Annotated in this window: 53 protein-coding genes and 2 pseudogenes; 21 read left to right on the top strand and 34 right to left on the bottom strand. The window is 62.8% G+C overall.

Translation table 11 applies throughout. The annotated features are described in order from the left end of the window. Window positions 1-135 precede the first annotated feature (135 nt). Genes ASD63_RS05270 through ASD63_RS05260 form a run of 3 tightly spaced genes read left to right on the top strand, consistent with a single transcriptional unit; the run spans window position 136 to window position 3,156 of the window. Window positions 136-726, top strand: a complete 591-nt coding sequence (locus ASD63_RS05270; RefSeq protein ID WP_034806536.1) for a shikimate kinase — start codon at window positions 136-138, stop codon at window positions 724-726. Further along, window positions 719-1,852 carry a 3-dehydroquinate synthase gene (gene aroB / locus ASD63_RS05265; RefSeq protein ID WP_034806539.1) on the top strand — a complete coding sequence of 378 codons (1,134 nt, stop codon included), beginning with the start codon at window positions 719-721 and terminating at the stop codon, window positions 1,850-1,852. The genes ASD63_RS05270 and aroB overlap by 8 nt, the downstream gene beginning before the upstream one ends. Next, complete coding sequence (locus tag ASD63_RS05260) at window positions 1,849-3,156, top strand: HlyC/CorC family transporter (protein WP_034806542.1); 1,308 nt, start codon at window positions 1,849-1,851, stop codon at window positions 3,154-3,156. The genes aroB and ASD63_RS05260 overlap by 4 nt, the downstream gene beginning before the upstream one ends. Window positions 3,157-3,171: 15 nt before the next feature. Here the strand turns inward: ASD63_RS05260 and ASD63_RS05255 are convergent, their stop codons facing one another. Next, window positions 3,172-3,453 (bottom strand): BolA family transcriptional regulator, encoded by a 282-nt coding sequence (locus ASD63_RS05255; protein WP_034806546.1) that lies wholly within the window; start codon window positions 3,451-3,453, stop codon window positions 3,172-3,174. 145 nt (window positions 3,454-3,598) lie between these two features. Here ASD63_RS05255 and ASD63_RS05250 point away from each other — a divergent pair, with 145 nt between their 5' ends. From ASD63_RS05250 to ASD63_RS05230, 5 genes are all read left to right on the top strand, one after another. Continuing rightward, complete coding sequence (locus ASD63_RS05250; protein WP_034806549.1) at window positions 3,599-4,234, top strand: J domain-containing protein; 636 nt, start codon at window positions 3,599-3,601, stop codon at window positions 4,232-4,234. A 74-nt stretch (window positions 4,235-4,308) separates the two neighbouring features. Further along, window positions 4,309-5,304 (top strand): cobaltochelatase subunit CobS, encoded by a 996-nt coding sequence (cobS, locus tag ASD63_RS05245; RefSeq protein WP_034806552.1) that lies wholly within the window; start codon window positions 4,309-4,311, stop codon window positions 5,302-5,304. 105 nt (window positions 5,305-5,409) lie between these two features. Continuing rightward, on the top strand, window positions 5,410-7,305 hold the full coding sequence (cobT, locus tag ASD63_RS05240; protein ID WP_034806554.1) for a cobaltochelatase subunit CobT: 1,896 nt from the start codon (window positions 5,410-5,412) through the stop codon (window positions 7,303-7,305). 184 nt (window positions 7,306-7,489) lie between these two features. Continuing rightward, window positions 7,490-8,494 (top strand): esterase-like activity of phytase family protein, encoded by a 1,005-nt coding sequence (locus ASD63_RS05235; RefSeq protein ID WP_034806556.1) that lies wholly within the window; start codon window positions 7,490-7,492, stop codon window positions 8,492-8,494. A 270-nt stretch (window positions 8,495-8,764) separates the two neighbouring features. After that, entirely contained in the window at window positions 8,765-9,217 is a 453-nt protein-coding gene (locus ASD63_RS05230) for a GNAT family N-acetyltransferase (protein WP_034806561.1), read from the top strand. Between the two features lie 103 nt (window positions 9,218-9,320). On the opposite strand, the gene ASD63_RS05225 is transcribed toward ASD63_RS05230, so the two are convergent. Beyond that, the gene (locus ASD63_RS05225; RefSeq protein ID WP_034806565.1) at window positions 9,321-9,962 is read right to left on the bottom strand and encodes a VUT family protein; all 642 of its coding nucleotides are present in this window, start codon (window positions 9,960-9,962) and stop codon (window positions 9,321-9,323) included. A 171-nt stretch (window positions 9,963-10,133) separates the two neighbouring features. Further along, window positions 10,134-10,424, bottom strand: coding sequence for a 50S ribosomal protein L28 (gene rpmB, locus ASD63_RS05220; RefSeq protein WP_034806568.1), 291 nt, complete (start codon window positions 10,422-10,424; stop codon window positions 10,134-10,136). 387 nt (window positions 10,425-10,811) lie between these two features. On the opposite strand from rpmB, the gene ASD63_RS05210 reads away from it, so the two are divergent. Continuing rightward, entirely contained in the window at window positions 10,812-11,588 is a 777-nt protein-coding gene (locus tag ASD63_RS05210; protein ID WP_034806574.1) for a DUF3108 domain-containing protein, read from the top strand. 97 nt (window positions 11,589-11,685) lie between these two features. Continuing rightward, window positions 11,686-12,576 (top strand): EamA family transporter, encoded by an 891-nt coding sequence (locus ASD63_RS05205; protein ID WP_034806577.1) that lies wholly within the window; start codon window positions 11,686-11,688, stop codon window positions 12,574-12,576. Window positions 12,577-12,588: 12 nt separating this feature from the next. On the opposite strand, the gene ASD63_RS05200 is transcribed toward ASD63_RS05205, so the two are convergent. After that, window positions 12,589-13,026 (bottom strand): cupin domain-containing protein, encoded by a 438-nt coding sequence (locus ASD63_RS05200; RefSeq protein ID WP_034806580.1) that lies wholly within the window; start codon window positions 13,024-13,026, stop codon window positions 12,589-12,591. Continuing rightward, on the bottom strand, window positions 13,026-13,796 hold the full coding sequence (gloB, locus tag ASD63_RS05195; RefSeq protein WP_034806583.1) for a hydroxyacylglutathione hydrolase: 771 nt from the start codon (window positions 13,794-13,796) through the stop codon (window positions 13,026-13,028). The genes ASD63_RS05200 and gloB overlap by 1 nt, the downstream gene beginning before the upstream one ends. An 81-nt stretch (window positions 13,797-13,877) precedes the next feature. On the opposite strand from gloB, the gene ASD63_RS05190 reads away from it, so the two are divergent. The 3 genes from ASD63_RS05190 to ASD63_RS05180 all read left to right on the top strand — a co-directional run bounded on the left by ASD63_RS05190 (window position 13,878) and on the right by ASD63_RS05180 (window position 16,818). Then, window positions 13,878-14,642, top strand: coding sequence for a class I SAM-dependent methyltransferase (locus ASD63_RS05190; protein ID WP_089044490.1), 765 nt, complete (start codon window positions 13,878-13,880; stop codon window positions 14,640-14,642). Window positions 14,643-14,788: 146 nt separating this feature from the next. Beyond that, window positions 14,789-15,895 carry a histidinol-phosphate transaminase gene (gene hisC, locus ASD63_RS05185; protein ID WP_034806587.1) on the top strand — a complete coding sequence of 369 codons (1,107 nt, stop codon included), beginning with the start codon at window positions 14,789-14,791 and terminating at the stop codon, window positions 15,893-15,895. Further along, entirely contained in the window at window positions 15,895-16,818 is a 924-nt protein-coding gene (locus tag ASD63_RS05180) for a prephenate/arogenate dehydrogenase family protein (protein WP_034806590.1), read from the top strand. The genes hisC and ASD63_RS05180 overlap by 1 nt, the downstream gene beginning before the upstream one ends. 70 nt (window positions 16,819-16,888) lie before the next feature. Here the strand turns inward: ASD63_RS05180 and ASD63_RS05175 are convergent, their stop codons facing one another. Continuing rightward, entirely contained in the window at window positions 16,889-17,899 is a 1,011-nt protein-coding gene (locus tag ASD63_RS05175; protein ID WP_034806594.1) for a DUF2125 domain-containing protein, read from the bottom strand. Between the two features lie 202 nt (window positions 17,900-18,101). Between ASD63_RS05175 and ASD63_RS05170 the strand changes: the two genes are divergently transcribed. Continuing rightward, window positions 18,102-18,653 carry a gamma-glutamylcyclotransferase gene (locus ASD63_RS05170; RefSeq protein ID WP_034806597.1) on the top strand — a complete coding sequence of 184 codons (552 nt, stop codon included), beginning with the start codon at window positions 18,102-18,104 and terminating at the stop codon, window positions 18,651-18,653. Window positions 18,654-18,657: 4 nt separating this feature from the next. Here ASD63_RS05170 and ASD63_RS05165 read toward each other — a convergent pair whose 3' ends face one another. The 4 genes from ASD63_RS05165 to ftsE all read right to left on the bottom strand — a co-directional run bounded on the left by ASD63_RS05165 (window position 18,658) and on the right by ftsE (window position 22,055). Continuing rightward, on the bottom strand, window positions 18,658-19,449 hold the full coding sequence (locus ASD63_RS05165) for a 1-acyl-sn-glycerol-3-phosphate acyltransferase (RefSeq protein ID WP_034806600.1): 792 nt from the start codon (window positions 19,447-19,449) through the stop codon (window positions 18,658-18,660). A gap of 135 nt (window positions 19,450-19,584) precedes the next feature. Then, window positions 19,585-20,283: a YdcF family protein gene (locus ASD63_RS05160; protein ID WP_060528852.1), complete on the bottom strand. Its 699-nt coding sequence runs from the start codon at window positions 20,281-20,283 to the stop codon at window positions 19,585-19,587. Between the two features lie 97 nt (window positions 20,284-20,380). Continuing rightward, a complete protein-coding gene (locus tag ASD63_RS05155; protein ID WP_034806606.1) occupies window positions 20,381-21,403 on the bottom strand; it encodes an ABC transporter permease in 1,023 nt (340 codons plus the stop codon). Beyond that, complete coding sequence (ftsE, locus tag ASD63_RS05150) at window positions 21,396-22,055, bottom strand: cell division ATP-binding protein FtsE (protein WP_034806610.1); 660 nt, start codon at window positions 22,053-22,055, stop codon at window positions 21,396-21,398. Before ftsE ends, ASD63_RS05155 begins: the two co-directional genes overlap by 8 nt. A gap of 307 nt (window positions 22,056-22,362) precedes the next feature. Between ftsE and ASD63_RS05145 the strand changes: the two genes are divergently transcribed. From ASD63_RS05145 to ASD63_RS05135, 3 genes are all read left to right on the top strand, one after another. Then, window positions 22,363-23,031 (top strand): hypothetical protein, encoded by a 669-nt coding sequence (locus ASD63_RS05145; protein ID WP_034806734.1) that lies wholly within the window; start codon window positions 22,363-22,365, stop codon window positions 23,029-23,031. A gap of 64 nt (window positions 23,032-23,095) precedes the next feature. After that, entirely contained in the window at window positions 23,096-23,641 is a 546-nt protein-coding gene (gene hpt, locus ASD63_RS05140; RefSeq protein ID WP_034806612.1) for a hypoxanthine phosphoribosyltransferase, read from the top strand. 222 nt (window positions 23,642-23,863) lie between these two features. Next, window positions 23,864-24,223 carry a response regulator gene (locus ASD63_RS05135; RefSeq protein WP_034806737.1) on the top strand — a complete coding sequence of 120 codons (360 nt, stop codon included), beginning with the start codon at window positions 23,864-23,866 and terminating at the stop codon, window positions 24,221-24,223. Window positions 24,224-24,341: 118 nt separating this feature from the next. Here ASD63_RS05135 and ASD63_RS05130 read toward each other — a convergent pair whose 3' ends face one another. The 4 genes from ASD63_RS05130 to argH form a co-directional block, all read right to left on the bottom strand. Beyond that, window positions 24,342-27,002 (bottom strand): TIGR02302 family protein, encoded by a 2,661-nt coding sequence (locus tag ASD63_RS05130; RefSeq protein WP_060528851.1) that lies wholly within the window; start codon window positions 27,000-27,002, stop codon window positions 24,342-24,344. Window positions 27,003-27,208: 206 nt separating this feature from the next. Beyond that, window positions 27,209-28,477 (bottom strand): diaminopimelate decarboxylase, encoded by a 1,269-nt coding sequence (gene lysA / locus ASD63_RS05125; RefSeq protein WP_034806740.1) that lies wholly within the window; start codon window positions 28,475-28,477, stop codon window positions 27,209-27,211. Between the two features lie 72 nt (window positions 28,478-28,549). Beyond that, window positions 28,550-28,744 (bottom strand): lipoprotein, encoded by a 195-nt coding sequence (locus tag ASD63_RS05120; RefSeq protein WP_034806616.1) that lies wholly within the window; start codon window positions 28,742-28,744, stop codon window positions 28,550-28,552. 118 nt (window positions 28,745-28,862) lie between these two features. Then, on the bottom strand, window positions 28,863-30,266 hold the full coding sequence (gene argH / locus ASD63_RS05115; RefSeq protein WP_034806619.1) for an argininosuccinate lyase: 1,404 nt from the start codon (window positions 30,264-30,266) through the stop codon (window positions 28,863-28,865). Between the two features lie 26 nt (window positions 30,267-30,292). Between argH and ASD63_RS05110 the strand changes: the two genes are divergently transcribed. After that, entirely contained in the window at window positions 30,293-30,964 is a 672-nt protein-coding gene (locus ASD63_RS05110) for a TlpA disulfide reductase family protein (protein ID WP_034806622.1), read from the top strand. Between the two features lie 69 nt (window positions 30,965-31,033). Here the strand turns inward: ASD63_RS05110 and ASD63_RS05105 are convergent, their stop codons facing one another. The 8 genes and pseudogenes from ASD63_RS05105 to ASD63_RS05075 form a co-directional block, all read right to left on the bottom strand. Next, on the bottom strand, window positions 31,034-31,906 hold the full coding sequence (locus ASD63_RS05105) for a 3-hydroxybutyryl-CoA dehydrogenase (RefSeq protein WP_034806743.1): 873 nt from the start codon (window positions 31,904-31,906) through the stop codon (window positions 31,034-31,036). 151 nt (window positions 31,907-32,057) lie between these two features. Next, window positions 32,058-33,092 carry an electron transfer flavoprotein subunit alpha/FixB family protein gene (locus tag ASD63_RS05100; protein WP_060528850.1) on the bottom strand — a complete coding sequence of 345 codons (1,035 nt, stop codon included), beginning with the start codon at window positions 33,090-33,092 and terminating at the stop codon, window positions 32,058-32,060. Between the two features lie 43 nt (window positions 33,093-33,135). After that, a pseudogene (locus ASD63_RS34905) lies at window positions 33,136-33,255 on the bottom strand (electron transfer flavoprotein subunit alpha/FixB family protein); the annotation flags it as partial. Window positions 33,256-33,277: 22 nt separating this feature from the next. Next, window positions 33,278-34,088: pseudogene (locus tag ASD63_RS05095) on the bottom strand (electron transfer flavoprotein subunit beta/FixA family protein). Between the two features lie 32 nt (window positions 34,089-34,120). Beyond that, window positions 34,121-34,978 (bottom strand): sugar phosphate isomerase/epimerase family protein, encoded by an 858-nt coding sequence (locus tag ASD63_RS05090; RefSeq protein WP_060528849.1) that lies wholly within the window; start codon window positions 34,976-34,978, stop codon window positions 34,121-34,123. A gap of 2 nt (window positions 34,979-34,980) precedes the next feature. Then, window positions 34,981-36,129: a dihydrodipicolinate synthase family protein gene (locus ASD63_RS05085; RefSeq protein ID WP_060528848.1), complete on the bottom strand. Its 1,149-nt coding sequence runs from the start codon at window positions 36,127-36,129 to the stop codon at window positions 34,981-34,983. A gap of 7 nt (window positions 36,130-36,136) precedes the next feature. Continuing rightward, entirely contained in the window at window positions 36,137-36,916 is a 780-nt protein-coding gene (locus ASD63_RS05080) for a 3-ketoacyl-ACP reductase (RefSeq protein WP_060528847.1), read from the bottom strand. Continuing rightward, a complete protein-coding gene (locus ASD63_RS05075; protein WP_060528846.1) occupies window positions 36,913-38,055 on the bottom strand; it encodes an acyl-CoA dehydrogenase family protein in 1,143 nt (380 codons plus the stop codon). Before ASD63_RS05075 ends, ASD63_RS05080 begins: the two co-directional genes overlap by 4 nt. Before the next feature lie 153 nt (window positions 38,056-38,208). Between ASD63_RS05075 and ASD63_RS05070 the strand changes: the two genes are divergently transcribed. Then, window positions 38,209-39,225, top strand: coding sequence for an aldo/keto reductase (locus ASD63_RS05070; RefSeq protein WP_060528845.1), 1,017 nt, complete (start codon window positions 38,209-38,211; stop codon window positions 39,223-39,225). A gap of 33 nt (window positions 39,226-39,258) precedes the next feature. Here the strand turns inward: ASD63_RS05070 and ASD63_RS05065 are convergent, their stop codons facing one another. From ASD63_RS05065 to ASD63_RS05055, 3 genes are read right to left on the bottom strand one after another with little or no spacing between them, the layout of a single operon-like run. Continuing rightward, window positions 39,259-40,518 carry a glycerate kinase gene (locus tag ASD63_RS05065; protein ID WP_060528844.1) on the bottom strand — a complete coding sequence of 420 codons (1,260 nt, stop codon included), beginning with the start codon at window positions 40,516-40,518 and terminating at the stop codon, window positions 39,259-39,261. A gap of 46 nt (window positions 40,519-40,564) precedes the next feature. Further along, the gene (locus ASD63_RS05060) at window positions 40,565-41,338 is read right to left on the bottom strand and encodes an enoyl-CoA hydratase/isomerase family protein (RefSeq protein ID WP_060528843.1); all 774 of its coding nucleotides are present in this window, start codon (window positions 41,336-41,338) and stop codon (window positions 40,565-40,567) included. Next, window positions 41,335-42,906 carry an acyl CoA:acetate/3-ketoacid CoA transferase gene (locus tag ASD63_RS05055; protein ID WP_060528842.1) on the bottom strand — a complete coding sequence of 524 codons (1,572 nt, stop codon included), beginning with the start codon at window positions 42,904-42,906 and terminating at the stop codon, window positions 41,335-41,337. Before ASD63_RS05055 ends, ASD63_RS05060 begins: the two co-directional genes overlap by 4 nt. 135 nt (window positions 42,907-43,041) lie before the next feature. Here ASD63_RS05055 and ASD63_RS05050 point away from each other — a divergent pair, with 135 nt between their 5' ends. Then, window positions 43,042-43,860: an aldo/keto reductase gene (locus ASD63_RS05050; RefSeq protein ID WP_060528841.1), complete on the top strand. Its 819-nt coding sequence runs from the start codon at window positions 43,042-43,044 to the stop codon at window positions 43,858-43,860. 53 nt (window positions 43,861-43,913) lie between these two features. Here the strand turns inward: ASD63_RS05050 and ASD63_RS05045 are convergent, their stop codons facing one another. The 7 genes from ASD63_RS05045 to ASD63_RS05015 form a co-directional block, all read right to left on the bottom strand. Beyond that, window positions 43,914-45,509 (bottom strand): GMC family oxidoreductase N-terminal domain-containing protein, encoded by a 1,596-nt coding sequence (locus ASD63_RS05045; protein ID WP_034801605.1) that lies wholly within the window; start codon window positions 45,507-45,509, stop codon window positions 43,914-43,916. Then, window positions 45,509-47,005 carry an aldehyde dehydrogenase family protein gene (locus ASD63_RS05040; RefSeq protein ID WP_034801567.1) on the bottom strand — a complete coding sequence of 499 codons (1,497 nt, stop codon included), beginning with the start codon at window positions 47,003-47,005 and terminating at the stop codon, window positions 45,509-45,511. Before ASD63_RS05040 ends, ASD63_RS05045 begins: the two co-directional genes overlap by 1 nt. Before the next feature lie 22 nt (window positions 47,006-47,027). Next, complete coding sequence (locus tag ASD63_RS05035) at window positions 47,028-48,062, bottom strand: alcohol dehydrogenase catalytic domain-containing protein (protein ID WP_060528840.1); 1,035 nt, start codon at window positions 48,060-48,062, stop codon at window positions 47,028-47,030. Window positions 48,063-48,072: 10 nt separating this feature from the next. Beyond that, the gene (locus ASD63_RS05030; RefSeq protein ID WP_034801563.1) at window positions 48,073-49,014 is read right to left on the bottom strand and encodes an ABC transporter permease; all 942 of its coding nucleotides are present in this window, start codon (window positions 49,012-49,014) and stop codon (window positions 48,073-48,075) included. A gap of 7 nt (window positions 49,015-49,021) precedes the next feature. Beyond that, window positions 49,022-50,527, bottom strand: coding sequence for a sugar ABC transporter ATP-binding protein (locus tag ASD63_RS05025; protein ID WP_034801561.1), 1,506 nt, complete (start codon window positions 50,525-50,527; stop codon window positions 49,022-49,024). A gap of 8 nt (window positions 50,528-50,535) precedes the next feature. Continuing rightward, complete coding sequence (locus ASD63_RS05020; protein WP_060528876.1) at window positions 50,536-51,501, bottom strand: ABC transporter permease; 966 nt, start codon at window positions 51,499-51,501, stop codon at window positions 50,536-50,538. Between the two features lie 78 nt (window positions 51,502-51,579). After that, the gene (locus ASD63_RS05015) at window positions 51,580-52,689 is read right to left on the bottom strand and encodes a sugar ABC transporter substrate-binding protein (RefSeq protein ID WP_060528839.1); all 1,110 of its coding nucleotides are present in this window, start codon (window positions 52,687-52,689) and stop codon (window positions 51,580-51,582) included. A 273-nt stretch (window positions 52,690-52,962) separates the two neighbouring features. Here ASD63_RS05015 and ASD63_RS05010 point away from each other — a divergent pair, with 273 nt between their 5' ends. Next, window positions 52,963-53,622, top strand: a complete 660-nt coding sequence (locus ASD63_RS05010) for a TetR/AcrR family transcriptional regulator (protein ID WP_089045975.1) — start codon at window positions 52,963-52,965, stop codon at window positions 53,620-53,622. Between the two features lie 56 nt (window positions 53,623-53,678). Here the strand turns inward: ASD63_RS05010 and ASD63_RS05005 are convergent, their stop codons facing one another. Together ASD63_RS05005 and ASD63_RS05000 are read right to left on the bottom strand one after the other, a co-directional pair. Continuing rightward, window positions 53,679-54,665 (bottom strand): zinc-binding alcohol dehydrogenase, encoded by a 987-nt coding sequence (locus tag ASD63_RS05005; protein WP_060528838.1) that lies wholly within the window; start codon window positions 54,663-54,665, stop codon window positions 53,679-53,681. A gap of 85 nt (window positions 54,666-54,750) precedes the next feature. Beyond that, the gene (locus tag ASD63_RS05000; RefSeq protein WP_234798868.1) at window positions 54,751-55,302 is read right to left on the bottom strand and encodes a VOC family protein; all 552 of its coding nucleotides are present in this window, start codon (window positions 55,300-55,302) and stop codon (window positions 54,751-54,753) included. Window positions 55,303-55,403 lie beyond the last annotated feature (101 nt).

Raw genomic sequence — 55,403 nt, 5'->3', positions numbered from 1 at the left:
GACGCTGTGGCGGGTGCCAGACCTATATGAACGCCGCTTCCGCCGAGTTCAAGAACCGTGAGCGGACGCGAGCGACGACTTGACGCTACACCCCGATTTGTCGATACCGAAAGGGAATGGGGAATAAGAAGTCCAATGAACGACGTGATCGAACCGGTTTCCGCAACGCTTGCCGAGCGGGCGAAGCTTGTACTCGGTAAACGTAATCTCGTGTTCATCGGCCTGATGGGCGCCGGCAAATCGGCAATCGGTCGTTTGACGGCTCAGGCGCTTGGCATTCCCTTCGTCGATTCCGACCATGAGATCGAGCGCGTCTCGCGCATGACGATCAGCGATCTCTTTGCCCGCTATGGCGAAGACGAGTTCCGGGCGCTTGAAACGCGGGTGCTGAAGCGGCTCTTGCGCAGCGGTCCGCGCGTGGTCTCGACCGGCGGCGGCGCCTATATCAACGAGCGCTCGCGCCGCCAGATCAAGAAGGGTGGCCTGACGGTCTGGCTGAACGCCGAGCTCGACGTGCTCTGGGAGCGGGTCAACAAGCGCGACACCCGGCCGCTGCTGAAGACCGAGAACCCGAAGCAGACGCTCGAAAACCTGATGAATGCGCGTTACCCGATCTACGCCGAAGCGGACCTGACGGTGCTGTCGCGCGATGTGAAGAAAGAGACGATGGTCGAGGATGTCCTCACCGCCGTCATCGAGTACCAGGACAAGAAGACCCATGAATAGCCATGCGATGCCTGCAGCCGAACGCAAGGTCCGTGTCGACCTCGGTGACCGTTCTTACGACATCCTGATCGGTCCCGGGCTGATTGCGGCGGCCGGTGAGGAAATCGCCGCCCGCCTCAAGGGGCGCAAGATGGCCGTCATCACCGATGAGAACGTCGCGCCGCGCTACCTTGAGCCGCTCATGGCGAGCCTTGGGGAGTGCGACATCGACGCCGTGTCGCTGGTGCTTCCCGCCGGCGAAAAGACCAAGAGCTTCGAACATCTGATTCCGGTCTGCGAAACGGTGCTTGGCGCCCGGATCGAGCGCAACGATGCGGTGATCGCGCTTGGCGGTGGCGTCATCGGTGACCTCACCGGCTTTGCCGCCGGCATCGTGCGCCGCGGCTCGCGCTTCATCCAGATACCGACCTCGCTCTTGGCGCAGGTGGATTCCTCCGTCGGCGGCAAGACCGGCATCAATTCGCCGCACGGCAAGAACCTGATCGGTGTCTTCCACCAGCCGGATCTGGTGCTGGCGGACACCGACGTGCTCGACACCTTGAGCGAGCGCGAATTCCGCGCCGGTTATGCCGAGGTCGCGAAATACGGGCTGATCGACAAGCCGGACTTCTTTGCCTGGCTCGAAAACAACTGGCAGGCGGTCTTTGCGGGGGGTAGCGCCCGCATTGAGGCGATCGCAGTCAGCTGCCAGGCCAAGGCGGACGTCGTGGCGGCGGACGAACGCGAAAATGGCCTGCGCGCGCTGCTCAATCTCGGCCACACCTTCGGCCATGCACTGGAGGCGGCGACCGAATACGACAGCGCCCGGCTGGTGCACGGTGAGGGCGTTTCGATCGGCATGGTGCTGGCGCATCAGTTCTCGACGCGCATGAACCTTGCGAGCGCCGACGATGCAACCCGTGTCGAGGCGCATCTGAGGGCCGTCGGCCTGCCGACGCGCATGTCGGAAATTCCCGGTACACTGCCTCCGGCAGAACGGCTGATGGACGCGATTGCCCAGGACAAGAAGGTCAAGGGCGGCAAGCTCACCTTCATCCTGACGAAGGGTATTGGCCAGTCCTTCGTCGCTGATGACGTCCCATCCTCCGAGGTTCTGAGCTTCCTGAGGGAAAAGCACCCGCAATGACCGGCGAAGCCTTCATTGCCTTCCTGGCGGAGTACTGGCTGTCGATCCTGTCAGTCTTCTGCCTGCTTGTGCTTTCGGGCTTCTTTTCGGGTTCGGAGACGGCGCTGACCGCCGCGTCGCGCTCGCGTATGCATACGCTGGAAAATAACGGCGAAGAGCGCGCCGGCATCGTCAACCGGCTGATCGAGCGTCGCGACCGGCTGATCGGCGCGCTGCTGATCGGCAACAATCTCGTCAACATTCTTGCCTCGTCACTGACGACGAGCCTGCTGATCGGTCTCTTCGGCGACAGCGGCGTGGCGATCGCCACACTCGCCATGACCGTGCTGCTCGTCATCTTCTCGGAAGTACTGCCGAAGAGCTGGGCGATTGCTTCGCCGGATCGTTTCGCGATTGCCGTGGCACCGCTCGTCCGTCTCTTCGTCGCCGTCGTCGGCCCGGTTTCTAGCCTCGTCAACGGCATCGTCCGGCGCCTGCTTAACATCTTCGGCATCAACCTGGCCTCCGACATGTCTATGCTGTCGGCGCATGAGGAACTGCGCGGCGCCGTGGACCTGCTGCACCGCGAGGGCTCGGTGATCAAGGCCGACCGCGATCGGCTCGGCGGCGTGCTCGATCTTGGCGAGCTTGAAATCTCCGACATCATGATCCACCGCACCAGCATGCGGGCGATCAATGCCGACGAGCCGCCGGAAACCTGCGTCCGCGATATTCTCGAAAGCCCGTTCACGCGGCTGCCGCTCTGGCGCGGGTCGACCGACAACATCATCGGCGTCGTGCATTCCAAGGATTTGCTGAGGGCGCTGGCCGAACCAAATGTCGAGCCGGAAAACCTCGATATCGTCAAGATCGCGCAGAAGCCCTGGTTCGTGCCGGACACGACCAACCTCAAGGATCAACTCAACGCGTTCCTGCGTCGCAAACTGCATCTGGCGATCGTCGTCGACGAGTATGGTCAGGTTCAGGGTCTGGTGACGCTGGAGGACATTCTGGAGGAGATCGTCGGCGATATCGCCGATGAGCACGACCTCGACATTCAGGGCGTGCGCCAGGAAGCCGATGGCTCGATCGTCGTCGATGGCTCGGTGCCGATCCGCGATCTCAACCGCGCGCTCGACTGGTCGCTGCCGGACGAGGAGGCGACGACGGTGGCCGGTCTGGTCATCCACGAGTCCAAGAGCATTCCGGAGGAGCGCCAGGCCTTCACCTTCCACGGCAAACGCTTCATCGTGATGAAGCGGGTGAAGAACCGCATTACCAAGCTGCGCATCCGTCCGGCGGAAGAGGGTGCTCCGCCGGCGTGATGGCCGCGATTGCCTCTACCAGCGGGTCGGCTCGCCGGGGGCTGCCGGCTCGACGGCGAGCGCATGCAGGCCGGCGTCGAGTTCTGGCTTCAGGAGATCATTGATGGCGCGGTGGCGGGCGACACGGCTCATGCCGGCAAAGGCGCTAGAAACGATACGCACCCGCATGTGGGACTCGCCGGTACCATCGAAGCCCGGCTGATGGCCGGTATGCTGATGGCTCTCGTTGATGACCTCGAGCCGTTCAGGGTGGAAGGCCTCGATCAGCTTCTTTTCGATGGTCTCGGTGAGCGACATTCTTCCGTCCCATTTTGCTGTTTGCTTGGCGCCCCCTCGCAGTTAAGAACCCGGTAATCGCTGGCACGGCGGCGCAAAATGCCCGCACAAAGCCAGCAACATTCCGCTTTGTCAATTCTTGTTGTGACTCCCGCCAAACCCCATAATGAGCGCCATGAGACTCGATTCAAAATACTTCGATCGCATTCGAACCCGGCGCAAGGTCGAGCCGCAGGCAGAGCCGGCGGCTCCCGTCTGTCAGTGGGACGGCTGCGATCAGAAGGGTGTGCACCGGGCGCCCGTCGGTCGCAACGCCGAGGGGCAGTACTTCATGTTCTGCTTCGAGCACGTGAAGGAATACAACAAGGGCTACAACTTCTTCTCCGGCCTCTCCGACAGCGAGGTCGCCCGCTACCAGAAGGAAGCGATCACCGGTCATCGGCCCACCTGGACCGTCGGCGTCAACAAGAACGCCAAGAACGGCCCGACCCAGTCGCAGACGCGGTCTGGCTCTGCCGGCGCCCAGGCCCGCATGCGCGATCCCTTCGGCTTTGTCAGCGAGGCGCGGGCGCGATCCGGTCGTCCCGAGCCACGCCAGCGCAAGCTGAAGACGCTCGAGGCGAAGGCCTTCGAAACGCTTGGTCTCGGAGCCTCGGCGACCACTGCCGACATCAAGGCGGCCTACAAGGACCTCGTCAAGAAGCATCACCCCGATGCCAATGGCGGAGATAGAGGATCGGAAGAGCGTTTTCGCGCGGTTATTCAGGCCTACCAATTGTTAAAACAGGCTGGTTTCTGCTAACAACCCGGATTAATACAGAAGCACTTTTGCAGGCGAATGCGCGGGTGCCGTCCGGTGGCCGCTCTGGAGACATGATGAGCAAGATTGACCTCGACATTTCCAACCTCCCCGACACCACGATTTCCGTCCGGGAGGTTTTCGGTATTGATACGGATTTGCGCGTTCCTGCCTATTCGAAGGGCGACGCCTATGTCCCGGATCTGGATCCGGACTACCTCTTCGACCGCGAAACGACGCTCGCCATTCTCGCAGGCTTCGCCCACAACCGACGCGTGATGGTGTCGGGCTATCACGGCACCGGCAAGTCCACCCATATCGAGCAGGTCGCCGCGCGCCTCAACTGGCCGTGCGTGCGCGTCAACCTCGATAGCCATGTCAGCCGTATCGACCTCGTCGGCAAGGACGCGATCGTCGTCAAGGACGGCCTGCAGGTCACCGAATTCAAGGACGGCATCCTGCCCTGGGCCTACCAGCACAATGTCGCGCTCGTCTTCGACGAATACGATGCCGGCCGCCCGGACGTCATGTTCGTCATCCAGCGCGTGCTGGAATCCTCCGGCCGCCTGACGCTGCTCGACCAGAGCCGTGTCATCCGTCCGCACCCGGCCTTCCGCCTGTTTGCGACCGCCAACACCGTCGGCCTCGGCGACACGACCGGCCTCTATCACGGCACGCAGCAGATCAACCAGGCGCAGATGGACCGCTGGTCGATCGTCACCACGCTGAACTACCTGCCGCACGACAAGGAAGTCGACATCGTCGCCGCCAAGGTCAAGGGCTTCACCGCCGACAAGGGCCGCGAGACCGTCTCCAAGATGGTACGTGTCGCCGACCTCACGCGCGCAGCCTTCATCAATGGCGATCTCTCGACTGTCATGAGCCCGCGTACGGTCATCACCTGGGCCGAGAACGCCCACATCTTCGGCGACATCGCTTTCGCCTTCCGCGTGACCTTCCTCAACAAGTGCGACGAGCTGGAGCGGGCGCTGGTCGCCGAGCACTACCAGCGCGCCTTCGGCATCGAGCTGAAGGAAAGCGCTGCCAACATCGTGCTCGAAGCCACCGCCTGATCCCACGGCCTGCCGTCCCCTTTGGGAGGGCGGGTCATGACGCTGTGGCAAACCGGATGACGCCCCACTGGGGCGCCGTCGCCTCTGGCTGAAGAAGGAACTGTCGTGAGCTCGAATTCGAAGGCAAAGCCAACCACGCGCGAGAATGCTGCGGAACCGTTCAAGCGGGCGCTTTCCGGCTGCATCCGATCGATCGCGGGCGATGCCGAGGTGGAAGTCGCCTTCGCCAACGAGCGGCCGGGCATGACCGGCGAACGCATCCGTCTGCCGGAACTTTCCAAGCGCCCGACCCTGCAGGAACTTGCCGTGACCCGCGGGCTCGGTGACAGCATGGCGCTGCGCAAGGCCTGTCACGATGCGCGGATCCACGCGACCATGTCGCCGCAAGGGGCGGACGCCCGCGCGATCTTCGATGCGGTGGAGCAGGCTCGTGTCGAGGCGATCGGGTCGTTGCGCATGGCGGGTGTCGCCAAGAACCTCAACGTCATGCTCGAAGAGAAATACGCCAAGGCGAATTTCGCAACGATCGAGCGCCAGGCGGACGCGCCGCTCGGCGAGGCCGTAGCGCTGCTGGTGCGCGAGAAGCTGACGGGCCAGAAGCCGCCGGCGTCTGCCGGCAAGGTGCTCGACCTCTGGCGCGAGTTCATCGAGGGCAAGGCTGCCGGCGACATTGAGCACCTGTCGTCGACGATCAACAACCAGCAGGCCTTTGCCCGGGTCGTTCGCGACATGCTGACCTCGATGGAAGTCGCCGAGAAATACGGTGACGACGACAACGAGCCGGACGAGCAGGAAAGCGAGACCGACGAAGACCAGCCGCGCAGCCAGGAGCAGGACGAGAACGCCAGCGACGAGGAAGCCGGCGACGATGCCGCACCCGCCGACGAGAACCAGGCTGCCGAAGAGCAGATGGAAGAAGGCGAGATGGACGGCGCGGAGATCTCCGACGACGATCTCCAGGACGAAGGCGACGAGGACAGCGAAACGCCCGGCGAGGTCAAGCGTCCGAACCAGCCCTTCGCCGACTTCAACGAGAAGGTCGACTACGCCGTCTTCACCCGCGAGTTCGACGAGACGATTGCCTCGGAAGAGCTTTGCGACGAGGCCGAGCTCGACCGGCTGCGCGCCTTCCTCGACAAGCAGCTTGCCCATCTTCAAGGCGCGGTCGGCCGCCTTGCCAACCGGCTGCAGCGCCGCCTGATGGCGCAGCAGAACCGCTCCTGGGAGTTCGATCTCGAAGAGGGGTATCTCGATTCGGCGCGGCTTCAGCGCATCATCATCGATCCGATGCAGCCGCTTTCCTTCAAGCGCGAAAAGGACACCAACTTCCGCGATACCGTCGTGACGCTGCTGATCGACAATTCCGGCTCGATGCGCGGCCGTCCGATCACGGTTGCCGCCACCTGCGCCGATATCCTGGCGCGCACGCTCGAGCGCTGCGGCGTCAAGGTCGAGATCCTCGGTTTTACCACCAAGGCGTGGAAGGGTGGGCAGTCACGCGAGAAGTGGCTGGCCGGCGGCAAGCCACAGGCCCCGGGTCGCCTCAACGACCTGCGACACATCGTCTACAAGTCTGCCGACGCTCCGTGGCGCCGGGCACGACGCAATCTCGGCCTGATGATGCGGGAAGGCCTGCTCAAGGAAAACATCGACGGCGAGGCGTTGATTTGGGCGCATGAGCGGCTGATGGCGCGGCGCGAACAGCGGCGCATCCTGATGATGATTTCGGACGGCGCGCCGGTCGACGACTCGACGCTGTCGGTCAATCCAGGAAACTATCTGGAGCGTCACCTGCGCGCGGTCATCGAGCAGATCGAAACGCGCTCGCCGGTGGAACTGCTGGCGATCGGTATCGGCCACGACGTGACGCGCTACTATCGCCGTGCCGTCACCATCGTCGATGCCGATGAGCTTGCCGGCGCGATGACCGAACAGCTGGCCGCACTCTTCGAGGACGAAAGCCAGCGCCGCGGTTCTTCGCGTCTTCGCCGCGCCGGGTGATGCTTCCCCCTTGGGGGCGGTGGAACATCGCCTCCGAGCTGCCAATCGGCACCTGCACGCATCGCTGGCGGCCGAAGTCAATTTACGGACATAGTTTTACAGTCTACCAAGCTACCATGCGTGGCGGGCTCACTTTGAGCGCACGCCGCGTCATTCCCGATGCCCCCTGAAGGTACTTCTCTTGATGCTTGGCCGCGGTCTCCTAGCCCTTTTCCTCCTGGCTTCGGCCTGCCCGGCATGGTCCGCTTCCGATAGCGAAGACCTGCCGATCCGCAGCCGCCAGATCAGTAATTTCGCTGTGGGTTCCAGCGCCACACGGTTTGGCGCCCTGGAGTTTCTCGGTGGTCTGGAGATGACCTCGTCAAATCCGCTGTTCGGCGCGGTTTCGGCAATCCGCTTTCGTCCTGACGGCAGCTCTTTCGTCGCCGTCATGGATACCGGCCACTGGCTGGAAGGTGCGGTAACCCGCGACGAGCAGGGTCGGCTTTCCGGTATCACCAACCTGACCGCCACGCCGATGGCGGATCGTAACGGTGATGTCGGCCTGGCGAAATGGAAGGTGGATTCCGAAGGGCTTGCCCTTCGAGAAGGCCAGGCGATCGTCAGTTACGAGCAGGCCCATCGCATCGACATCTATCCGGATCCGGGTTTTGCCGGCTCGAAGCCGATCGGAAGCCTGGCATTGCCGTTTCCGATCAGCGAGCTGCGCAGCAACGCCGGCATTGAGACGATCGCGGTCTCGCCGAAGGACAGCCCCCTCGCGGGCGCCATGATCGCCATTGCCGAACGCAGCGTCGACAAGGCGGACAATCTTTTGGCCGGTATCCTCGACGGGCCACAGCGCGGCGCATTCAGCGTCGTGCGCAAGGATCCCTATGCGGCAACCGATGGCGCCTTCCTGCCGAACGGCGACCTCTTGCTGCTGGAGCGACGTTTCTCCTTCGGCTCGGGTCTCGGCATGCAGATCCGTCGGGTCCCAGGCGATAAGATCAAGCCCGGCGCGGTCGTCGACGGCGAAGTCCTCTTCGAAGCGGACATGGGCTACCAGATCGACAACATGGAAGGCCTCGACGTCGTCGTGCGTCCCGACGGCGACGTGCGGGTCATCGTCGTCTCCGACGACAACCATTCGATCCTCGAGCGCAACCTGATGCTGGAGTTCCGGCTCAACACCGCGCTGACACAGTAAGCCAGCCAACTCCTGAACAGTGCGATCCGCCCGATCGTGTGGAGATCCGGCCAAGAGCCGGTGAAGGATCGAGCCGTCTCGCTCGGCGCGGCTGCGCAGAGGCCCGAACAAGCCCGTCCGATGCTTGACGGTGTCCCGGCAAAGGCCTATTGGCCGATTGTCCGTTGAAGGAGATTTATGCGCAGAGGCTGAAAATTTACCCGCATTCGCGGTTGTTCAAGGCGCCGAACAGGCGTCCCTCTTGACGCATATCTATTGAACGGAAAAACCATGAAAAAAATGGATTTGATGATCCGCGCCTATCGTGCTGCGGATTTGGAAGAACTGTCGGCCATCTGGTTCGAGGCCTCGATAACGGCGCACGCTTTTGTCGGCGAGGCGCGGTTGCGTGAACAGCGCCTGTTGATCGAGACCGTCTATCTGCCGAACGCGGAGACTTGGGTCGCCATCCGGGACGGCGAACCGGCCGGGTTCGTCAGCTTGCTCGACGATTTCATCGGCGGGCTGTTTGTCTCGCCGCGACACCAGGGTGCCGGCATCGGCCGCTTGTTGGTTTCGCATGCCCTGCAGCTGAAGGGGCAGCTCCGCTTGGAGGTCTACACCGCCAATTCGCAGGCCTATGCCTTCTACGAGAACCTCGGCTTTGAAGAACAGTCCCGGCGGTCGGAAGACGACGAAGGGCTGCCATTCGAAAACGCTCAGATGCTTTTGAAGCAGCGCTAGAAGGTGAGGCGCGGGGAAGGGCGGCTGCTGCTCTTCCCCGCGCCTTGCAATCGACGCCCGGTCGCCGCTTCGGCGCGGGCCGAGGCGTGCCGGCAGGCGGCCCTTAGGCCGCCTGCTTTTCCGCAGCGGGCATGGGCTTCACGATGCTCATCAGCGCGCCATAGGGGAGCAGCATGACGAGGCCGCAGAGGATCTTCACGCTCAAGTCACCGACCGCCCAGGAGATCCAGCGCGGTGCTTCAGCCGCAAGTACGCCGAGGAGCGGTGCGGTTTCCAGCGCAAAGCTGTCGTTCGGGCCGAAGAACACGAAGAACGGTGCGAACGCAAAGGAGAAGAACATTGCGGTATCGAGCGCCGAGCCGATCAGCGAGCCTGCGAGCGGCGCATGCCACCAGCTCTGACGGCGGAGCCGGTTGAACACCGATATGTCCAGGAGTTGACCGAACAGGAAGGCCGAGCCCGACGCGATAGCGATGCGCGGCGTGGCGGCGACGATGGAGAGCAGAATGGCGACGATGAAGCCTGCGACTACCACGCGACGCGCGATGCGCGGCCCGAACTGGCGGTTGGTAAGGTCGGTCACCAGGAAGGCGAAGGGATAGCTGAAGGCGCCCCAGGTGAGGAGATCGCCGAGCTGCATACCGGCAATCGAGCCCGGTAGCGGAAACTGAACGAGGATGTTCGAGGCGACGACCACGAGGGTCATCAGCGCGACATAGACGAAGAAAGTGCGGTTGATCAGCATTTTTTTATCCTGGGGTATGCCACCAGCTAGAGGGATGAAAGCAGGGCAGTGCACCCGGCCGATGAAGGCAAAAGCGCGTATCGGTTAAGAAACGTGCGCACGAGAAAAAGGCTTGCCGGATGAACCCGCAAGCCTTTTAAACGCGTGTCAAAGACGGTGCGCTGGCGCCGATTAGGCGGCTTCAGCAACCTTCTTGACGATCTGGCGACGCAGCAGGCGAGCGCGCATGCTCAGCTCGTTCTCGTCCGACTTCAGCAGGAAGGCGTCGAGGCCGCCACGGTGTTCAACCGAGCGGAGAGCAGCTGCGGAAACGCGCAGGCGGTAGCGCTGGCCGAGAGCATCGGAAATCAGCGTGACGTTGCACAGGTTCGGAAGGAACCGGCGCTTGGTCTTGTTGTTGGCGTGGCTTACATTGTTGCCCGACTGGACGCCCTTGCCGGTCAATTCGCAACTACGGGACATGGTACACCTATTCTCTTTATCGCCGCCGGACAATGCGGTAGCGGGCCCAGAGCCCAGGCCGCGTTCCTAGGCCATTATTGGAAAGTCGCGGTTCTATAGTCAGAGACGGCCCGCCCGTCAAGCCAAACCTCTTGCATTCTCGGAAAACCGCGGTTTTTCCCGGCCGATCTGCCCATGCGAAGCGCTATCCGGGCAACAATAATGGTGCGTGAGACCCATTCCAAGCGGTTTTGCTATGCGCTATTTCTTGACCGAGGACACACGACGGTTTGGTTCCGTGATTGGACCGACCGCGTAGCCGGCGACAGCGAAATGGCGCAGAAAAGCCGTAAACACCCTGCATTTCAGGGTATTGCGGCGATGTTCAAGTGATGGATTCCTAAAGGCATGAAGTTGCGAAATGGCTTTCGCGGGGCAATGCTGCTTTCGGCGGTCTTGTTTTCCACAGCATCATCGGCCGCCGATGCCGAGCATCTGACGGATTACAGCATCTCGCTGTCCGGTCTGCCGGTGGCGCGCGCCTCATTCCACACCGAGGTTCAGAAGAATCGCTACACGATATCGGGGACGCTGAAATCGGCGGGCCTGCTCGATATCCTCAGCCGCACGTCGGGCCAGACACAGGTTTCCGGCGTTGTCGACAAGGATTACCTGCGCGCGTCGCAATATTCGATGTCCTATCGCAGTGGCTCGAAGAGCCGGGCGATCAGCGTTACCTACCGCAACGGCAATGTCGTGCATGCGAGCATGACGCCGAAGCGCACGCCTTTGCCGAAGAACTGGGTGCCGGTCACCTCGCGCGACATGCGCAACGTTCTCGATCCGCTTTCGGGGCTGATCATTCCGGCGCAAGCGCGCGTCTGCCCCAACACCCTGCCGATTTTCGACGGCGAGTCGCGGCTCGACATCAAGCTTTCGCCGAAGGGCACCAGGCCTTTCAAGACGAAGGGCTTCGAAGGCGAGGTGATCGTCTGCGGCATCCGCTTCGTGCCGAAGGCCGGCTACAAGAAGGGCCGCGAGGACGTCGAATATCTGCGGCGACTGCAGACGATGGAAATCTGGTTCGCCAAGGCTGAGACCATGAATGTCTATGCCCCCGTCTATGTCCGCATCCCCACCAAGCTCGGGCCGGTCACGGTCTCGGCGACGCGATTTGGTGGTTGACGCGCGATCGCGTGCAACTAAAAGGTTAAATACCAGCAAGCACCGTGATTTTGACGGCGCAGGTTTCCGTTGAGAGAAATCGCGCCCGGGGACGACTATGAAACTCAAGGCAACTCTGATCGGTTTTTCGGCCATCCTGATGTGGTCGCTGCTCGCGCTGTTCACGGCGGCATCGGGCAAGATGCCGCCGTTCCAGCTTTCGGCAATCTGTTTCCTGATCGGCAGCCTGCCCGGCCTTGCGGTGCTTGTGGCAAAACCGGAGCGCCTGGCGCTGCTCAAGCAGCCGGCGAAGGTCTGGATCACGGGCATTGCCGGCCTCTTCGGCTATCACTTCCTCTACTTCACGGCGCTGCGCAATGCGCCGGCGGTGGAGGCCGGGCTGATCGCCTATCTCTGGCCGCTCTTGATCGTTGTCGGTTCGGCACTGCTGCCGGGGGAGCGGCTGCGCTGGTATCACATCGCCGGCGCGCTTGCGGGCCTCGTCGGCACGATCCTGATCGTCGCGCGCAACGGCGTCGCCTTCGACGGTGCCTATCTCATCGGCTATGGCGCGGCCTTCCTCTGCGCCTTTACCTGGTCGGGTTATTCGCTGATCACACGCCGCTTCGAGGCGGTTTCGACCGATGTGGTCACCGGCTTCTGCCTTGCCACCTCGATCCTGTCCTTCGTCTGCCATCTCGCGCTCGAAACGACGGTCTGGCCGGCGACGACCTTCGAGTGGCTGGCGGTCGCGGGCCTCGGCCTCTTGCCGGTGGGGGCGGCCTTCTATGCCTGGGACTTCGGGGTGAAGAACGGCGACATCCAGCTTCTCGGCGTTTCGAGCTATGCAGCACCGGTGCTCTCGACGCTGATCCTGATCCTCTTCGGCTTTGCCGAGCCATCCTGGCGCATAGCGCTTGCCTGCCTGTTCGTCACCGGCGGGGCGGTGCTCGCCGCCCAGGATCTGATCTTGCGCAAGGATGCCGCGGCCACCCAGCCGGCGGAGTAGTCCGAAAGATCGCTATCGGGTCGGCGGCTGCCAGTCGGGGGCTGCCATCTCGAAGGCGGCAAAATCGAAGGCCGGCGCGACCGTGCAGCCAACCAGCGTCCAATCGCCGAGGGAGGCAGCCGACTGCCACCAGTTGGCCGGCACCACGCCCTGCGGGCGCTCACCGTCCCGGATGTCGGGCCCAAGCCGCAACGTCTCGGGGGGCTTCCCGTCCTCGGCAATGCTGAGTTCGAGCGGCGCGCCGGCGTGGTAGTGCCAGATCTCGACGGCGTCGCGGACCCGGTGCCAGTGCGAACGGTCGCCACGCTCAAGCAGATAATAGATCGCCGTCGAATGGCCCCGCGGGCCGCCGGCCGTGTCACGGAAGGTCTCGATGTACCAGCCGCCCTCCGGATGGCGTGTGAGGCCGAGCGCCTCGATGACCTCTTCCGCCGTCTGTGCTTCAGCCATCAGAAGTTATCCTTCCGCTTGCGGATTTCCGCAAAGACCGCGGCATCGTCGGCATCTCGCAGGCCGAGATGGGCGCGAATGCCGGGATCGGCGGCGCGCAGGAACGGGTTCGTGCGCTTCTCCAGGCCGATTGTCGTCGGCGCGGTGAAGCCGCCGTCGCAGCGGATTTCCTCGATCTCGGCAGCGCGTGCCTTGAGTTCGGCATTGTCGGGATCGACGGTGACCGCGAAGCGGGCATTGGAGAGCGTGTATTCGTGGCCGAAATAGACGGTCGTGTCGTCCGGCAAGGCCATCAGCCGGCTGAGAGACTGCCACATGGTCGCCGGCGTCCCCTCGAACAGACGGCCGCAGCCGAGCGCAAAAAGCGTGTCGGCGGCAAAGAGCAGCTTGTCCTGTGGAAAATGGAAGCAGATATGGCCGGCGGTATGGCCGGGTGTTTCGATCACCTCGACGTTGCGGCCCGCAAACTCGAAGCGTTCGCCATGACGCACCGTCTTGTCGAGGCCCGGAATTTTCGCGGCCTCGTTGAACGGACCGATGATGATGGCGCCGAAGCGGGCTTTCAACGCGTCATTGGCCGCGACGTGGTCGCCATGATGGTGCGTCGTGAGAATATGGGTGAGCGTCCAGCCGCGGCGTTCCAGCGCCTCCAGGATTGGCGCCTCCTCGGGCGCGTCGATCGAGGCGGTCAGGCCGCTTTCGGGGTCGTGGATCAGCACGCCGAAATTGTCGGTGCGGCAGAGGAAAAGATCGAGTTCGAGCGCGGCCATGGCAGGTCCTCCGGTCAGGAGAGGGGAGATGCTGCCGAATGTAGCGAGCCTTACCTTGAAGTCTACCGCTTCGAAGCTAACATGTTGCGAATGCATACCGATATTGTCGACCTTCGCGAATTCTATCACTCCGAGCTTGGCCGGATGGCGGAGCAATCCGTCACCATGGCGCTTTCGTCCGTCTGGGCGCGGCTGCCGGACGAGCGGCTGGTCGGCCTCGGCTATGCCGTTCCCTATCTCGAGCGGTTCCGCAAGGACACGGAGCGCACCTTCGCCTTCATGCCTGCGGGCCAGGGCGCGGTGAACTGGCCGGTTGCCGAGCTTTCCTCGACGGCGCTGGTGTTCGACGAGGAATTGCCGCTGCCGGACGCATCGATCGACCGGGTGCTGATGGTGCATTCGCTGGAATTTGCCGAAAGTCCGCGCGAGACGATGAAGGAGATCTGGCGGGTGCTGGCGCCGGGCGGGCGGCTCGTGATCGTCGTGCCCAATCGACGCGGCGTCTGGGCGCGCATGGAGCATACGCCCTTCGGCTCCGGCCGACCCTATTCGCGCGGGCAGCTGACGGCGCTGTTGCGCGAGACCAACTTCACGCCGGGGGCTACGGCCGACGCGCTGTTCTTCCCGCCGTCGAAGCTCCGGGCGATCCTGCGGCTGCGCCGAGGCTTTGAGCGGCTCGGCCGCTGGCTCTGGCCAGTGTTCTCAGGCGTCATCGTCGTCGAGGCGCAGAAGCGGCTTTACCAGGGGCTACCGGTCGCAGCGCGTGCGTCCCGCCGTGTCTTCGTGCCGGTGTTGGCGCCGCAGGGCGTGCCGAGCACACGCGAACGGCCACGCCTCACCCGATAAGGCGCTGCGTACAGGCGGCGGACCCTCGACAAAAGCCGCTTGCGCCGGTAATGGCTTGACCTCTTTTCCTGCCTATAGCGCCCCGCGCCTCCCAAGGCGCGACAAAGGTCGCTGTGGCATTTTGATGGCCATAGAAAGCTGACCCGATGAGCCTTGCTTCGAAGAGCCCTGAGCCGCGTCCCGGCATCCTTGACATTGCCGCCTATGTGCCGGGCAAGGAGCATGCGCCGGGTGTCGCCAAGGTGCATAAGCTCTCGTCGAACGAAACGCCGCTCGGTGCCAGCCCGAAGGCGATAGAAGCCTTCCAGGCGATGGCCTTCAATCTGGAGCGCTATCCTGACGGCCAGGCGCGGGCGCTGCGGGAGGCAATCGGGGCCGTTCACGGGCTCAATCCGGCAAACATCATGTGCGGCAACGGCTCGGACGAACTGCTCGGGCTGCTGTGCCACACCTATCTCGGCCCCGGCGACGAAGGCATTATCACCGAGCACGGTTTCCTGGTCTACAAGATCCAGATCCTGGCGGCCGGTGCGACGCCCGTGACCGTCGAGGAAAAAGATGCGCGCGTCGATGTGGACGCCATCCTTTCCGCGGTCACCGAGCGGACCAAGATGGTCTTTCTCGCCAATCCCGCCAATCCGACCGGCACCTATATCCCGGTCGACGAAGTCCGCCGGCTGCATGCGGGCCTGCCCGAGGGAGTGCTCCTGGTGCTCGACGCCGCCTATGCCGAATATGTGCGCCGCAACGACTATGCCGCCGGTCTTGAGCTCGTCTCGGCCAGCCGCAACGTGGTAATGACCCGCACCTTCTCGAAGATCTATGGTCTTGCCGGCCTGCGCATCGGCTGGATGTATGCGCCGCCGGAAGTGATCGACGCGGTCGACCGTGTCCGCGGGCCGTTCAATCTCAGTGCGCCTTCCATTGCGGCGGGTGCGGCGGCGATCCGCGATCAGGCTTTCGTCGCAACGGCGGTCGATCACAATCTCACCTGGCTTGCCCGCGTTGCCGAAGCGCTCGAGGCGATCGGGCTCCGCATCACGCCGTCGGTCACGAATTTCGTGCTGATCCATTTCCCCGACGAGGCCGGCAAGCGGGCGGAGGAGGCCGATGAGTTCCTAACCCGCCGCGGCTATATCCTCAGGGCAGTCCGCAGCTACGGCTTCCCGAATGCGTTGCGCATGACCATCGGCTCCGCGGAAGCCAACGAGGGCGTCATCGCGGCGCTGACCGAATTCATGGGACGGAAATAATGGCTCAGCAGTTTGAAACGATCGCCCTCATCGGCATTGGTCTGATCGGCTCGTCGATCGCGCGCGAAATCCGCGAGAAGCAACTCGCCGGCACGCTCGTGGTCTCCACGCGCAGCGAGGCGACGCTGAAGCGGACGCAGGAACTCGGGCTCGGCGATCGCTATACGCTGTCTGCGGCGGACGCCGTTCGCGACGCGGATCTCGTCATCGTCTCGGTACCGGTCGGCGCGTCCGGCGCTGTTGCCGCCGAGATCTCAGCGCATCTGAAGCCAGGCGCCATCGTCACCGACGTTGGTTCGACCAAGGGTTCGGTGATCGCACAGATGGCGCCGCACTTGCCCGAGAACGTGCATTTCGTGCCGGGGCATCCGATTGCCGGTACCGAGCATTCCGGCCCGGATGCCGGCTTCGTCGGCCTCTTCCGCGGCCGCTGGTGCATCCTGACGCCGCCCCCTGGCGCGGATGAGGAAGCGGTGGCGCGGCTGCGGCTTTTCTGGGAGACGCTCGGCTCGATGGTCGAGGAGATGGACGCCGAACACCACGACAAGGTGCTGGCGATCGTTTCGCACCTGCCGCACATCATCGCCTACAACATCGTCGGCACGGCTGACGATCTCGAGACCGTTACCGAATCCGAAGTCATCAAATATTCGGCTTCGGGCTTCCGCGACTTCACGCGTCTGGCGGCATCCGACCCGACCATGTGGCGCGACGTCTGCCTGCACAACAAGGATGCGATCCTGGAGATGCTGGCGCGGTTTTCGGAAGATCTCGCCTACCTCCAGCGGGCGATCCGCTGGGGCGACGGCGACAAGCTGTTCGATCTCTTTACCCGCACCCGGGCCATTCGCCGCTCGATCATTCAGGCCGGCCAGGACACGGCGATGCCGGACTTCGGTCGCCATGCCATGGATCAGAAATAGCCTGAGCAGATCAAGGAAGACCGTGGAGCGGTCTTCCTTCCTGTGAGGTGTATGACCGTAGGACCGTAGCCTAGAGGGTCGGCAGGACGCCGATCGGGATGAAGGCGAGGAATGCCGTGCCGTCGCGCACGTTGAGCTTCACGGTCGCCTCGTTCTTGCCGTTGGCGAGAGCCTTCAGCATGTTGGCGGTGTTGTCGACGAGGTTGGCATCATCCGGGATCAGGGTGACCAGATTGGCGCGCCAGGCCTCGATATTGGTCATCGTCAGCGAGAACTCGCCAGAAATCAGTCCCTGATCATTGACCGAGAACGGCCCGGAAAGCTTGGCGTTCATGCCCGAGCCGAGGTCGAGGGTGAGCTGTCTCAGCTCGCCCTTGCTGCCGCGAAACATCTCAGGCGTCGGCGGGGTTGTCATCCATCCGGCCCGGTCGGTGAAGGTCAGGTCGGCGGCGACGGTCGCCGGCGGTGCGAGGCTCGGGCCTTCCTCGGGCCGAACGTCCAGTTTGTCGACGCTCAAGGCGGCGTCGAGATCCGCGCCGTTCTGGCGCAGGTGCAATTCGCCGTGGCTGGCGCCGAAGCCAAATCCGTCGCCTTCAAGCGGCAATCGCAACCGGCCCGTCAGGTTGTCGTAGGTCAGCGACGTGCGATCAACGCCGGACAGGGTCGCGCGCACGCTCGCATGCAGCAACGTCCAGTCGGCGAAGATGTTGAGGCCGGGGGAAGCCCGGATCTCGGCCGGGCCGTCAAGCTCGATCACCGCATGGCCCGGCTGGTAGACCTGGGCAGCGGTCCTCAGCGCTCCGAACGAGGCCGAGGTGCCGTTGCGGGTGTCGTCCAGATGGACCTTGTCGCAGAAGAGGCCGATGCGGAACGGGAAGCCGCGCACGTCCATGTTGGTGCATTCGCCGCCGAGGCCGGCTGCCTGTCCTTCGGCGAGGCGGGTCGCAAGCCGCTTCTCGATCTGGTCGGCGGCGAGAAACCAGCCGGCCGAATAAACGCCGGTGACAAGCACGATGCCTGCCAGGAGCCAGCGGAATTTCCGGCTGACCGGCGATGGGTTGGAGACTGCGGTGGCCGACATGGGCGCGGGTACCTCACTCAAAACAGGATGGAGGCTGCCTTTCGGGTGGCGCCATCGATCCGCAAAACTATTCTTTCCTTTGGCCGCAGGAGGACGACCTTGTCTCTTTCGTGCCGGGATGCTGTGCCGTAGAAACCGAAAATGGCTCACCGTCCCACGCGACCGATCGTGATTCGGCAGTGAGAACAGCAGCGCGGGTTGAATGACAGTGGATATGGACGAATTTTGGGTCTTTGGCTACGGCTCGCTGATGTGGAACCCGGGCTTTGCCTTCGAGGAGAAGCTCACGGCACGCGCCTTCGGTTTTCGCCGCTCACTCTGCGTGCATTCCTGGGTTCATCGCGGCACCGAACAGCGGCCGGGGCTGGTGCTTGGGCTCGACCGCGGCGGCTCCTGCATCGGGACGGCGTTTCGCGTCCAGCGCGGACAGCAGGCGGATGTCGTCGATTATCTGCGCGAGCGTGAACTGGTGACCCACGTCTACAAGGAACGCACCATGCCGGTGCTGCTTGCCGACGGCCGCCGCGTTCCGGCGCTCGCCTACGTCATCGACCGCGCCCACGTCCAGTATGCGGGCTCGCTGACCACCACGGAGGCGGCCGGCATCGTCGCGGTTTCGACGGGAAAATCCGGGCCGAACAGCGAATACGTGTTCAACACGCTCGCCCATCTCAAGGAGATGGGTATCCGCGATCACTGGCTGGAAGAGGTGGTCGGATTGCTGCGGCAGTCGCCGCGTTCAGCCCGGGCCTGAAGGTTCAGGCCCGGCCTTCTGCCTTCAGTTCCTTCAGCCGCTGCTGGGCGGTCGGCGGTAGCGGCAGGTGCGGATTGGCCTTCACGGTTTCGACGAGCAACTCGTCGCTCGCCCTCTCGGTTACCTCGACGAGCTTCGCCAGGAAAGCGTCCGGGTCCATGCCGGCCTCGATGGGCGGCAGGATGCGAACCTTGAAGTGGCCGGGAAAGCGCAGGAACTTGCGGCGCGGCCAGAAGAGGCCGGGATGCATGGCGACCGGCACCACCGGCACGCTGAGGTCGCGGTAGAGGCGGGCGATGCCGTATTTGTATTCCGGCGGAGCGCCCGGCGGGCGACGCGTGCCTTCCGGGTAGATGATGAGCTCGCGGCCGGTTGCCATTTCCTGCTTGGTGCGGTCCATCACGCCGGTCATCGCCTTGCCGCGCGCCGCGCGATTTACCGGAACCATGCGTTGCTTGAGCACATACCAGCCGAAGAGCGGGATCCAGGTGAGCTCGCGCTTCAGGATATAAAAGGGATCGCTGAGCCAGGGGAGCAGCGCATAGGCATCCCAGAAGGACTGGTGCTTGGGAGCGAAGATATAGGGAACCTCGGGGATATTCTCCAAGCCTTCGATCTCGAAGGTCGTGCCGACCATCTTTTCCATGAGCCAGTGGTTGCTGCGCACCCAGTTCTTCGGCACGAACCACGCCTTCTTGCGCGGCAGCAGGAAGTAGATCGGGGTCAGCACGATCATCTGCACGATCAGGTTGGCGTAGAACACCATGTTGAAAAGGATCGAACGCAAGACGATCATCAGGCACGCTCTCGTAGGCGAGGTCTCAAGGGGACCGGCGTCTTTGAGCCGGTTGATCGCTGCCTACACGATTAAGTGCTGAAGGAAAACTGCTCTGTTTCACTTTGCAGCGGCGAAGGCTGTTCCTGCCGGCCCTTATTCTTCGGCGGGCGTCGCGCGCGATGCGTCGGTGCGCAGGCCGCTGGTCGGGCGGGCGCCGGCGAAGTCGCGTATTGACGCCACCGTATACTTGCCGAATTCCAGAAGGATCGACTTCAGCACCATCGGATTGCGCAGCCAGTTTGTGGTCTTCAGATCGGAGTTGACGACCGGGTAGGGGATGAACTCCGTTTCCGGCCGGGCGCGGCGCAGTTCCAGGAGGCTGCGCGGCATGTGATAGTTGTTGGTGACGACGAGCACGCTCGCATAGCCGCGATCATGGATCCATTGCGCCGCTTCCGTGGCATTTCCGATGGTATCGATCGCCTCATGGCCGATGTCTACGCAGCACTTGAAAAGGTCGGCCGAGCTCTGGGTGTTGCGGCGGATCTGGCTGCCTGTGGTCGCCGGGTGAACCCCGGAGATCAGCAGGCGCTTGCCGGCGCCACCCTTCAGAAGATCGACCGCCTGGTCGATGCGCTGGAAACCGCCGGTCAGGACCACGATCGCGTCGGCCTTCGGATGACCCGGCGGCTGCAGGGAGGCGACCGTGTCGGCAAAGTTCAGGAAGGCGGCGATCAGGATTGCCAGCGGCAGGAGCAGGACGAAGAAGGTTCGGCGGAGGATTTTGCGCAGGAGACTGCGGGACCGCCGGCGATCGTCGGCTTGCCCGTGCCATTTATCTCCTCCGGCCATTCCGTTCCCGCGTAGCTCTCGCGCCATCATGATTCTCTTCACATAGCCGCAGATTGCGGCAAGGAATAGATCGAGTGGCGGCGAAACATCAGGCGGCTCAGCTTTGGTAGAGGTCGGTACGGCCGGGGTCCGAACGGATGAGGTCGATTTCGTAGATCGTGCGGGTAACCGTCAGCCGCGCCGTAACGGTCGTCAGGATGGCGATGACGACGATGATCGCGGCAATGCCGAGATAGCCACCATAGCCGATGGTGAAGGTACCGAAGAGGGCGGTGGCCTGATCTGTCTCGGGGGTCGCCAAGGTCCGTGACTGCCAGAAACCCGCGAGCGCAAAGAAAAGTGCTGCGAGCAGACCGCCGGCGCCGGCGCCCTTGAGGCTGATCCTGAGGAAGTGCTTCTGGAATTCCGACGCGACGAAGCCGGCTTCGGCACCGACGAAATGCAGCACCTCGACGATATGGCGATTGCCCGACAGCGCGCCGCGCGTTGCGAAGACCACTGTCAGCACCATGGCGGAAAAGACCAGGGTCAGCACGCCGGTGCCGATCATGGCCGTGGTGTTGGCCATGGCGACCAGCCGGTCGACCCAGGTGCGGTGGTCGTCGAGGAAAGCCTGCGGGATTATTTCTGTCAGCGCCTTGCGCATGGCCGCAAAGTCCGGCGGATTGCTTTCGTCGATGGTGATGATGACGAGGCGCGGCACGGGCAACTCGTCAAGATCGAGGCCTTCGCCGAGCCAGGGTTCGAGCAGGCGGGCGGTGGCGGCCCGGTCGACGATCTTGCCGTCCGTCGTGCCACTGAAGGTCAGCGCCAGGTCGCGGGCATCCGCCAGCGCCTTTTCCATGTCGAGATTGTCGTCGGGCTTGATCTGGATGGTGATCTCGCGGGAGATCTGCGATTGCCAGCTCTGGGCCGTGGCTCGCACCATGCTGACGCCGCCGAGCGTCAGGCAGGCGAGGAACGACATGATGGCGATGACGCACATCAGCGCATGGCCGGACACATTGCTCGACGGCACGATCGGGCCGGTCGGGCGCACGCGCATTTCCGTCCGGCGCTGTTGTGCCTCCGGTGCCTGTTCGGGCACATCCTTTTGGTGTTTCGTGCGGCTGTCACTCATAGATGTCGAGCCGCCCCTGCGAAAGGATCATGCGCCGCGCCTCCACCTGGTCCATCAGCGACAGATCGTGGGTGGCGATCACGACCGCCGTGCCGAGCCGGTTGAGCTCGAGGAAAAGATTGAGCAGGCGCCTTGCCATCGGCGGATCGACGTTGCCGGTCGGCTCGTCGGCAAGCAGGATCTCCGGCCGGTCGATCAGCGCCCGAGCGATGGCGGCGCGCTGTTTTTCACCGCCGGAAAGGACCGGTGGCAGCACGTTGATGCGCTCGCCGAGACCCACCCATTTCAAAAGCTCCAGCACGTCTGCACGGTAGCTCGTCTCCTCCTTGCCGCGCACGCGCAACGGCAGTGCGACGTTCTCGTAGGTGGTGAGATGATCGAGCAGGCGAAAGTCCTGGAAGACGATGCCGACGCGCCGGCGCAGCATCGGGAATTCTTCGCGCGGGATCGACGAAATGTTGCGGTCGAACATCCGGATCAGGCCGCGTGTCGGCTGCAGCGAGAGGAAAAGAAGCCGCAGCAACGTGGTCTTGCCGGCGCCCGACGGACCCGTCAGGAACTGGAATGAACGGCGTGGAATGTCGAAGGTCAGGTCCCGGAGGATTTCCGGTCCCATGCCATAGCGCAGTCCGACGTTCTCAAAGTGAATCAAGCGGCAGCCCAGTCTCTCTCACGGCCCTGCAACCGACGGCCGGTTCCGGTCCTCCGCGCATAGGACGACCAGCCAAGAAAGGCAAAACCGCCAGCGGAATCATGGTTAAGTGACGGTTAATTTTTCATGAAAAGGCGCCGCTTTCGCGACGTCTTTCCGAAACATTAACCATTCCGGTTTACGTGTCGGAAAGATTTGATGCAATGCCTAGTTCTTGCACCGCATGAGGCTTGGCATTGCCCGAGGGTTTCGCAGACAAACTGGCCGCCTGCGGCCGTGTTCTCTTGCGGGACAGGAGGAAATGATCATGCAGGCATTCCGGACCAAATCCGCCAGCAACAACGCCGATACAGATTTCCTGCCGCCCGAGCGCGGCGGACGCGACGGGGCTTCAGCGCCGAGGCGCGCCGACTATGTGGATGCGGAATTCGAGGTGATATCCGCTTCGTCGCGCCGCACGCCCTATCCTGTTTTCAACGACAATGCACAAACCGGCAGCCGCAGGCGGCCGACGCTGACGGTCGTGGAGCAGGAGCCGTCGCTCGGCGCTCGATTGTTGCGTCTTGCCGAAACGCGGCTGCGCGACATGCCGGCACGCCGCTTTGCCGGGATGGTCGCGGGCGTTGCGCTTGCTTCCTTCCTGGCGATCGTCGGCTTTGCCGGCGATGGACAGGCCGACGTCCAGCCGCTGACGATATCGGGGATCAAGAGTGGGCTCGACTACTCCGGCGGCATGCGTGTGCTGTCCGTCTATGGCTCGATCGACAATCGCTCCGATATCGAGCAGCGATTGCCGATCGTCGTGGTGGAGATTGCCGCCAACGGGCGCAAGGTCACGACGACACGGGTGATGCCCGAGGGTGCTGCCGTCGCGCCCGGTGAGAGCCGTCATTTCATGACGAGACTGCCCTATGCGGGTGGAAAAATGCCGGATGTGACGGTTTCCTTCGCCGAAAACGATGTTTCGGCCCGCTGATTGTGCTAAGCGGCGCCAAAGGGAAGGCTTAAGGTCTTCCGGATGAAACGCTGGAGAAGCCTTGATGCCCGTTGTTCGCGGTAAGAATATCGAACCTCTCTATACGGCCGAAACCATCGCTGCCCGCAACAGCGAGCTCGCCGGAATGATCGTCAACGGCCCGCACAAGGATCTACTGGTGATCGCGGTGCTCAAGGGATCGTTCATCTTCGCGGCCGATCTGATCCGCTCGATGCATACGGCCGGTCTGGCACCGGAAGTCGAGTTCATCACGCTGTCGAGCTATGGCACCGGCACCGTTTCGCAGGGCGTCAAGATCACCAAGGATATCGACAGCGACGTGCATGGGCGCGACGTTCTGCTGATCGACGACATTCTCGAATCCGGCCGCACGCTGCGTTTCGCCAAGGAACTGATGTACGAGCGCGGCGCCCGCAACGTCACGATCGCCGTGCTGCTCGACAAGCGGGTCAAGCGCAAGGTCGAGCTCGAGGCGGATTATGTCGGCTTCGAATGCCCCGATCACTTCGTCGTCGGCTACGGCATGGACGTCGCCTATGCCTTCCGCGAGCTGCCTTTTGTCGGTGTTGTCACCGGCGACGCCGAGTAAACGTCTCGATTTGGGGCATGCGCCCTGAAATCCAGTCGTTCGGCGTTTACCGAACACAAACGAAAAACTGGTTGTTTTGGTGCGTGCCGCAGTGATTCTCGACGGGGATCGGCGGCGCTGCAGCGCCAGTGTGTCTCCCGATGATCCACGCCCGCTGTACTTTTGGATCAGGTGCGGGTGCCGGCGTGAACGCCGGACTCGGAAGCGAACGCGGAGGCCATGATGGCGAAGATCCTGATTACCGAGGACGAGGATGCATTGCGTTCCTTCGTTGCGCGGGCCCTGAGGCTCGACGGCCACGAGACGGTCGAAGCGGGCGATGGGGCCGATGGCCTTGCCTGCCTGGAGGCCGAGGCGTTCGACCTTCTGCTCTCCGATATCCGTATGCCCGTGATGGACGGCATCGAGCTGACGCACCAGGCGTCGGCGGCCTTTCCGGCCATGAAGATCCTGCTGATGACCGGCTATGCCGAGCAGCGCGAGCGGGCTGACGATCTCACCGACAAGATCGTCGATGTCATCTCCAAGCCCTTCTCCCTTCCCGATATCCGCAAGGCAGTCGCGCTGGCGCTGGCCGCCTGACGGCCAGACCTGCCGGCCCACAGCAACAGGACCGCGACCCGGCGCATCGATTGGATGCGACGGGAGCCGTTGTCATGTTCTGCCGTGATGAGGCAAAGGGCTGAGCCGGGCGCTCGGCTCAGCGCATGTCGAGCAGGCGTTCGAGGTACTGGCGCTCCTGCTCCGGCGACAGGCTGTCGCCCAGCCTGCGGCGAATCTCGTCAAGGATTTGTCGGGCGCGCTGAGAATCGATCTCGTCTGGAACCTTGACCTGGTCGCCGAAATTCGGGCCGAGATTCTGTTGCCGTCGTCCCAAAGGATCGCGGCCGTTTTGACCGTATTGCGGAACACCCATGCCAGGGCCGCCCTGACCTTGGCCCTGCATCTGGTTCATCATATCTTGGGCGCCTTGGCGCAGGGCCTGTAGCGCGCGGCCCTGATTGCCGACGGCTTGTTCGCCCTGGCCCTTGCCGAGCGCGCCGGAAGCGCCGTCCATTTCGCGCTTGGCTTCGCCGAAGCCCTTGCCGGGCTTGATGCCCATGCTTTCCAGGCCCTTGTTCAGCTCACCGAGCTGTTTTCCGAGCGCGTCCTGCTGCTCTTTCAGCTGTTTCAGTGCATCCTTGAGCTGTTCGGCGGTCATGTTGTCGAGTGGGTTGGGCTGACCATTCGGATCGCCCTGCTGACCTGGGTCCTGCGGCATTTCCTGACCGAAGAGCTCGTTGTCTTCGCCCTGCAGCGGGTCGCCCCGGTGCATCCGGTCACGCAGGGCCTGGTCGAACTTGAAGGTCTCGTCCATCAACTGCTGCTGTTGCTGCATCAGCTTGCCGAGCTTGTCCATCTGCTGGCGCATGGCGTCGTTCTGCTCGCCCATCTGCTGCTGGCTACGGCCAGCCTGCAGGTTGTTCATCATGCGCTGCAGTTCCGAGAGCATCTGCTGTGCCTGATCGCGCGCGCCCGAGCGCGCCAGATTCTCGATCTGGTTCATCATCTTCTCGAGGTCCTGCTGGCGGAGGATGTTGTTCGGGTCGAGCTTGCCGGTCATGCGTGGATTTTTCATCGCCTGCTCGGCGAGCGCCTGCATGTATTCCTGCATCGCCTGGCGCAGTTCCTGCATCAGCTTGGCGATTTCCTGGTCCGAAGCGTTGCGCTCCAAGGCGTCCGACAGCGCCTGCTGGGCTTCGCGCAGGCGGCGCTCGGCAAGCGACAGGTCGCCGTCCTCGATGCCGAGCGCGATCTCCCAGAGGTATCCGGCGGCATCGCGCAACATGTCGTCGTTATAGGCGAGCGCCATCCGGGTGCGCGCCGATTTCAACAGCAGGAAATGAGTGAGGTTCGGGATCCAGTCCTCAGCAAGCGCCGTGACGGCGTCGTTGAGGTCGATGGCGCGCGGCAGGTCGTTGGCATTGAGCGCGAAAACCTGACGCTGTTCGGCGACGGCGCCGGCGAGCGGCTGCGAGAACTGGCGGGCAGGCAGGATCATGTCGTGCGGCGGGCTGCGGCCTTCCTGTCCGGCAGCATCCCGGGCGACGAGCGTCACCGCTACCCGCTTGCCGGCGAGCGGATGCTCGCTGAGGTTTCGGCTGGTCGTGCCCTTTGCCTCGCGCGCGTTACGGCGCGGCAGATCGAGCCGGTATTCCGGTAGCGGATAGAGCGCGCGGGCGCCTTCCGCCGGTTCGTCGAGCGGCTTGATCTCCGCCCAGGCCTGGGCGATGCCGTAATCGTCGTTGGCCGTAAACGTGATTTCGAGCGCCGCGTTGATGGTCGGATGGGGGATTCCGTCAAAGGCGATCTGAGGCACGCCGTCCGGGGTGATCTTGAACGCCCAGCGCTGGCTGCCGACGATAAGTTCGCCATCCTTGACGACCTTGTAGACGTGGTTGCGCACGGCATTCGGACTGCGCGCCGGCTCCGTTGCAACCATTTCGGCAACCTTCGGGCTGGCATCGTCCACTTTCGGCTTGCTCTGCTTTTCCTCGGCCTTTTCGCCGGCCACCGGAATGGCGATCGGTTTGCTCCCGCCGGTTTCCGCGTAGCGCACTGGCGCGTCCGCACCGGCGCCGGTGACCCGTACGGTGATGTCGCTGAACTGCGGGATGGTGATCGCCCCGGCGTCTTCATTCACGGCAGCGGCGGCTTCCGGCTTGCCCGTCAGGAAGATTGGCGCCCGCCCGGTATAGGGCGGCGGCGTTACCCAGGCATCGACGCGGATATTGGCTGCTTCGATCGACGTCTGCGGCAGCCGGAACGCATCACTCAGCAATCCGGCGCGGTTGGAATAGGAATAGGCAAAGGCGACGCAAGCGAGCAGCACAGGCACGGCCCTGAGCGCGAAGGGATCGTGCCTGGCGATATCGGGCCGCGGCAGGCCAGTCTCGAGGGTGCCGATCATGCGAGCCATGCGCGCCTGGTGTTCGCGCCAGAGCGCCTCGCCCAGAGGGGTGTCGGTCGCGGGGCGATCGTCCTGGACGCGGATGGCCTGATGCGGCAGCGCATTGCGCTCTTCGAGCATGCGATCGGCATCGGCATTACCGGGAAGCCGCAACCGGCTGAGCGGTAAGAGAGAGGCGAGGAAGGTTAGCGCAAAGGCAAAGAGCGCGACCGCATGTAGCCAGAAAGGTGCAGCGCGAAAGAAGCCGAGCCAGGCGAAGGCAAGAAACAGAAGGGCGATCGCACCGGGCAGAAGGATACGCGGCAGGACCTGCTCGGCGACCAGCACCGCGCGCGCCAGCCATCTCTTCAGCGCCAGAGTTCTCGAAAACGGCTTCGGTTGTGGCGTTTCATCCTGCCGGAATTGCGTCATCCGCCCAAGTTTCCTTTCGGTCGCCCATCAACGCTTGTGGCTGACCCAATGTAGTGAGGCGACGGCCGAGCTCAAAAATGCACGCAACTTCGCCTATCCCGCTTGCGTTCAGGATACCATCGTTTGTGGCGAAGACGAGGGCGCAAACACAATCGTGATCGGCCGGGCGGCCGATCCACAGATTGTCGTTGTCGCGCCCGGACGGGTCAGTCGAGCCAGTCCGGCACCGAATCGAGACCGATCAACGCGTCATAGTCCTGACGCGGGCGAACGACGTGGAAACGGTCGCCCTTGACCAGAACTTCCGGGATCAGGAGGCGTGAATTGTAGGTGCTGGCCTGCACGGCGCCGTAGGCGCCGGCCGAGCTGATGGCAAAGAGATCGCCAGGCTTCGGCATCGCCATCTCGCGGTCGAGCGCCAGATAGTCGCCGGTTTCGCAGACCGGGCCCACGACGTCGGCGCGGATGCGCGGCGCGTTGGCGGCGGAAATGCGGACCGGGCGGATCTCGTGATAGGCCTCATAGAGGGTCGGGCGGATGAGATCGTTCATCGCACCGTCGACGATGACGAAGGTCTTGTCGCCGCCGTCCTTCACGTAGATGACTTCGGTCACCAGGATGCCGGCGTTGCCGACGATCAGCCGGCCCGGTTCGGTGACGATCTTGCAGCCGAGCGACTGCAGCTGGCTCTTGACGATTTCCGCATAGGCGTCCGGCAGCGGGGGCGGATTGTTGTCGTCCTTGTAGGGAATGCCGAGGCCGCCGCCGATGTCGACGTGATCGATCGAGTGGCCGTCGGAACGCAGCGTATCGACCAGTTCGCGCAGCAGCTTGAAGGCGTCGTCGAAGGGCTGCAGTTCGGTGATCTGGCTGCCGATATGCATGTCGATGCCGGTCACCTCAATGCCGGGCAGCGTTGCGGCATGGGCGTAGACCGCACGGGCGCGCTCCCAGGAAATGCCGAACTTGTTTTCCTTCTTGCCCGTGGAAATCTTGGAATGGGTCTTCGCGTCAACATCAGGGTTGATGCGGAAGGACACATGGGCGCGCTTGCCGGCACGAACGGCGCGCTGGTTCAGGACCTCGAGTTCCGGCTCGGACTCGACGTTGAAGCAGTAGATGCCGGCTTCCAGTGCGAGATCCATTTCCAGCGGCGTCTTGCCGACGCCGGAGAACATGATGCGGTTTGCCGGGATGCCGGCCGCCAGCGCCCGGCGCAGCTCACCGCCAGAGACCACGTCGACGCCGGCGCCGAGGCGGCCGAGCGTCTTCAGTACCGCCTGGTTCGAGTTGGCCTTCATCGCATAGCAAACCATCGCATCCACATCGGCGAAAGCCTTGGAGAACACCGTGTAGTGGCGCTCGAGCGTGGCGGTCGAGTAGCAGTAGAAGGGTGTGCCGACGGCGCGGGCGATATCGGTCACCGGCACATCTTCGGCGTAGAGAATTCCGTCGCGGTATTGAAAATGGTTCACGTCACGCAGCTCGACTTTGAGCAATTCCAGGAAAGTGCGAAGCGGCTTCCGTTCGGAATTGCGTAATTTCTACTAGAGGAGGGGATCGAGCAGGAACGAACGCTCGTCTGCTTTTTCCTTCTGCTCGACAGTTCCTGCCGGCGCCTTGGTGTTGATCGGCGCGGTCGAGCCGGGGCGATCGAGGTCGCCCTTGCGTCCACAACCGACAAGAACCAGCCCGGGGATCGCCAGCAGAAGTGCAAGCCGGGCCGCCTTCGTGAATGTCATCGTGATTTTCCTTCGCGGGAACTGATGCAGGTGCGATGTCTTACCGATTTTTCAGGCACTTGTGCACCCTGTTTCTGCGGGCGAAGAGCCGCCCGCAGCGGGCTTGGGAGCAGATGTCTTAGTTGCGGGCGCGCCACCAGGCGATCTGCTTGCGAACCTCGTTGGGCGCCGTGCCGCCGAAGGAGGTACGGCTGGCCACGGAGGCTTCGACCGTCAGGACATCGAAGACCTTCTCGGTGATGTCGGCGTGGATCGACTGCAGGTCGGCAAGCGAAAGATCCGCGAGGTCGCAGCCCTTCTGTTCAGCAAGCGCCACGGCGCGGCCGGTCACATGGTGGGCGTCGCGGAAGGGCAGGCCTGCCTCACGCACCAACCAGTCGGCAAGGTCGGTCGCGGTCGAATAGCCGGAGCCGGCGGCGGCCTTCATGCGATCGCTACGGATGGTCATGTCACGAACCATGCCGGTCATGGCGGCGATCGCCAGCTCGAGGCTTTCGGCTGAGTCGAAGACCTGTTCCTTGTCTTCCTGCATGTCCTTGGAATAGGCGAGCGGCAGACCCTTCATGACCGTGAGCAGCGCGATCAACGAACCGTTGATGCGGCCGGTCTTGGCGCGCACCAGTTCAGCGGCGTCGGGATTCTTCTTCTGCGGCATGATCGAGGAGCCGGTCGAAAATGCATCCGACAGGCGGATGAAGCCGAACTGCGGCGTCGACCAGATGACGATCTCTTCGGCCAGCCGCGACAGGTGCGTGGCAGTGATCGAGGCCATCGACAGGAATTCGAGCGCGAAGTCGCGGTCCGATACCGTGTCGATCGAGTTGCGGGTCGGGCCGGCAAAGCCGAGCGCCTTGGCGGTCATGTGACGGTCGATCGGGAATCCGGTGCCGGCAAGGGCGGCGGCGCCGATCGGGCTCTCGTCCATGTGCTCGATGGCGTGACGCACGCGCGAGCGGTCGCGGCCGAACATCTCGACATAGGCCATGCAGTGATGGCCGAAGGTGACGGGCTGCGCGGTCTGCAGATGGGTGAAGCCGGGCATGACGGTATCGGCATGTTCCTCGGCGCGGTCGAGGAAGGCGGCGATCAGCGCCGTCAGCGCTTTCTCGGTGCGCTGCAGCTCTTCCTTGACCCAGAGGCGGAAGTCGAGCGCCACCTGATCGTTGCGCGAGCGGGCGGTGTGGAGGCGGCCGGCAGCCGGACCGATCAGGGTCGCGAGCCGGGCCTCGATGTTCATGTGGATGTCTTCGAGGCGGCGTGAGAACTCGAACGCACCACTTTCGATCTCTGACAGGATCGTGTTCAGGCCGTGAACGATCTTGTCTTTGTCGTCGGCCGAAATGATGCCTTGATGCGCCAGCATCGTCGCATGCGCTATTGAGCCGCGGATGTCCTGGGCATAGAGCTTCTTGTCGAAGCCGATCGAGGCATTTATTTCCTCCATGATCGCGTCCGGACCCGAGGCAAAGCGACCGCCCCACATCTGGTTGGAGGATTTCGTCTCGGAATTGCCGTCAGCCATGAAGAATGCCCGCCTTGGAGAATGAAATGCCCGACCAGAAGAAATCCCCCCCGGCCGTGAAACTGTTCGCGCTCGCCGCCCTGTTCGGCGTGATCGTCGGTGCGGCAGCGGTATACGTGAAGGAGACCGGGTCTGGCAATGGTGAGGCAACCGAAACGGCCTCCGCCAGTTGCCCGCTGACCTCGGCCAAGGTCGCTGCGCTGACACCCTTCATGAAGGGGCAGGTCGCCGCGATGTCGCCGGCGTCGTCGCCGCGGCCGATCGCGCTCGACTTCAACGGTCCGGACGGCAAGCCGACCAATGTCTCGGCCTTTGCCGGCAAGACGCTGCTCGTCAATCTCTGGGCGACGTGGTGCGTTCCCTGCCGCGAGGAAATGCCGGCCTTGAACGCCCTGCAGAAGTCGCTCGGCAGCGACAAGTTCGAAGTGGTGGCGATCAACATCGACGTCGGCGACGACGAGAAGCCGAAGGCTTTCCTCGACGAGACGGCCGTGCATGAGCTTGGCTATTATCGCGACGCCTCGATGGGCGTGTTCAACAACATGAAGAAGGAAGGCCTGGCCTTCGGCCTGCCGGCAACCCTGCTGCTCGACGACAAGGGCTGCCTGATCGGCTCGATGAACGGGCCGGCCGCCTGGGACAGCGACGACGCCAAGGCGCTGATCAGCGCGGCGCTTGCTCCTGCTGCGGGAAGCTGAAGGAGACTAGATCTGGACAAAGAAAAACCCGGCGGATCGCCGGGTTTTTCTTGTCAAATGCTGACGGAATTAGCGGGTGGGAACCGGCACTTCGCCGCGATAGTCGTAGAAGCCGCGTCCGGACTTGCGGCCGAGCCAGCCGGCTTCGACATATTTCACCAGCAGCGGGCAGGGGCGATACTTCGAGTCCGCCAGGCCGTCATAGAGCACCTGCATGATCGACAGGCAGGTGTCGAGGCCGATGAAGTCGGCAAGCTGCAGCGGGCCCATGGGATGGTTGGCGCCGAGCTTCATGGCGGTATCGATCGCCTCGACACTGCCGACGCCTTCATAAAGCGTATAGATCGCCTCGTTGATCATCGGCAGCAGAATGCGGTTGACGATGAAGGCCGGAAAATCTTCGGCGACTGTCACGGTCTTGTCGAGCGTCGCGACGAATTCCTTGGCGGTCTTGAAGGTCTGTTCGTCCGTGGCGATGCCGCGCACGAGCTCGACCAGCTTCATCACCGGAACCGGGTTCATGAAGTGGATGCCCATGAAGTGCTCGGGGCGATCGGTGGCGGAGGCCAGGCGCGTGATCGACAGGGACGAGGTATTCGTCGCGAGAATCGCTTCCGGCTTCAGGATCGGACAAACCTGACCGTAGATCTTGCGCTTGATCGTTTCGTCTTCGGTGACGGCTTCAATCACAAGATCGGCCTGGGACAGGTCGTTGATATCGGAAGAGCCCTTGATCAGGGCAAGGGCTGCCTTGCGGGCCTCGTCGGTCATCTTGCCGGAGGAGACCTGACGGGCAAGGTTGCCGTTGACGGTTGCAAGGCCCGCTTCGATCCGTTCGGCGGCCAGATCATAGATCTGCACCTTGTATCCGGCGATTGCCGAAACATGTGCGATGCCACAGCCCATTTGCCCGGCACCAATAATTCCGACCGTCTTGATCATCGCGGCGAACATCCATCTTCAAGGGTTGGCGGCAAGGCCGCCATCAGACACGCAAACCGGGCCGGTTTGGCCGGCCCGGTAGATTGTTAATGCCAAGTCCCCGCTTTTGCCAGCCCTTTTCATGGGTGCGGAGGGTGGCATCGATTTGGGCTTACAGCGCCTTCTGCAACTCCGGCAGAGCGTCGAAGAGATCGGCAACCAGGCCGTAGTCGGCGACCTGGAAGATCGGCGCCTCTTCGTCCTTGTTGATGGCGACGATGACCTTCGACTTCGAGTCCTTCATGCCGGCGAGGTGCTGGATGGCACCGGAGATGCCGCAGGCGATGTAGAGATCGGGTGCGACCACCTTGCCGGTCTGGCCGACCTGCCAGTCGTTCGGCGCGTAACCGGCGTCGACCGCAGCGCGTGAAGCGCCGACGGCAGCGCCGAGCTTGTCGGCAACCGGCAGGATCACTTGCCTGAACTTTTCGGAAGAACCGAGCGCACGGCCACCGGAGATGATGATCTTGGCAGACGTCAGCTCCGGGCGGTCGGACGACGACAGGGCGTCGGCGACGAAGGAGGAAACGCCGGGGTTGGCGGCAGCCGAGACGCTCTCGATCGCCGCCGAGCCGCCTTCAGGGGCGGAAGCGAAGGAAGCGGTGCGCACGGTGATGACGCGGGAAACGCCGGGGTTGGCGGCAGCCGAGACGCTCTCGATCGCCGCCGAGCCGCCTTCAGGGGCGGAAGCGAAGGAAGCGGTGCGCACGGTGATGACGCGTTTGGCTTCGGTCGTCTGCACCGTCTGGATGGCGTTGCCGGCATAGATCGGACGCAGATAAGTATCCGACGAGACAACTTCGATGATTTCCGAGACCTGAGAGACGTCGAGCAGGGCTGCAACGCGCGGCATGACGTTCTTGCCGACCGAGGTCGCGGCGCTCACGATCGTGTCGTAGCTGCCAGCGAGCGAGACGATCAGGGCAGCGAGCGGCTCGGCAAGGTTGTTGGCAAGCGACGCGTCGTCGGCAACGAGCACCTTGGAAACGCCTGCAAGCTTGGACGCCTGTTCGGCAGCCTGCTTCGCGCCGGCGCCGGCAACGAGAACATGCACATCGCCGCCGATTTTCGAGGCGGCGCTCAGCGCCTTGGCGGTCTGGTCGGAAAGGTGGTTGCTGTCGTGGTCAGCCAGAAGAAGAATGGCCATGATAAAATCTCCCTTCCTTAAATCAGAGGCCTTCCTTAAATCAGCCGGCGCCGGCAACGAGAACATGCACATCGCCGCCAATCTTCGAAGCGGCGCTCAGCGCCTTGGCGGTCTGGTCGGAAAGGTGGTTGCTGTCGTGGTCAGCCAGAAGAAGAATGGCCATGATAAAATCTCCCTTCCTTAAATCAGAGGACGCCGGCTTCGACTTTAAGCTTTTCGACGAGCTCGGCGACCGACTTGACCTTGATGCCGGCCTTGCGGCCCGACGGCTCCTCGGTCTTCAGCACCTTGAGGCGGGCAGCGGTGTCGACGCCGAAGTCGGCCGGCGACTTCTTGTCGAGCGGCTTCTTCTTTGCCTTCATGATGTTCGGCAGTGAGGCGTAGCGCGGCTCGTTCAAACGCAGGTCGGTGGTGACGACGGCCGGCAGCTTGATGTCGATCGTCTGCAGACCGGAGGCGTAGCGCGGCTCGTTCAAACGCAGGTCGGTGGTGACGACGGCCGGCAGCTTGATGTCGATCGTCTGCAGACCGCCGTCGACTTCGCGCGTCACCCTTGCTGTGCACTCTGGCGCCTTGCCGTCGCCGATCTCGACCTTGGAGGCAAAGGTCCCTTGCGCCCAGCCGAGCAGAGCGGACAGCATCTGGCCGGTCTGGTTACTGTCGTCGTCTATCGCCTGCTTGCCGACGATGATCAGGCCCGGCTGTTCGGCCTCGGCCACACCCTTGACGATCTTGGCAACGGCGAGCGGCTCGACCTGGTCTTCGGTCTCGACCAGGATGGCGCGGTCGGCACCCATGGCAAGCGCAGTTCTCAGCGTCTCTTCGGCCTTGGCCGGACCGACGGAAACGACGACGACTTCCTCAGCCTTGCCGGCTTCCTTCAGCCTGAGCGCTTCTTCGACCGAGATTTCGTCGAAGGGGTTCATCGACATCTTCACTCACCCGGATCTTGACGTTGTAGTCAACGACCCGCTTGACGGTGACCAGGATCTTCATGTTTGCCTCCCAAATCGTCAGCAGCCAAATCGTCAGCAGATTGTGCGGAAGCGTTCGACCATCACGTCGAGGACTTCGCTCGGGTCCCGCTTCCACCAGTTGTTTGCGGAAAAGATCTCGACCTCGCAGGGACCCGCATAACCCGCGTCTTCGACGCTCCGTCGCAGCGACTTCAGGTCAGCGACCCCATCGCCCATCATGCCGCGATCGAGAAGCACGTCGCGCGTGTCGGCGAGCCAGTCGCAGAGGTGATAGCCGAAGATCCGCTCGGCGCCCGCGCGCTGCAACTGGGCTTGGATCTCGCTGTCCCACCACACATGGTAGACGTCTATGGCGACGCCGAGATTGGTCGCCCCGACCACATCACAAATATCGACGGCATCGCGCAGCGTCGTCAGGCAGGACCGGTTCCCCGCATAAACAGGATTGAGCGGCTCGAGTGCCAGATTGACGTTTCGGCCGGCGGCATAGGGCGCGATCTCGCCGACACGATCGGCGACGATCTTCAGGCTCTCTCCCGTGCCCTTGGTTCCCGGATGCACGCCGCCGACGACGATCGTCAGCACCGATGCTCCAAGTCCCGCGGCCATGTCGATCGCGGCCTTCGCCTCGTCGATGACGCTTTGTCGATCGACAGCTTCCGCACCGACGAGAAACGGTGTGCGGCAGAGACCGGCAATCGAGAGGCCGCTTGCCCGCGCTCGTTCGCCGATTTCAATCGCGCGCGAGCCGATCTCGCGGCGCCAGAAGACGATCGAGCCGAAGCCGCGTTCCGCACAGGCGTCGATAATGCGCTCGGGCGACCAGCCCGCCCCATGGCCATCGAGGTTGTGCCCGAGGCTGGCGGTGTTCAGCGCCAGGGCGGAATGGTCGGTGGTGAAATCACGCATGGCTACGCTCCATAGAGCGCAAGCAGCTTCTTCATCCGATCCACGGCAAGCGCCGGATCGCGCAAGAGCCCGCATTGGTCAGCGAGCCTGAACAGCTCGACGAAGTAAGGCAGTGGCCGCATGGCCTGCGCGCCATTCAACATCACGAAGTGATCCTGAAAGCCGTTCAGCCAGGCAAGGAAGACGACTCCGGTCTTGTAGTACTGCGTCGGTGCCCGGAAGATCAGCCGCGCAAGCGGCACGGTCGGATCAAGCGTTGCGCGAAAGCCTGCGCGATCCCCTTCGCCAAGCCTCTCCACCGCGTAAGCCGCAGCCGGGGCCAGGGGGTCGAATATACCGAGCAAGGCATGCGAAAATCCTTCGCTGTCGCCCTCGATCAGTTCGGGATAGTTGAAGTCGTCACCCGTGTACATCTTAACGCCGGCAGGCAGCAGGCGGCGCATGACGATTTCCTTCTCCTTGTCGAGAAGGGAGATTTTTATGCCGTCGACCTTGGCTGCATCTGCGTTGATGACGGCAAGCGCGGTCTGCATCGCCGGGTCGAAATCCCTGCTGCCCCAATAGCCGGCGAGCTGCGGATCGAACATCTCGCCCAGCCAGTGCAGGATCACAGGCGCGTCACAGGCGGCTAGCACATCGGAGTAGACCTTGACGTAATCGTCCGGTCGCTCAGCGACCCGCACCAGGGCACGAGACGCCATGAGGATAAGTCGCCCGCCGACCTTCTGGATCGCCTCGACCTGTTCCAGATAGGCTCTCCGAACATCTTCGATACTGGTGACGGTCGCCGGGTCGAGATGATCAGTGCCGCAGCCATTGGCGACGACGGCGTCCGGCAGTTCTTCCCGCGTGCGGCGGATCAGTTCCAGAGCGCCCGGCCAGTCGAGGCCCATGCCGCGCTGCGCCGTATCCATCGCCTCGGCGATGCCGAGCCCGAGGCCCGCGAGATAGCGGCGGAACTCCATGGTTTTTTCCCAGTCGACGGCGGCGCGGCCGGACGGATCGCTGGCTGTGAACGGGTCGGCGACCACGTGAGCCGCGGAATAGACGACACGCGCCGGGTTCCTGCCAAGTGTCGCAGCCGCGATCGGCGTGCCGATGAGGGCATAGTCGGACAGGCGTCCATCAGTATCGGGAAGCGCGATTTTCATGGGGACCTCAAAAGCGCGGGACGAGCATGCCGGCGTCAGCCGGGATCGTCATTCCGGTGGTGTAGGGAAGACGCCCCGCCGCAAGCGATGCGATCAGGGCACCGACTTCCTCGGGCCTTCCGACGCGCGGGAAGAGCGTGAGCCCCTCCTCCGCCCGCTCGCGATAGGCGTCGATGACGGGTGCGGTCATCTCCGTGGCGATCAGACCAGGCTGGACGTCGTAGACGGCGACATCTTCCCGTCCAAGCCGGACGGCGAGCGTCTTGGAGACCATCGCGGCTGCCGCCTTCGACGCACAGTACTCCGACCGCTGTTCGGCCACCGCGACGGCATTCGACGAGGTGACATTGATGATCGAATGGAAGAGCGCGCCCTTGCTACGGGCGACAAGACGCCGGGCAAAGGCCTGGCTCAGAAAGAACATGCCCTTGGTGTTGACGGCGAAGCAGCGATCCCAGCTTTCCTCCGACACCTCCAGCATGTCGCCGCGCCTGAGAACGCCGACACCCGCATTGTTGACGAGCGTCGTGATCTGGCCCAGTTCTGCTTCAATCGCTGCGAGCGCGCTATCGTGGCCGGCAATCGCGCTGACATCGAAGGCCGCAGCCATGACCGGGACACCGTAAGCGGCGATCCGCTCGACTGCTGACGGCAGCTCGGCATCATCCGGCAGTCCGTTGAGCGCGACCGCAAATCCTTCCCGCGCCAGGGCTTCTGCGGCGGCAAGCCCGATCCCGCGCGAGGAACCCGTCACCAGTGCGACGGGGCGAGGCTCAGACCCGGTCATGCCCGTGCGCCCTTCTTCAGGAGTTCGCGCGCGATGATCATGCGCTGGATCTGGTTCGTGCCCTCATAGATCTGCGTGATTTTCGCATCGCGGTAGAGGCGTTCGACTTCGAACCCGCGAATGTAGCCGGAGCCGCCAAAGACCTGCACTGCATCGGCCGTCCGCTGCACGGCCACATCACCGGCAAAGCACTTGGCGATCGAACAGGCCTTGGTGGCGTCGGCGCCGCTATCGATCTTGGAAGCGGCCGAATGGACGAGCAGACGGGCAGCCTCGATGTCCTTCGCCATGTCGGCAAGGAGCCACTGCACACCCTGGAAATCAGCGATGGCCTTGCCGAACTGCTTGCGTGTCCCGGCATAGTCGAGCGCCGCTTCGAGCCCCGCCTGGGCGATACCGACGGCGAGCGCCGCGATGCCGACCCTACCCTTGTCGAGCACCGACATCATCATGTGGAAGCCGCGGCCTTCCGTGCCCAAGAGAGCGTCGGCCGAAAGCTTGACGTCGTCGAAATTCAGCGCGCCGACCTGGCTCGCCCGCTGTCCCATCTTGTGTTCCTTGGGCCCCTTTTCGACACCCGCGGCGTGCAGGTCGACGATGAAGATCGACATGCCGCGGTTTCCCGCTTCCTTGTCGGTCCTGGCCAGTACGAAGCCGTAGTCAGCGACCGGCGCGTTGTGGATCCAGATCTTGCCGCCATTGAGCCGCCAGCCGTTGCCATCACGCTCTGCCGTGGTGCGGATGCCCGAAACGTCAGTGCCGGCTTCCGGCTCGGTGATGCAATAGGCGACCTTGGCGCGCATGCCGAGGATATCCGGCAACATCGCCTGCTGGCTTTCGGTCCCGTGGCGGACGAGCAAGGTCGAGATGAGCTCGATCAGGCCGCACTGGTCGGCGACGGATGCGTAGCCGCGGCTCAGCTCCTCCATGACAAGCGCGTAAGTGAGCGTATCGAACCCCGGCCCGCCGAGTTCTTCCGGCACGCCGATGCCAAAAAGGCCGAGCTTTGCCATTTCATCGTAAAGCCCCACCGGGAAGCGCTCCTCGCGGTCGAGCTCCTCTGCCATCGGGCGGATCATTTCGTCGGCAAAGGCACGCGCCATGTCGCGCACCTGCTCCTGCGTTTCGGTGAGATACATCTGCCTCGCCTCATCTAGTAACTATCTAGTTACATATATTCTGAAGCCGGATGTCGTCAAGACGAAAAACTTGGAGGCCGAAAAGGATGCTGCTTGCACAGCCGTTTAGGGCCATGCATACTATTCACCATTCAGTTACTTATGGAGGAAAACATGCACCCTGGGCAAAAGAGAAAATTCGGAAGGACGGAGCTGGAGGTGACCGCCTTCGGCTTCGGAACGGCACCCCTCGGCAACATCTTTCGCGAGATCGACGAGGCGACCTCGGAAGCAATGTTCGCGCGCGCCTGGGAGGCCGGCGTCCGCTTCTTCGACACCGCCCCGATGTATGGCCATGGCCTCGCCGAGCTGCGCACGGGTCATGCGCTGCGCTGGAAGGAACGTGACGACTTCGTGCTCGCCTCCAAGGTGGGCCGGCGTTTGCGCCCGGCGCGGCGCGACACGATCGATTTTGCCCCCTGGACGAATGCCGCACCTTTCACGATGCATTTTGACTACAGCTACGACGGGACGATGCGGGCTTTCGAGGACAGCTTGCAACGACTGGGACTGGAGCGCATGGACATGTGTTTCATCCACGATATCGACGCCTTCACGCGCGGCAGCGAGCAACCTGAAGTGTTCGAGCAGGCGATGGACGGCGCCTGGCGGGCGCTGGAAAGATTGCGAGCCGAGAAGGTCGTGAAGGCCATCGGTGTGGGCGTCAATGAATGGCAGGTCTGCGAGCAAGCGTTGCTGCGTCGCGACTTCGACTGCTTCCTGCTGGCGGGGCGCTATACGCTACTCGAACAGGATGCGCTTGATAGCTTTCTGCCGCTCTGCCAGGAGCGCGGCGCCGCCGTTGTCGTGGGCGGCGGCTTTAATTCAGGGATCCTCGCGACCGGCGCCAGGGAAGGTGCGAAGTACAACTATTCGCCGGCACCGCGCGAAATCCTTGAAAAAGTTGCAAGGATCGAAGCCGTCTGCGCTGCCTATAACGTGCCGCTGGCCGCAGCCGCGCTGCAGTTTGTTGTCGCCCATCCCGCCGTTCCATCCTTCATGGCGGGTACGCGCACGATCGAACAGCTGGAGCAGAACCTGGCCTGGTTCTCGCATCCGATCCCGACAGATTTCTGGGCGGACCTGAAGCACAAGGGCCTCCTGCGCGACGACGCGCCCGTTCCGGCCTGAGCAACGCCGAACCCGCGCCGGCAACGGCGCGGGTTAGCGGATCAGGATTGCCCTGAAGTCGTTGACGTTGGTTCCGGTCGGCCCGGGAACGAACAGGTCGCCGAGATGATGGAAGGCCGTCCAGGCGTCATTGTCGGCAAGCAGGGCCGAAGGATCGCACCCCAGGTTGCGCAAGCGCGCCATGCTCTGCCCGTCGGCAAAGGCGCCGGCATTGTCTTCCGAGCCATCGATGCCATCGGTATCGGCGGCGATTGCGGAGAAGCCGATCCCGTCGGCCGCAACAGCGAGGGAAAGCAGAAACTCCGTGTTGCGCCCACCCTTGCCGCCGCCTTTGATCGTGACGGTGGTTTCTCCACCCGAAAGAATGACGACAGGGCGCGAGAACGGCCGGCCGCGACCGGCGACTTCACGCGCAATGGCCGCGTGAACGCGCGCGACATCGCGGGCCTCCCCTTCGATCGAATCGGAGAGGATGACCGCGGGAACGCCAAGTGACGCAGCGCGGGCGGCGGCGGCCTCCAGCGAGAGGTTCGCAGACGCGATCACCCGGACCTCGTTCCTCGTAAAGACCGGATCGCCTGGGAGAGGCGCCAGACCTTCGTTGCCCTCCAGCCACGCGGCAACCCGCGCCGGAAGGGCAATGCCCCAGGTCTTAACCAGGTTCCGCGCCAGCGCGCGATCCGTCATGTCCGGGATGGTCGGCCCGCTGGCAACCTGCGCCGGATCGTCACCCGGCACGTCCGACACCACCAAGGTGACGACCTTTGCCGGATGGCAGGCGGCCGCAAGACGACCGCCCTTGATACCCGAGACCTGTTTGCGGATGGCGTTCATGACAGAGATCGGCGCGCCACTTGCAAGCAGGGTCTGGTTGAATAGCACCTCCTCTTCCAGCGTGAGCTGGCCCGGCGGAGACGGCAGCAGGGCCGAACCGCCACCGCAGATCAACGCAACGACAAGGTCATCTTCGGTAAGATCGCGCACAGCCTCGAAAAGCGCATCTGTTGCCTGCAATCCGGCTGCATCGGGCACGGGATGGGAGGCCTCAAGTACGCGGATACGCCTGCACGGGACGGCATAACCATAGCGCGTGACGACAACGCCTTCGAGCGGACCGCGCCAGAGCCTTTCGAAAGCGGCGGCGAGCTGGGCCGCCCCCTTGCCCGCCCCAATGACGACGGTCCGTCCGCGTGGCTGGCTCGGGAGATGGGCGCGCAGGGCATTTCCCGGGTCCGCAGCCTCGATCGCAGCGCGAAAGAGGTCTGCGAGGAATTCTTTATCGTCAGATTTCATGACACACCGCCATCAAGGGCCGGGTCACCGGGAGAACGGCGCCGACCTATCGGTTGAACTTTGGCGAACGCTTCTGACGGTAGGCCGCAAGCCCCTCCATTAGATCGCTCGAGGCTGCTGCCACCGCGCCAGCAAGCGCCTCAACCACGCGTTCGCTCTCTTCACCCTCGGCCGCATTGATCAGCATCTTGGTGAGTTCCGTCGCCCGCGGCGAACGTTGCAGCACCCGCTCGGCAGCGACTTGTGCAGCGGCAAGCCCCTCGCCTTTTACAACCACCCTGTCGACAAGCCCGAGCGACAGCGCCTCCCCGGCACCGTAGACCTCGCCGAAAAGCGCCATGCGTCGCACCAGCTGGGCTCCGAACCGGCGCGAGGCGCGTTGCGTGCCCGACCATCCGGGGATGATGCCAAGCCCCGGCTCCGGCTGGCCAATCTTCACATGCGCCTCGGCTATGCGCAGGTCGGCACAGGCGGCGAGTTCCAATCCGCCGCCGAGTGCATGCCCGTTCAAGACGGCGATCAGCGGCACGGAAAGGCGCGCCAGCGCATCGAAGGCGTCGTGGCCATCACGCAGCCAGCGACGGGAGAACCTGTCGGCATCGAGACTGCTCCATGCGTCGATGTCACCACCTGCACAAAATGATCTCTCGCCCTCGCCAGAGAGGATGGCCACGACCGCGTCTGAACGCTCGATGGTGCGACAGGCCTGTAAAAGCGCGTCCACCATATCCGCATCGATCGCATTCAGCTTCTCCGGACGACGGAGCGTCAGCCGCGCGATGCGATCAGTGACGACCAGTTCAATCCGCGCATCACTCACAGCGAAAGCCCCATGGCTTCGGGCCGGAACAGGGCGCCATCCATCCGCTTCAGCGTCTTTGAAACCCGAAGGGGCGTTGCCGCCTGATCAAGCACGTCCCGTTGAAGGTCGAGACCCGGCGCAACTTCGGTGACAACGAGCCCCTCGCTGTCGAGACGGATGACGCAGCGCTCCGTGACGTAGCTGATGTCTTGCCCTTGAGCGCGGGCGCGCTTGCCGGAGAAACTCACCTGATCGACCTTCGGCACGAACTTGGCGATGCGCCCCTCCTTGTCGATCACCAGCCGGCCATCGTCGACGCGCATCTTGGCGCCGGCATTGAAATTGCCGGAGAACACGATCTTCTTTGCGCGCGACGTGATGTCGACGAAGCCGCCGGCGCCGGCGGTGCGGTGCGGGGTGGCTGCGAGACGGCTGACATTGACCGAGCCCTCGGCGTCGATTTCCAGGAAGGACAGCAGCGAGCAGTCAAATCCGCCCGCCTGGAAGTAACAGAACTGATGCGGCGAGGCGACGAAGGCCTCGGCGTTGGATGCACAGCCGAACTTGAAGTCGAGCAATGGAACACCGCCGACAGCGCCCTGTTCGATCACCCAGGTGACCTTGCCGTGATGCCCTTCCTCGATGAGTATCCGTGGCACGTTGGCTGATATGCCGAAGCCAATGTTGACTGCCCAGCCATCCTCGAGCTCCTGCGCCACACGTCGAGCAATCACCTTGCCGACGTCCAGCGCCGGCGTGCGAAACGTCTCGAGCGGCCGGAAGAGCTCGCCCGAGATCGCCGGGTCGTGGGGCGTTGCCGTCGTCTGCAGCTGATCCGGCGCCTCAACGATGATGTCGACGAGGATGCCGGGCACGCGCACATCGTGGGGACGAAGGGTGCCACTTGCCGCCACCCGCTTGACCTGAGCGATCACAAGACCGCCGGAATTGCGGGCTGCGAGTGCCATTTCCATCGCGCCGAGCGTCGCCCCTTCCTGTTCGAAGGTCAGGTTGCCCTTCTCATCGGCGGTCGTTGCGCGAATGATCGCCACATCGGGGCGGATGGCCGGAAAATGCAGCCAGTCCTCGCCCTCGAACGACACGCGCTTGACGATCGGTTCAGCCCGCGCGCGGTCATTCATGGCACAGCCATCCTGTTCGGGATCGACGAAGGTCTCCATCCCCACCTTCGTCAGCACGCCCGGACGCTTGGCAGCACCTTCACGCAGCATGTCGAAGACGATGCCGGAGGGCACGTTAAAGGCGGCGAGTTCCTCCTTCAGGATCATTTGCCAGATGAGCGGCGGCTCGGCGTTGCTTGGCCCGGAGGGATAGGAGCCGCCGATTATCTTCACCAGCATTCCGGGCTTGGCGATGTGATCGACGCCGCGCGTCCCGAAAAAGTCGCCGGCGGCGATCGGGTGAATGGAGGTGAGGCCGCGCGGATGGCCTTCGCTGTCAAAGCGCTCGCCGAGCGCTTTCAACACCGCATCGGGGCAGCAAAGGCCGGACGAAGAGTTCACGGCGACGACCGAGCCATCCTTGATGAGCCGCACCGCCTCCTGCGCGCTCTTCACCTTCTTCATCGCCTGATCCTCCGTTTTTCATTGCCTGAAGTAACTAACTAGTTATATGTTAATTCGCGACAAGACAAGCCGGCCGGCGCGATTTTCGAATGACCGGCATTCGACGCCAGCTCGGCAATCGACCAAGGGGGAGGCATGAACATCTACTTCCAGAGGAGCTTTCAGCGCGGCTTTGGCACGTACCCGCTGAAGGGGGACGAACTGCGACGAGCGATCGAGGCCGCTATCGACGTCGGCTATCGTGCCTTCGATACGGCGCAGATGTATGGGAACGAGGCTGACACCGGCGAAGCACTGGCGGAATGCGGCGTTCCCCGTTCTGAACTCTGCATCACCACGAAAGTGCATCCGGACAACTACACGGACGAGACGTTTCTCCCCTCGGTCGAGACGAGCCTTCGAGCCCTGAAGACCGATTGCGTCGACGTTCTTCTCTTGCACTGGCCGCCGGCCAACGGAGAGATCGCCCCCTCGCTGCGCATGCTTCGATCCGCGCTGGAACGAGGGCTGACGAGATCTGTCGGCGTGTCGAACTACACGGCGGCCATGATGCGGGAAGCGCGGTCCATCGTCGACGTTCCGCTCGTGACCAATCAGGTGGAATTCCACCCGCTACTCAACCAGGAGAAATTGCTCGCGGCCGCCGCGGAAACAGGAATCCCGATCACCTCCTATGCGTCGATCGCCCGTGGAGAGATCTTCAAACACGGCCTTTTTTCCGAGATCGGCGAGACCTACGGCAAGTCCGCAGCACAAGTGGCGCTGCGCTGGATTATCCAGAAAGGCGTTCCGCTCAATACCATGTCCACCAAGCCGGCAAACATCCGCGCGAACTTCGAGATCATGGATTTCACTCTCTCGTCTATCGACATGCAAAGGATCGACGCGCTGACGGCCACCGGTTACCGCATCATCAAACCAGGACAACTTCCCTGGGTTCCTGAATGGGACTGATAGAAAAAGGGCGGCCCACGAGCCGCCCTTTTTTTTACGATCGGCCAGCCTGATCAGGCATTGCCGCGGATCATGTCTGCGGCCTTTTCCCCGATCATGATCGTTGCCGCGTTGGTGTTGGACCCGACAAGGCTCGGCATGGTGGAACTGTCGCAGATGCGGATGCCGTCAAGCCCGTGCACGCGCAGTTGCGGATCGACCACCGACATCTCGTCGCGCCCCATCTTGCACGTGCACGTCGGATGATAGGATGTGCGGCCGTACTGGCGGGTATAGGCGACGTAGTCCGCTTCCGTGCGGACATCCCGGCTCGGGAAGTGCCTCATCTTGATGTACTTCTCCAGCGAAGGCTGAGCGAAGATCTCCTGACTGATCTTGACGCCTTCGACCGAGATCTTCACGTCTTCGGGGTCGGCAAGGAAGTTCGGATCGATGATCGGAAGATCGCGCGGGTCCGCTGAGCGAAGAGTGACAGTCCCACGCGACTTCGGGCGCAACGTGTAGGAATTGAGCGTAATGCCGGAGGAACCCTTTGGCACACTGGGCACGCCGGCTTCCGCGCCGGCGCCGGCGAGGAAATGGAACTGCAGATCCGGATAGGGACTCGTCTTGTCGCCGTACCAGAATGCCCCGCCCTCAACCACGTTGGAGGTGATTGGGCCGGAGTTAAACAGTGTGTATTGAAGACCCGCCCAGATCGACCAATGCAGCTTGTTGTACTTGTCGAGGCTGTCGTGATCTTTCAACTCCGCGACGATATCGACGCCGAAATGGTCTTGCAGGTTTTCGCCGACGCCGGCCAGATCCTGGATCACATCGATGCCGTGGCTGCGAAGTGCCGCGGCAGGACCCACACCCGAAAGCATCATCAGCTTCGGCGTGCCGATCGCACCCGAGGTCAAGAGCACCTCGCTGTCGGCGCGCGCGGTCATCCGCTTGCCATCGACCTGATAGTCAACGCCGACGGCGCGTCGCCCTTCAAAGACGACACGCAGCACGAGCGCCCCGGTGATGACCGTGAGGTTCTTGCGCTTCAGGGCCGGCCTGAGATAACCGACCGCTGCAGAGCAACGGCGGTTGTTCCGGGTTGTTGTCTGGTAGACGCCAGATCCTTCCTGGAGCGGACCATTGAAATCAGGATTGTAGGGTATGCCGAGTTCCTGGCAGCTTTGCACGAAGGCGCGCGTCATGCGCTGCGGCTCGGGAATGTTCGACACACCGAGCGGGCCGTCCGTTCCGTGCCATGTGCCCGAGAGGATCGTATTGCCCTCGGAGCGCAGGAAGTACTTCTGGATATCCTTGAACCCCCAGCCGTCAGCCCCCTCCTCGACCCAGCGGTCGTAATCACCAGGATGCCCACGCGTGAACACCTCCGCATTGATCGAGGAGCCACCGCCGAGCACCTTTGCCTGGGCGTAGAGGATTTCACGGTTGTTGGCGTGTTTCTGGGGCGCGGTTTTCAGTCCCCAGGTCAACGGACCGGCGGTCATCTTGGCAAAGCCGACGGGCATGTGGATCAGCGGATGACTGTCGCGCCCGCCGGCCTCGATGAGGCAGACGCGCGCCGACGGATTTTCAGAGAGTCGCGCCGCCAATACGCAACCGGAGGAACCGCCTCCGACGATCACATAATCATAGCCTTGCGACATCATGCAATCCAATGCGAACGCTTGCCGATCTCGACGTGAACGGACTTCACCTGCGTATACTCCTCAACCCCGTAGACGCCGGCCTCACGGCCCCAACCGGACTGCTTGAAACCACCGAGCGGCATCTCAGGGCCACCCGCCATGATCGTGTTGACCCAAAAGCGGCCGGCACGCACTTTCCGTGTCACGGTCAGTGCCTTGTCGATGTTCTTCGTCCACACGCTCGCCGCCAGGCCGTAGACCGTATCATTGGCGAGCTGGATGGCTTCCTCGACCGTGTCGAAATGCATGGAGCACAGAACCGGGCCGAAAATCTCGTCGCGCGCAATCGCCATGTCGCGGGAAACGCCGGAGAAAAGCGTCGGTGCGATGTACTGGCCGTGGCCAAGATCGATCGTCTCGCCACCAGTGAGAAGCTTGGCGCCTGCCGCCTTGCCCTTGGCGATATAGTCCAGGATCGTGGCGTTCTGGGCCTCAGTGGTGATGGCGCCCACCTGGGTGCCTTCGTCCAGGGGATCGCCGACCCGGATCTTTTTCATCTTCTCGACCAGGAGTTTTTCGAACTCCGCCGCGACAGAACGCTCGACGATCAGGCGCGACGACGAAACGCAGCATTGTCCGGTGTTGAAGCTGATGCCGAAAGCGGCGCCGTCAGCGGCATCCTCAAGGTCGGAGTCGGCAAAGACAATGATGGGGTTTTTGCCACCGAGCTCGAGGCCCAGCTTCTTGAAGTTGCTGTCGGCGGCAGCGTGGACGCAGGAGCGCCCAACGGCCGTCGATCCCGTGAAGGAAAGCATGTCGACGTCAGGATGTTCGGCAAGCGCCTGCCCGATCGAGCGGCCGGAACCGGTGACGACATTGTAGACGCCGGCAGGCAGGCCGGCTTCCGCCAGAACCTCGGCCAGAAGCAGCGTGGTCACGGAGGTGACTTCAGACGGCTTCACCACCATGGTGCAGCCGGACGCCAGGATGAAAGGCACGCGCTCGCACAGGATCAGGAACGGGAAGTTCCAGGGCGTGATCAGGCCGATGACACCGATCGGCTCGCGCAGCACCATACCGAACAGGTCGTCACCGAGCGAATTGAAGCTGTCGCCGTGCAGGAGGCGGGCGGCACCGGCGCCGACCTCGAAACAGGCAATGCAATGATCGATCTCGCCGCGCGCCTGCGAGATCGGCTTGCCGTTTTCGAGCGTCTCCCAATAGGCGATCTCGTCCCGGCGGCGACGCAGGATTTCGGCGACGCGCAAGAGAACGCTGGCGCGCGCAGCCCCGGAAAGCCCGGACCAGCGGCGGTCCTCGAAGGCATTGCGCGCCGCAGCTACCGCCGCGTTCAGATCATCGATCGTGCAGCGAACGGTGCGCGTGACCGGCGTACCATGGCCTGGCGAGGCGCGTTCGAAGTGGTCGGTCCCTTCTTTCCACTGCCCGTCGATGAAGAACCCGAAGCTGCGCGCTGCGGACGGGGGAGCAAGAAACGTCTTCGTCTGGTCCATCTGGTACCTCCACTTCGATAGTTTACGCCGCGATGGCGATCTGGGTCTTCAGGTGTTGCGGCCGCTCGCCGATCGTCTCGAAGGCTTCCTGAATGGCCTCCAGCGGATAGCTTGCCTTGGTGAAATCCTGCGTGCGGAACCGGCCATGCGACAGAAGCGTGAGTGCGTCGTGCATATCCTCGCCCATCCCGGCAACAGAACCTTTGAGGCTCCCTTCTTCCAACACCGTTCGCAGGCTGTCGAGAGCTACGGTCTCGCCGGGCGGGGTGATGCCGAAAAAGGCGACATGGCCGCCGCGTCGCGCAAGATCGAATGCCTGTTCGTAGAGCTTCCGGTTGCCGACGCTCTCGATCACGAGATCCGCCCCGCGTCCGCCGGTCCTCTTGTGAACCACGGCTTTCAGTTCGGTTGGATCCGACACCGCCGCATCCGCCCCGGCCTCGATCGCCATGCGGCAACGGTCTGGCGAAAGGTCGGCGACAATGATCGGCGCCGCGCCGACAAGGCGCATCATCTGCACATGCAGGTTTCCGATCGGTCCGGCGCCGAAGATGAGGACCGATTGGCCGAACGTCGCCCGCGCCTTGCGCGCCGCACGAACGACGCAGGCGACCGGCTCCGTGAGCGCAAGCACCGCATCGGCGATATCAGCCTGAACCGGGATCGCCAGTCGCGCCGGAACCGCTACATATTCGGCAAAGGCGCCGTCCCGACCGATACCGACCTGCGTAACCTCGGCGCAGTTCAGAACCTCGTTGCGACGGCACCAATAGCAGCTGCCGCAGCCGATGTTGATATCGACCACCACGCGTGCTCCGGCCGCAAGATGGCGGACGTTGGCGCCAAGCTGGGCGATCGTTCCGCAGAACTCGTGTCCTGGGACGAGCGGAAGCCGGTCAGCCGCGTAGTGGCCGTTGAAGATATGAATGTCCGTACCGCAGATGCCCGTGCGCGCGACCCGGACGAGCACATCGTCCGGTCCGACGATCGGCATGGCGACCTCCCGAACCTCGAAGCGTTTCGGGGCAGTGAGCACGGCGGCGCGCATGGTCGTCATTGCAACTCTCCTACTTCACGGTGCGCAGCTTGGCGCGGTCGATCGTCAGGGCAATGGCAATGATCAACACGACGCCGAAGACGATCTGCTGCCGGGTCGCGTCGATCTCGAAATACAGCATCGACGATCGGATGACCGCAACGATCAAAGTACCGACCACGGTGTTCATCACGCCGCCGACACCGCCCGTCAAAGGCGTGCCACCGACCAGCACGGCAACGATTGCCGGCAACAGGAATCCATTGGCGATCGTCGGTGCGCCGCCGGAGAGCTTGACCGCAAAGAGCAGGCCGGCAATGGACGCAAGTGCACCGGAGATCGCGAATGCAAGGATCTTGTAGCGCGCAACATCGATACCGGACGCGGCGGCGGCCAATTCGCCGGCACCGACCGCCTTCAAAACGCGGCCGAGCGTCGTGCGCCGTTCGATGAAGAGGCAGAGGGCCACGAGCCCCGCGGCAATCAAGAGTTCGTTGGGGACGCCCCAAGTATGACCAATCATCCAGCCGAAGGTTTCGTTGCGCTGAGCGGCGTCCATGTTGAGCGCGCGCTGACCCGAAAGCCACTGCGCAACCGAGAACGCAACGCCGCCGACCGCAAGCGTGGAGATGAAGGACGGCACGAAAAGCCGTGTCGTCACAAAGCCGGATAGCGTGCCAAGGAGAAAGCCGGCAACGACGCAAAGTACGGCAACCCAGGCACCGAGCGAGGCAAGGTAAACCGAGGCGATGACCGTCACCATGTTCGCCATCGACTGGGCCGACAGGTCGATGCCGCCGATATAGATGGCGAAAGTGAGACCGAGCGCCATGATGAAGAGTGGCACGATGTCGCCGGCAATGCCGAGAAGGTTCGTGGGTCGCAGGAAACCGGGATCGGTGATGCCGACGACGGCGACGAGCACCAGGAGCGTTATCCAGGGAAGGTGCGGTTTGAGGCGCTGAATATCCATTGGTCCCTCAGATCATGTAGTGCAAAAGGTCATAGGGCGTGGGCTTGGAACCCGGTTCGCAGGCGAACTGTTTCTGGATGCGCCCGTCCTTGACGACGATGATGGTGTGCGAAAGGCCGATTGCCTCTTCCAATGTGTCGGCAACCAGCACGATGCCGACGCCCGCCGCACTCATGGCGCGGATCATGTCGTAGACATCTTCCTTGGCGCCGATGTCGAGACCGCGCGTCGGATGGTCGAGCAGCATGATGTCGGAACCGGCCGAACGCCACTTGGCCAGAACCACCTTCTGCTGGTTTCCGCCTGAAAGATTGCCACAATCCGCAAACTCGGAATGGGCCTTGATCGACAATTTCTTGATCCATTCACGGGCAAGCGCCCGCTCCTCGCCGACGCGCAGCACACCACCTTTCGAGCGGTGTTTCATCTGCGAAAGCGTCATGTTTTCGTAGACGTTCATGCCAGCAACAATGCCCTCGATCTTGCGCTCGCGGGGCACATAGCCGACGCCACGAGAAACCGCGTGCCGCGGTGAAAGATCGGTCGCATCGCCTCCCTTGATGCGGAGACGGCCGGTGCTCGGCGTCAGCATGCCGTAGATCGTCCTGAGGATTGCCTCGCGCCCCGAACCTTCCGTACCGACAAGACAAAGCACTTCACCGGCATGCAGCTTGAGCGAGATGTCTTGGATGCGGCCAGGAAGGCCCACCTGGTCCATCTCGACGAGTGCCTTTGCGGCGTCGAACGGCTTTTGCAGATGCTCGCGGTAATATTGCTTGTCGACATTGCGACCGACCATCTTGTGCTGGATGGCCTCGGCCGGGGCAGCACCACGGTCGACGACGTCCACGACCTCACCATCCTTCATCACGTAGATGCGATCGGAAAGTTCCATCACCTCGTCCATGCGATGCGAGACGAAGATGAACGAGGCCCGCGTCACCAGTTCCCGCACAAGCTTGAACAGCAGCTGCACCTCTTCCTTTGACAGAACCGAGGTCGGCTCGTCGAGCAGGATGACGAGATCCCCCTCCACGCGCTCTTCGAGCGTCAACACCTTGGCGAGCTCGACGAGCTGACGTTGGGCAAAGGAAAGCTTCGACGTCACCATCGCCGGATCGATATCGAGTTTCACCTTGGCAAGCTGACGGCGTGCGGCTTTCGCCATAACCTTCCAGTCGACGACACCGAAGCGGGTGAACTGTCGTTCATAGCCGAGGAAGATGTTCTCCATGACGGTCAGGTTCGGGATCAGCGACTGCTCCTGGAACACCATCCCGATGCCCTTCTCCATCGCCTGGCGCGGATTGGCAAAGCGAACGGGCGTTCCGTTGATGAGGACCTTGCCGCCATCGGGCTGGTAGGCGCCATAGATCACCTTCATCAAGGTGGATTTGCCGGCGCCATTCTCCCCCACAAGTCCGACGATCTCGCCGCGCTTGATGTGGAAGTCGATTGCCTTTAGCGCGTGAACGCCGGGGAATTTCTTGTCGACAGCCTTGAGCTCGTACATGGCGTGCCTCACTTGACGAAGGAAAGCATCTTGCGGTCGGTCGAAAGCACGACGGCAAGAATGACGAGCAGGCCGAGCATGCCGTCCTGGATGAAGTCGGGCAGACCGATGACGACCATGCCATTGTCGATGACGTTCACGATCAGCACGCCGACAAGTGCGTTCCAGACGCCGCCGATGCCGCCCCAGAGCGCCACGCCACCGACAACGACCGACGTGATGGAGACGAACATGAAGTTCGCACCGGTCACCGATTCCGCCTGGCCGATGCGCGCCACCACGAGGATTGCGGCAATGGCGTAAAAGAAGCCGGCAAGCGCAAAACCGGTCACGCGAACGCGGGTAACATTGAGGCCCGAGGCATGCGCGAGATCCTCACCGCCGCCAACCGCGTAGAAGTTGCGGCCAAGCGTGGTGTGGGTCTGAATGAACCAGGCAACGACGAGGAAGAAGGCAGCGACGTAGACCATTAGCGGGAAACCCAACAAACGCACCGTCAGCAGGCCCCGAAAGGTCGCGTCGCTTACTTTGACGATGTCACCGCCGGTGAGCAGGATCGCGGCCCCCGTCCCGACGAAGCCCATGGCAAGGCTCGCCATGAAGGACGGTATCTTCAGCTTCACATGGACAAGCCCGTTTAGCAGTCCGATCACGCCGCCGAGAAGGAGAACAAGCGGAATGGCGACCCAACCGGAAGGGGCGAGCGAGCCACCGAAATGGGCAAAGATGAACGCAAAGGCCACGGCCGTGAGGGAGACCGTTCCCTCCATCGAGAGGTCGATCGATCCCATGACGATGATGAAGGTGACGCCGACGGCAACCATGAGTGCCGGAGCTGCCGCAATCGCGATGCGGGCGAAGTTCCGCGAGGAAAAGAAAGTCGGGTTGAGCGCGGTGAAGAAGATCACCAGCGCAATCAGCACCAGAAGCGGCGCCCATTTGATCAAGGTTTCGCGCGATAGGCGACGTGTCACGTCAGACACCCCTCTTTTAGAAACTCACAAGGGGAACGGGGCGGCGGCACACAGGCTGCCGCCCAGCTGGTCGAATGTTCAGTACTGGATCTGGCCGTTGGACGGCCCCCAGAAATCCGTCCAATTGTAGGTCGGGACGGAGTCGAGATACTTCGCCTTGAACTCGGCGGCATCCTTGGCCGTGACCAGGATCGTCGGGCCGTAGAACTCGCGGTGTTCCTTCGGCTCTTCGGACGGCTTGAAGCTGCCGATCGCCGCGTGATAGGCGAGTGCCGCGCTGATGCCGCCGCCCCAGTGCGGGTTGGTGAAGACGGTCGCCAGGAGCTTGCCGTCCATTACCATCTGCACGGCCTCCGGATTGCCGTCATAGGAAACGATCGGCATGTCCTCGATACCCTCGGCGCGCAGGGCCTCGATGACACCATAGGCGATGTTGTCGTTGGCGCAGTGTACGCCCTTGATCTTGTCGCCGTAGCGGGTCAGGAACGACGCCATGAGGGCCGCACCCTTCTGCGTGTCCCAGTCGGCCGGCTGCGCATCGAGCAACTCGATGTTCGGGAAATCTTTGAGTGCGTTCTTGAGGCCGTTCAGGCGCTCGACTGCCGGGTTGTTGGCGGCGATTCCACCGAGGTGCACCACACCACCTTCACCACCCATCGCCTCAAACAGGATCCGCGCGGTCTGTTCAGCAGGCTTCTCATCCGACCAGGTCATATGGGAAACGTAGTTGTCGCCGAAATCCCAAGGATGCAGGTCGTCGGTCTTGTTCCAGATCGTTGAAATGTAGGCGCCCGCTGCCTGAACCGCCTCGACAACGGGTCTGGCGTTGGGGCTGTCGTTTGCATCGCAGGCGATCGCGCAATTGCCGTTGTTCTTGGCGAGAAACGCCTTGATGTCGGCGAGCGACTTTTCCGTAGACCCCTCGTTGATCAGGCTGACGAGTGCGCTCTTCGGCTTGCCGAGCGATTCCACGAAAGCCTCGCCCCCGGAAACGACCGAATTCCAGTAGGCAGACGCCCGGTCGCGATAGCTCCAGGCAATTGCCGGATCCGTGAGCGCTGCCTGCGCCGTGCCGCGACCGAACGCCATCGGCACCGTCATGACGCCAACGCCGGCTGCAGCGGCAAACAAGAAGTTGCGACGGCTTACCGTCTCGCGTTCGATAAAATTCTTAATAAAGGTCGACATGCCAATCCTCCCATATCCTCGGTGAGCGTTCCCCGTCCCACACGGGTTGAAAATGCAGGTTCGCAGGTGGCGGCGCACGCTTGTCGCCCTGGCCTCCTCCGGCCTCGTCAGTCCCACTTAACGCACTAACTAGTTACTTCTTTACAAAACCCCGAGTCAAGTGCTTTTAATGGGCACAGGCGCCGACCGACCTGACGAACCGCTTTGACGGATCAGCTTTCCGGCGTGTATGACTTTCAGCGCAGCAGGCGCGAGGGCGACGGAGGAAGGGCTTTGAGCATCACGAACGAAGACACGGAAAAATCAGCCCGAAAGCCACGCATCAGAGACGCCGAGGCAACGAAGGCGCGCATTCTGGACGCGGCCAAGAAAGAGTTTGCGAAGAATGGCTTGGGAGGCGCGCGGGTCGACGTGATCGCCGAGAAGGCCAACGCCAACAAGCGGATGATATACCACTATTTCGAGAGCAAGGAGCGGCTGTTCCAGACCGTTCTCGAAGATGCCTATATCGACATCCGAACGGCTGAACAAAAACTCAAGCTCGACGACCTGGAACCGAAGGCGGCGCTTGCCAAACTCGTCCAGTTCACCTGGGAATATTATCTGAAGAACCCGGAGTTCATCACGCTGGTCAACAGCGAGAACCTTCACCGCGCGAAGCATTTGAAGAAGTCCGAGGTCATCAAGGCCGCCAGCCGCAAGTTCGTCAACATGGTCGGCGATATTCTCGAACGCGGCGCGGCACAGGGCGTGTTTCGGTCGGGCGTCGACCCTGTGCAGCTCAACATCACCATTGCAGCGATCGGCTATTACTACCTGACCAACCGTTTCACCGGATCGATCATTTTCGAACGTGATCTCATGGCCAAGGAAGCGATTGACGAACGCCTGCAGTTCAACGTCGACACCATCATGCGGCTGGTATGTGCCTAACGCGTCGCGCCAGGCACATACACGAACGATAGCCGGGCATCGGCCCGGCGCTTGGGCTAGGCCCAATCGATAACGATGAAGGGCTGCTCAATCGCGCGCCGCGCAATGTCCGAATAGAGTGACGCGGGATCGTCTGGCGTCACGTGGCGGATCAGGCCTTCGACCTCTATCAGGCCTTCAGACAGCCATTCGAGCGCGCGCGAGAAGCCACCGAAGACGCTATGCGGTGCATTGTTGTACCCTTCGAGCAGTTCTTCCCAAACGAAGTCGCGACCGAGCATCGGAACCTCCCATTCCCAGCCTGAGCGCAGCGTCACCAGGTTGAAGAAGACCGCCTGCATGAGTTCGTGCGCAGAGAATTCGGTTGCCCGCCTCCAGGGAACACCAACCATGACGACTTCACCAAGCTTGCGGACAAGACGGCAAGCATCGATGATGGCACCCTCATGACCTGAACAATCGACGACGAGGGCGACTTTTCCGGTCAGGTCCGATGCGTCGCCTATAGACGCTCGGCAATCCGCAATTCCGCTTCGACCGGCCTGAGCGCGCCTGACCGGATCCGGATCGACCACCGTCACGCGATAGCCGCCGATCGCAAAGAGGTGCGCAGCCAGGAAGCCAACCGGCCCCGCCCCCGAAACGACCACGCGGTCACCCGGACGCGCCTTCGTCGTCATCAGGCTCGTCATCGACACCCCCATCAAGCGGGCGAGAACGGCGCGATCCGGGGCCAATCCATCCGGCAACGCCAGAGTGTGTCGGGCATCGTGGGTCTGCGTGGAACGATGCTGCCCCATTGCAAAGCGCCGGTCACCGACGCTGACGCCATCGACATCCTCTCCGATCTCGGTCACCTCAAAGACAGCCGCATAGCCCGGCCGGATGGGAAACACGTCACCGTTGGCCCAGCCAAGCTCCGTGCCCTGACTGATCAGAGTACAGAGCGTTCGCCCACGGATCTGACCGGGCAGTAGCGCACCGTCTTCGTAGTTGCCGAGCACAAATGTCTGCTTTGTGCTTATCAGGATTTCTTGAGGCACGGCTTTCCTTTCCGGCTTTTGGCCAGGGGTTCTCATGTCTTTGATTTTGATTGGCCGCTTGAGATGCAGCGACTACGGCCGGGAGTTAGCTGCCGCTGACGGGCGACCACTGCCGTGGACCGCCAGCGCTTTCGTATCCGAGCGGTCCCGGCATGCTGACGATCTCCAAAAACTGCCCCCAGGGAGCTTTGAGATAGAGCCAGGTAAGCCCGGCCATCGCGCCGCTTTCGACAAGAGTCGGCCCTTCAAGCAAATCGACGCCGGCGGCACGAAGCCGCTCTGCCGCGCGTTCGCAGTCGTCAACCTCGAAGGCTAAGTGAAAGCCACCGGTCTGGCTGTTGCGCTTCAGCGGCTCTTCCTCGCCGGTCTCGCCGGAGTACTGGAATATCTCGAGGTTCGTGCCGTTCCCGACCCTTAGAACCTTGATGTTCTCTATCCGTCTGCCCGAGGGAACACCGAGGCGCCGAAGCATGAACGCGTCGTCAGCTTCCACTTTGCCTGTTTCAAGGCACGTCACCGCTCCGAAGATCACCTCGAAAAAGCGGACAGCCTCTTCGAGGTTCGGCACAGTGAACCCCACATGCTGCATCCCGTAAATCTTCACTCGAACCTCCCAATTCGCAAGAACATTCGTCACGCAATTATGTAACTAGTTAGTTATTTTTGAGTCAAGACGTCAAGAGATCTGAGGTCGAATGCGATGGTGTGGAAAAGGCCCGAATTGTTGAGAGGATATCG

This window comes from Ensifer sp. Root558 (assembly GCF_001427045.1).
GTDB lineage: Bacteria > Pseudomonadota > Alphaproteobacteria > Rhizobiales > Rhizobiaceae > Ensifer > Ensifer adhaerens.
Note: the sequence above shows the minus strand (reverse complement) of the source record. Positions and strands in the feature narration are given on the sequence as shown.

What these genes read in the sequence shown, in the direction of transcription:
- ASD63_RS05105 (WP_034806743.1), bottom strand. Translation starts at nt 31,906, where the DNA reads ATGATCAAGACGGTCGGAATTATTGGTGCCGGGCAAATGGGCTGTGGC.
- ASD63_RS05180 (WP_034806590.1), top strand. Translation starts at nt 15,895, where the DNA reads ATGGCTCAGCAGTTTGAAACGATCGCCCTCATCGGCATTGGTCTGATC.
- ASD63_RS05110 (WP_034806622.1), top strand. Translation starts at nt 30,293, where the DNA reads ATGCCCGACCAGAAGAAATCCCCCCCGGCCGTGAAACTGTTCGCGCTC.
- ASD63_RS05200 (WP_034806580.1), bottom strand. Translation starts at nt 13,026, where the DNA reads ATGGCTGAAGCACAGACGGCGGAAGAGGTCATCGAGGCGCTCGGCCTC.
- ASD63_RS05070 (WP_060528845.1), top strand. Translation starts at nt 38,209, where the DNA reads ATGCACCCTGGGCAAAAGAGAAAATTCGGAAGGACGGAGCTGGAGGTG.
- ASD63_RS05040 (WP_034801567.1), bottom strand. Translation starts at nt 47,005, where the DNA reads ATGGACCAGACGAAGACGTTTCTTGCTCCCCCGTCCGCAGCGCGCAGC.
- ASD63_RS05165 (WP_034806600.1), bottom strand. Translation starts at nt 19,449, where the DNA reads ATGATCGTCTTGCGTTCGATCCTTTTCAACATGGTGTTCTACGCCAAC.
- ASD63_RS05260 (WP_034806542.1), top strand. Translation starts at nt 1,849, where the DNA reads ATGACCGGCGAAGCCTTCATTGCCTTCCTGGCGGAGTACTGGCTGTCG.
- ASD63_RS05145 (WP_034806734.1), top strand. Translation starts at nt 22,363, where the DNA reads ATGCAGGCATTCCGGACCAAATCCGCCAGCAACAACGCCGATACAGAT.
- ASD63_RS05050 (WP_060528841.1), top strand. Translation starts at nt 43,042, where the DNA reads ATGAACATCTACTTCCAGAGGAGCTTTCAGCGCGGCTTTGGCACGTAC.
- rpmB (WP_034806568.1), bottom strand. Translation starts at nt 10,424, where the DNA reads ATGTCCCGTAGTTGCGAATTGACCGGCAAGGGCGTCCAGTCGGGCAAC.
- ASD63_RS05250 (WP_034806549.1), top strand. Translation starts at nt 3,599, where the DNA reads ATGAGCGCCATGAGACTCGATTCAAAATACTTCGATCGCATTCGAACC.
- ASD63_RS05055 (WP_060528842.1), bottom strand. Translation starts at nt 42,906, where the DNA reads ATGAAGAAGGTGAAGAGCGCGCAGGAGGCGGTGCGGCTCATCAAGGAT.
- ASD63_RS05045 (WP_034801605.1), bottom strand. Translation starts at nt 45,509, where the DNA reads ATGTCGCAAGGCTATGATTATGTGATCGTCGGAGGCGGTTCCTCCGGT.
- ASD63_RS05035 (WP_060528840.1), bottom strand. Translation starts at nt 48,062, where the DNA reads ATGACGACCATGCGCGCCGCCGTGCTCACTGCCCCGAAACGCTTCGAG.
- ASD63_RS05100 (WP_060528850.1), bottom strand. Translation starts at nt 33,092, where the DNA reads ATGGCCATTCTTCTTCTGGCTGACCACGACAGCAACCACCTTTCCGAC.
- ASD63_RS05065 (WP_060528844.1), bottom strand. Translation starts at nt 40,518, where the DNA reads ATGAAATCTGACGATAAAGAATTCCTCGCAGACCTCTTTCGCGCTGCG.
- ASD63_RS05230 (WP_034806561.1), top strand. Translation starts at nt 8,765, where the DNA reads ATGAAAAAAATGGATTTGATGATCCGCGCCTATCGTGCTGCGGATTTG.
- ASD63_RS05135 (WP_034806737.1), top strand. Translation starts at nt 23,864, where the DNA reads ATGGCGAAGATCCTGATTACCGAGGACGAGGATGCATTGCGTTCCTTC.
- ASD63_RS05190 (WP_089044490.1), top strand. Translation starts at nt 13,878, where the DNA reads ATGTTGCGAATGCATACCGATATTGTCGACCTTCGCGAATTCTATCAC.
- hisC (WP_034806587.1), top strand. Translation starts at nt 14,789, where the DNA reads ATGAGCCTTGCTTCGAAGAGCCCTGAGCCGCGTCCCGGCATCCTTGAC.
- ASD63_RS05015 (WP_060528839.1), bottom strand. Translation starts at nt 52,689, where the DNA reads ATGTCGACCTTTATTAAGAATTTTATCGAACGCGAGACGGTAAGCCGT.
- ASD63_RS05085 (WP_060528848.1), bottom strand. Translation starts at nt 36,129, where the DNA reads ATGAAAATCGCGCTTCCCGATACTGATGGACGCCTGTCCGACTATGCC.
- ASD63_RS05255 (WP_034806546.1), bottom strand. Translation starts at nt 3,453, where the DNA reads ATGTCGCTCACCGAGACCATCGAAAAGAAGCTGATCGAGGCCTTCCAC.
- ASD63_RS05030 (WP_034801563.1), bottom strand. Translation starts at nt 49,014, where the DNA reads ATGGATATTCAGCGCCTCAAACCGCACCTTCCCTGGATAACGCTCCTG.
- ASD63_RS05090 (WP_060528849.1), bottom strand. Translation starts at nt 34,978, where the DNA reads ATGCGTGATTTCACCACCGACCATTCCGCCCTGGCGCTGAACACCGCC.
- ASD63_RS05080 (WP_060528847.1), bottom strand. Translation starts at nt 36,916, where the DNA reads ATGACCGGGTCTGAGCCTCGCCCCGTCGCACTGGTGACGGGTTCCTCG.
- gloB (WP_034806583.1), bottom strand. Translation starts at nt 13,796, where the DNA reads ATGGCCGCGCTCGAACTCGATCTTTTCCTCTGCCGCACCGACAATTTC.
- ASD63_RS05155 (WP_034806606.1), bottom strand. Translation starts at nt 21,403, where the DNA reads ATGAGTGACAGCCGCACGAAACACCAAAAGGATGTGCCCGAACAGGCA.
- ASD63_RS05205 (WP_034806577.1), top strand. Translation starts at nt 11,686, where the DNA reads ATGAAACTCAAGGCAACTCTGATCGGTTTTTCGGCCATCCTGATGTGG.
- ASD63_RS05130 (WP_060528851.1), bottom strand. Translation starts at nt 27,002, where the DNA reads ATGACGCAATTCCGGCAGGATGAAACGCCACAACCGAAGCCGTTTTCG.
- hpt (WP_034806612.1), top strand. Translation starts at nt 23,096, where the DNA reads ATGCCCGTTGTTCGCGGTAAGAATATCGAACCTCTCTATACGGCCGAA.
- ASD63_RS05235 (WP_034806556.1), top strand. Translation starts at nt 7,490, where the DNA reads ATGCTTGGCCGCGGTCTCCTAGCCCTTTTCCTCCTGGCTTCGGCCTGC.
- ASD63_RS05270 (WP_034806536.1), top strand. Translation starts at nt 136, where the DNA reads ATGAACGACGTGATCGAACCGGTTTCCGCAACGCTTGCCGAGCGGGCG.
- argH (WP_034806619.1), bottom strand. Translation starts at nt 30,266, where the DNA reads ATGGCTGACGGCAATTCCGAGACGAAATCCTCCAACCAGATGTGGGGC.
- aroB (WP_034806539.1), top strand. Translation starts at nt 719, where the DNA reads ATGAATAGCCATGCGATGCCTGCAGCCGAACGCAAGGTCCGTGTCGAC.
- ASD63_RS05025 (WP_034801561.1), bottom strand. Translation starts at nt 50,527, where the DNA reads ATGTACGAGCTCAAGGCTGTCGACAAGAAATTCCCCGGCGTTCACGCG.
- ASD63_RS05170 (WP_034806597.1), top strand. Translation starts at nt 18,102, where the DNA reads ATGACAGTGGATATGGACGAATTTTGGGTCTTTGGCTACGGCTCGCTG.
- ASD63_RS05075 (WP_060528846.1), bottom strand. Translation starts at nt 38,055, where the DNA reads ATGTATCTCACCGAAACGCAGGAGCAGGTGCGCGACATGGCGCGTGCC.
- ASD63_RS05120 (WP_034806616.1), bottom strand. Translation starts at nt 28,744, where the DNA reads ATGACATTCACGAAGGCGGCCCGGCTTGCACTTCTGCTGGCGATCCCC.
- cobS (WP_034806552.1), top strand. Translation starts at nt 4,309, where the DNA reads ATGAGCAAGATTGACCTCGACATTTCCAACCTCCCCGACACCACGATT.
- ASD63_RS05225 (WP_034806565.1), bottom strand. Translation starts at nt 9,962, where the DNA reads ATGCTGATCAACCGCACTTTCTTCGTCTATGTCGCGCTGATGACCCTC.
- ASD63_RS05210 (WP_034806574.1), top strand. Translation starts at nt 10,812, where the DNA reads ATGAAGTTGCGAAATGGCTTTCGCGGGGCAATGCTGCTTTCGGCGGTC.
- ASD63_RS05175 (WP_034806594.1), bottom strand. Translation starts at nt 17,899, where the DNA reads ATGTCGGCCACCGCAGTCTCCAACCCATCGCCGGTCAGCCGGAAATTC.
- ASD63_RS05160 (WP_060528852.1), bottom strand. Translation starts at nt 20,283, where the DNA reads ATGGCCGGAGGAGATAAATGGCACGGGCAAGCCGACGATCGCCGGCGG.